The 57,016-nt window shown below is 69.9% G+C and carries 51 protein-coding genes and 1 riboswitch (1 of these 52 cut by a window edge); of the genes, 36 read left to right on the top strand and 15 right to left on the bottom strand.

Annotated features, from left to right (window positions below):
- A protein-coding gene (locus tag ACWFRJ_RS37920) for a DUF7455 domain-containing protein (RefSeq protein ID WP_160507629.1) crosses the window boundary here: on the bottom strand, window positions 1–88 show its 5' portion. Its footprint begins 140 nt before the window's first position; 88 of the gene's 228 nt are visible here — the first part of the coding sequence; its start codon is at window positions 86–88; its stop codon lies off the left edge, out of view.
- A 440-nt stretch (window positions 89–528) separates the two neighbouring features.
- Between ACWFRJ_RS37920 and ACWFRJ_RS37915 the strand changes: the two genes are divergently transcribed.
- The 6 genes from ACWFRJ_RS37915 (at window position 529) to ACWFRJ_RS37890 (ending at window position 7,439) form a co-directional block, all read left to right on the top strand.
- A complete protein-coding gene (locus ACWFRJ_RS37915) occupies window positions 529–2,652 on the top strand; it encodes a DNA gyrase/topoisomerase IV subunit B (protein ID WP_453541866.1) in 2,124 nt (707 codons plus the stop codon).
- 180 nt (window positions 2,653–2,832) lie between these two features.
- Window positions 2,833–3,345 carry a DUF1453 domain-containing protein gene (locus tag ACWFRJ_RS37910; RefSeq protein WP_453541863.1) on the top strand — a complete coding sequence of 171 codons (513 nt, stop codon included), beginning with the start codon at window positions 2,833–2,835 and terminating at the stop codon, window positions 3,343–3,345.
- Window positions 3,342–4,484, top strand: a complete 1,143-nt coding sequence (locus tag ACWFRJ_RS37905) for a sensor histidine kinase (protein WP_453541860.1) — start codon at window positions 3,342–3,344, stop codon at window positions 4,482–4,484. The genes ACWFRJ_RS37910 and ACWFRJ_RS37905 overlap by 4 nt, the downstream gene beginning before the upstream one ends.
- Window positions 4,481–5,173, top strand: coding sequence for a response regulator (locus tag ACWFRJ_RS37900; RefSeq protein WP_453541857.1), 693 nt, complete (start codon window positions 4,481–4,483; stop codon window positions 5,171–5,173). The genes ACWFRJ_RS37905 and ACWFRJ_RS37900 overlap by 4 nt, the downstream gene beginning before the upstream one ends.
- Window positions 5,174–5,298: 125 nt before the next feature.
- Entirely contained in the window at window positions 5,299–5,850 is a 552-nt protein-coding gene (locus ACWFRJ_RS37895; protein WP_453541853.1) for a DUF485 domain-containing protein, read from the top strand.
- Window positions 5,847–7,439, top strand: coding sequence for a solute symporter family protein (locus tag ACWFRJ_RS37890; RefSeq protein WP_453541850.1), 1,593 nt, complete (start codon window positions 5,847–5,849; stop codon window positions 7,437–7,439). Before ACWFRJ_RS37895 ends, ACWFRJ_RS37890 begins: the two co-directional genes overlap by 4 nt.
- Window positions 7,440–7,470: 31 nt before the next feature.
- Here ACWFRJ_RS37890 and ACWFRJ_RS37885 read toward each other — a convergent pair whose 3' ends face one another.
- Genes ACWFRJ_RS37885 through ACWFRJ_RS37870 form a run of 4 tightly spaced genes read right to left on the bottom strand, consistent with a single transcriptional unit; the run spans window position 7,471 to window position 12,117 of the window.
- Entirely contained in the window at window positions 7,471–8,151 is a 681-nt protein-coding gene (locus ACWFRJ_RS37885; RefSeq protein WP_453541847.1) for a response regulator, read from the bottom strand.
- On the bottom strand, window positions 8,148–9,788 hold the full coding sequence (locus ACWFRJ_RS37880; protein WP_453541844.1) for a sensor histidine kinase: 1,641 nt from the start codon (window positions 9,786–9,788) through the stop codon (window positions 8,148–8,150). Before ACWFRJ_RS37880 ends, ACWFRJ_RS37885 begins: the two co-directional genes overlap by 4 nt.
- A 28-nt stretch (window positions 9,789–9,816) precedes the next feature.
- The gene (locus ACWFRJ_RS37875; protein ID WP_453541841.1) at window positions 9,817–10,776 is read right to left on the bottom strand and encodes a sucrase ferredoxin; all 960 of its coding nucleotides are present in this window, start codon (window positions 10,774–10,776) and stop codon (window positions 9,817–9,819) included.
- A 36-nt stretch (window positions 10,777–10,812) separates the two neighbouring features.
- A complete protein-coding gene (locus ACWFRJ_RS37870) occupies window positions 10,813–12,117 on the bottom strand; it encodes a citrate synthase family protein (RefSeq protein WP_453541839.1) in 1,305 nt (434 codons plus the stop codon).
- A 109-nt stretch (window positions 12,118–12,226) separates the two neighbouring features.
- Here ACWFRJ_RS37870 and ACWFRJ_RS37865 point away from each other — a divergent pair, with 109 nt between their 5' ends.
- Window positions 12,227–13,423, top strand: coding sequence for a citrate synthase/methylcitrate synthase (locus ACWFRJ_RS37865; RefSeq protein WP_453541836.1), 1,197 nt, complete (start codon window positions 12,227–12,229; stop codon window positions 13,421–13,423).
- 70 nt (window positions 13,424–13,493) lie between these two features.
- Here the strand turns inward: ACWFRJ_RS37865 and ACWFRJ_RS37860 are convergent, their stop codons facing one another.
- Window positions 13,494–13,730 carry a hypothetical protein gene (locus ACWFRJ_RS37860; protein WP_453541833.1) on the bottom strand — a complete coding sequence of 79 codons (237 nt, stop codon included), beginning with the start codon at window positions 13,728–13,730 and terminating at the stop codon, window positions 13,494–13,496.
- Window positions 13,731–13,864: 134 nt separating this feature from the next.
- A complete protein-coding gene (locus tag ACWFRJ_RS37855) occupies window positions 13,865–14,389 on the bottom strand; it encodes a DUF6082 family protein (RefSeq protein ID WP_453541830.1) in 525 nt (174 codons plus the stop codon).
- A 350-nt stretch (window positions 14,390–14,739) separates the two neighbouring features.
- On the opposite strand from ACWFRJ_RS37855, the gene ACWFRJ_RS37850 reads away from it, so the two are divergent.
- Window positions 14,740–15,852 (top strand): CobW family GTP-binding protein, encoded by a 1,113-nt coding sequence (locus ACWFRJ_RS37850; RefSeq protein ID WP_453541827.1) that lies wholly within the window; start codon window positions 14,740–14,742, stop codon window positions 15,850–15,852.
- A 3-nt stretch (window positions 15,853–15,855) separates the two neighbouring features.
- Here ACWFRJ_RS37850 and ACWFRJ_RS37845 read toward each other — a convergent pair whose 3' ends face one another.
- Window positions 15,856–18,309, bottom strand: a complete 2,454-nt coding sequence (locus tag ACWFRJ_RS37845) for a DNA gyrase/topoisomerase IV subunit A (protein WP_453541824.1) — start codon at window positions 18,307–18,309, stop codon at window positions 15,856–15,858.
- Window positions 18,310–18,522: 213 nt separating this feature from the next.
- Between ACWFRJ_RS37845 and ACWFRJ_RS37840 the strand changes: the two genes are divergently transcribed.
- The 4 genes from ACWFRJ_RS37840 (at window position 18,523) to ACWFRJ_RS37825 (ending at window position 23,393) form a co-directional block, all read left to right on the top strand.
- Window positions 18,523–19,887 (top strand): M16 family metallopeptidase, encoded by a 1,365-nt coding sequence (locus ACWFRJ_RS37840; RefSeq protein ID WP_453541821.1) that lies wholly within the window; start codon window positions 18,523–18,525, stop codon window positions 19,885–19,887.
- Window positions 19,884–21,269, top strand: a complete 1,386-nt coding sequence (locus ACWFRJ_RS37835; RefSeq protein WP_453541818.1) for a M16 family metallopeptidase — start codon at window positions 19,884–19,886, stop codon at window positions 21,267–21,269. The genes ACWFRJ_RS37840 and ACWFRJ_RS37835 overlap by 4 nt, the downstream gene beginning before the upstream one ends.
- Window positions 21,270–21,467: 198 nt before the next feature.
- A riboswitch (cyclic di-AMP (ydaO/yuaA leader) is annotated at window positions 21,468–21,631 on the top strand.
- 12 nt (window positions 21,632–21,643) lie between these two features.
- The gene (locus ACWFRJ_RS37830) at window positions 21,644–22,447 is read left to right on the top strand and encodes a M23 family metallopeptidase (protein ID WP_453541816.1); all 804 of its coding nucleotides are present in this window, start codon (window positions 21,644–21,646) and stop codon (window positions 22,445–22,447) included.
- Window positions 22,448–22,688: 241 nt separating this feature from the next.
- Window positions 22,689–23,393, top strand: a complete 705-nt coding sequence (locus ACWFRJ_RS37825; RefSeq protein ID WP_453541813.1) for a GntR family transcriptional regulator — start codon at window positions 22,689–22,691, stop codon at window positions 23,391–23,393.
- 179 nt (window positions 23,394–23,572) lie between these two features.
- Here the strand turns inward: ACWFRJ_RS37825 and ACWFRJ_RS37820 are convergent, their stop codons facing one another.
- Window positions 23,573–23,854 (bottom strand): HPr family phosphocarrier protein, encoded by a 282-nt coding sequence (locus tag ACWFRJ_RS37820; protein ID WP_190085156.1) that lies wholly within the window; start codon window positions 23,852–23,854, stop codon window positions 23,573–23,575.
- Between the two features lie 211 nt (window positions 23,855–24,065).
- Here ACWFRJ_RS37820 and ACWFRJ_RS37815 point away from each other — a divergent pair, with 211 nt between their 5' ends.
- The 4 genes from ACWFRJ_RS37815 to ACWFRJ_RS37800 are packed head-to-tail and all read left to right on the top strand — an operon-like array spanning window position 24,066 to window position 29,493.
- A complete protein-coding gene (locus ACWFRJ_RS37815; RefSeq protein ID WP_453541810.1) occupies window positions 24,066–26,942 on the top strand; it encodes a bifunctional acetate--CoA ligase family protein/GNAT family N-acetyltransferase in 2,877 nt (958 codons plus the stop codon).
- Window positions 26,943–26,993: 51 nt separating this feature from the next.
- On the top strand, window positions 26,994–27,581 hold the full coding sequence (locus ACWFRJ_RS37810) for a DUF5998 family protein (protein ID WP_389912938.1): 588 nt from the start codon (window positions 26,994–26,996) through the stop codon (window positions 27,579–27,581).
- A complete protein-coding gene (locus tag ACWFRJ_RS37805; protein WP_453541807.1) occupies window positions 27,581–28,774 on the top strand; it encodes an alkaline phosphatase family protein in 1,194 nt (397 codons plus the stop codon). Before ACWFRJ_RS37810 ends, ACWFRJ_RS37805 begins: the two co-directional genes overlap by 1 nt.
- Before the next feature lie 59 nt (window positions 28,775–28,833).
- A complete protein-coding gene (locus ACWFRJ_RS37800; protein WP_453542096.1) occupies window positions 28,834–29,493 on the top strand; it encodes a thymidine kinase in 660 nt (219 codons plus the stop codon).
- Window positions 29,494–29,500: 7 nt separating this feature from the next.
- Here the strand turns inward: ACWFRJ_RS37800 and ACWFRJ_RS37795 are convergent, their stop codons facing one another.
- Window positions 29,501–30,325 carry a VOC family protein gene (locus tag ACWFRJ_RS37795; RefSeq protein WP_453541804.1) on the bottom strand — a complete coding sequence of 275 codons (825 nt, stop codon included), beginning with the start codon at window positions 30,323–30,325 and terminating at the stop codon, window positions 29,501–29,503.
- A 360-nt stretch (window positions 30,326–30,685) separates the two neighbouring features.
- Here ACWFRJ_RS37795 and ACWFRJ_RS37790 point away from each other — a divergent pair, with 360 nt between their 5' ends.
- Window positions 30,686–31,540, top strand: coding sequence for a sulfurtransferase (locus ACWFRJ_RS37790; RefSeq protein WP_453541801.1), 855 nt, complete (start codon window positions 30,686–30,688; stop codon window positions 31,538–31,540).
- An 81-nt stretch (window positions 31,541–31,621) separates the two neighbouring features.
- On the opposite strand, the gene sepH is transcribed toward ACWFRJ_RS37790, so the two are convergent.
- Window positions 31,622–32,719, bottom strand: a complete 1,098-nt coding sequence (sepH, locus tag ACWFRJ_RS37785) for a septation protein SepH (protein WP_453541798.1) — start codon at window positions 32,717–32,719, stop codon at window positions 31,622–31,624.
- A gap of 463 nt (window positions 32,720–33,182) precedes the next feature.
- Between sepH and ACWFRJ_RS37780 the strand changes: the two genes are divergently transcribed.
- The gene (locus ACWFRJ_RS37780; protein ID WP_453541795.1) at window positions 33,183–34,433 is read left to right on the top strand and encodes a hypothetical protein; all 1,251 of its coding nucleotides are present in this window, start codon (window positions 33,183–33,185) and stop codon (window positions 34,431–34,433) included.
- 32 nt (window positions 34,434–34,465) lie between these two features.
- Here ACWFRJ_RS37780 and ACWFRJ_RS37775 read toward each other — a convergent pair whose 3' ends face one another.
- Together ACWFRJ_RS37775 and ACWFRJ_RS37770 are read right to left on the bottom strand one after the other, a co-directional pair.
- The gene (locus tag ACWFRJ_RS37775; RefSeq protein WP_453541792.1) at window positions 34,466–35,797 is read right to left on the bottom strand and encodes a D-arabinono-1,4-lactone oxidase; all 1,332 of its coding nucleotides are present in this window, start codon (window positions 35,795–35,797) and stop codon (window positions 34,466–34,468) included.
- The gene (locus ACWFRJ_RS37770; protein WP_453541789.1) at window positions 35,745–36,995 is read right to left on the bottom strand and encodes an MFS transporter; all 1,251 of its coding nucleotides are present in this window, start codon (window positions 36,993–36,995) and stop codon (window positions 35,745–35,747) included. Before ACWFRJ_RS37770 ends, ACWFRJ_RS37775 begins: the two co-directional genes overlap by 53 nt.
- 144 nt (window positions 36,996–37,139) lie before the next feature.
- On the opposite strand from ACWFRJ_RS37770, the gene ACWFRJ_RS37765 reads away from it, so the two are divergent.
- Window positions 37,140–38,267, top strand: coding sequence for a ferrochelatase (locus ACWFRJ_RS37765; RefSeq protein WP_453541786.1), 1,128 nt, complete (start codon window positions 37,140–37,142; stop codon window positions 38,265–38,267).
- 46 nt (window positions 38,268–38,313) lie between these two features.
- A complete protein-coding gene (locus ACWFRJ_RS37760) occupies window positions 38,314–39,126 on the top strand; it encodes an inositol monophosphatase family protein (protein WP_453541783.1) in 813 nt (270 codons plus the stop codon).
- 88 nt (window positions 39,127–39,214) lie between these two features.
- Here ACWFRJ_RS37760 and ACWFRJ_RS37755 read toward each other — a convergent pair whose 3' ends face one another.
- The gene (locus tag ACWFRJ_RS37755) at window positions 39,215–39,388 is read right to left on the bottom strand and encodes a hypothetical protein (protein WP_167357823.1); all 174 of its coding nucleotides are present in this window, start codon (window positions 39,386–39,388) and stop codon (window positions 39,215–39,217) included.
- Window positions 39,389–39,710: 322 nt separating this feature from the next.
- Here ACWFRJ_RS37755 and ACWFRJ_RS37750 point away from each other — a divergent pair, with 322 nt between their 5' ends.
- The 4 genes from ACWFRJ_RS37750 (at window position 39,711) to ACWFRJ_RS37735 (ending at window position 43,247) form a co-directional block, all read left to right on the top strand.
- Entirely contained in the window at window positions 39,711–40,364 is a 654-nt protein-coding gene (locus ACWFRJ_RS37750) for a response regulator transcription factor (protein ID WP_135331070.1), read from the top strand.
- A gap of 6 nt (window positions 40,365–40,370) precedes the next feature.
- A complete protein-coding gene (locus tag ACWFRJ_RS37745) occupies window positions 40,371–41,615 on the top strand; it encodes a sensor histidine kinase (RefSeq protein ID WP_453541779.1) in 1,245 nt (414 codons plus the stop codon).
- Between the two features lie 392 nt (window positions 41,616–42,007).
- On the top strand, window positions 42,008–42,304 hold the full coding sequence (locus tag ACWFRJ_RS37740) for a DUF4193 domain-containing protein (protein ID WP_055563079.1): 297 nt from the start codon (window positions 42,008–42,010) through the stop codon (window positions 42,302–42,304).
- 13 nt (window positions 42,305–42,317) lie between these two features.
- Window positions 42,318–43,247: a hypothetical protein gene (locus ACWFRJ_RS37735; RefSeq protein WP_453541776.1), complete on the top strand. Its 930-nt coding sequence runs from the start codon at window positions 42,318–42,320 to the stop codon at window positions 43,245–43,247.
- Window positions 43,248–43,252: 5 nt separating this feature from the next.
- On the opposite strand, the gene ACWFRJ_RS37730 is transcribed toward ACWFRJ_RS37735, so the two are convergent.
- Window positions 43,253–43,699 (bottom strand): DUF3093 domain-containing protein, encoded by a 447-nt coding sequence (locus tag ACWFRJ_RS37730; protein WP_453541774.1) that lies wholly within the window; start codon window positions 43,697–43,699, stop codon window positions 43,253–43,255.
- 58 nt (window positions 43,700–43,757) lie between these two features.
- On the opposite strand from ACWFRJ_RS37730, the gene ACWFRJ_RS37725 reads away from it, so the two are divergent.
- The 12 genes from ACWFRJ_RS37725 (at window position 43,758) to ACWFRJ_RS37670 (ending at window position 56,890) form a co-directional block, all read left to right on the top strand.
- The gene (locus ACWFRJ_RS37725) at window positions 43,758–44,342 is read left to right on the top strand and encodes a PaaI family thioesterase (RefSeq protein WP_389917111.1); all 585 of its coding nucleotides are present in this window, start codon (window positions 43,758–43,760) and stop codon (window positions 44,340–44,342) included.
- The gene (gene dut / locus ACWFRJ_RS37720; RefSeq protein ID WP_453541770.1) at window positions 44,339–44,893 is read left to right on the top strand and encodes a dUTP diphosphatase; all 555 of its coding nucleotides are present in this window, start codon (window positions 44,339–44,341) and stop codon (window positions 44,891–44,893) included. Before ACWFRJ_RS37725 ends, dut begins: the two co-directional genes overlap by 4 nt.
- A 1-nt stretch (window position 44,894) precedes the next feature.
- Window positions 44,895–45,665, top strand: a complete 771-nt coding sequence (locus ACWFRJ_RS37715) for a DUF3710 domain-containing protein (RefSeq protein WP_453541767.1) — start codon at window positions 44,895–44,897, stop codon at window positions 45,663–45,665.
- A gap of 335 nt (window positions 45,666–46,000) precedes the next feature.
- Window positions 46,001–46,090, top strand: a complete 90-nt coding sequence (kdpF, locus tag ACWFRJ_RS37710; protein WP_033264828.1) for a K(+)-transporting ATPase subunit F — start codon at window positions 46,001–46,003, stop codon at window positions 46,088–46,090.
- A 7-nt stretch (window positions 46,091–46,097) separates the two neighbouring features.
- Entirely contained in the window at window positions 46,098–47,762 is a 1,665-nt protein-coding gene (gene kdpA, locus ACWFRJ_RS37705) for a potassium-transporting ATPase subunit KdpA (protein ID WP_453541764.1), read from the top strand.
- Complete coding sequence (gene kdpB / locus ACWFRJ_RS37700; RefSeq protein WP_453541762.1) at window positions 47,759–49,948, top strand: potassium-transporting ATPase subunit KdpB; 2,190 nt, start codon at window positions 47,759–47,761, stop codon at window positions 49,946–49,948. Before kdpA ends, kdpB begins: the two co-directional genes overlap by 4 nt.
- A 24-nt stretch (window positions 49,949–49,972) precedes the next feature.
- Window positions 49,973–50,644, top strand: coding sequence for a potassium-transporting ATPase subunit C (locus tag ACWFRJ_RS37695; protein ID WP_453541759.1), 672 nt, complete (start codon window positions 49,973–49,975; stop codon window positions 50,642–50,644).
- A gap of 228 nt (window positions 50,645–50,872) precedes the next feature.
- Window positions 50,873–52,102, top strand: a complete 1,230-nt coding sequence (locus ACWFRJ_RS37690) for an alginate lyase family protein (protein WP_453541756.1) — start codon at window positions 50,873–50,875, stop codon at window positions 52,100–52,102.
- A 176-nt stretch (window positions 52,103–52,278) separates the two neighbouring features.
- Window positions 52,279–54,825 carry an ATP-binding protein gene (locus tag ACWFRJ_RS37685; RefSeq protein ID WP_453541753.1) on the top strand — a complete coding sequence of 849 codons (2,547 nt, stop codon included), beginning with the start codon at window positions 52,279–52,281 and terminating at the stop codon, window positions 54,823–54,825.
- A 98-nt stretch (window positions 54,826–54,923) separates the two neighbouring features.
- A complete protein-coding gene (locus ACWFRJ_RS37680; RefSeq protein ID WP_389916982.1) occupies window positions 54,924–55,640 on the top strand; it encodes a response regulator in 717 nt (238 codons plus the stop codon).
- A gap of 89 nt (window positions 55,641–55,729) precedes the next feature.
- A complete protein-coding gene (locus ACWFRJ_RS37675; protein WP_249587256.1) occupies window positions 55,730–56,128 on the top strand; it encodes an OB-fold nucleic acid binding domain-containing protein in 399 nt (132 codons plus the stop codon).
- Between the two features lie 3 nt (window positions 56,129–56,131).
- Complete coding sequence (locus tag ACWFRJ_RS37670; RefSeq protein ID WP_453541749.1) at window positions 56,132–56,890, top strand: DUF3159 domain-containing protein; 759 nt, start codon at window positions 56,132–56,134, stop codon at window positions 56,888–56,890.
- Window positions 56,891–57,016 lie beyond the last annotated feature (126 nt).

Genomic DNA, 57,016 nt, shown 5'->3' with positions numbered 1-57,016 from the left:
GGACGACGCGCAGGTATGCCTGGGCGCCGCAGCGGTCGCAGCGATCAGCGGCCGTCAGGGGGCTCGCGGGGGTCAGAACAGTAGTCACGTCGCCTCTTCTCTAGCTCGACGAGCTGTCGTACCAGGGTCAACATCCAACCAGGCCGAAAACGTTCCCGCTCGTGGCTTTTCCTCGAAGTTTTTTCCGAGGCGGCTGTCTGATGCCGGTTGGCGGCGAATGTGCCGTATTACGTCTCTTACGTGTCGTACGGTTTCGCGCTGTCTGTCAGGTCGGTCGTCCGCCGGCTGGGTTGCCGGTTGTTCATGAGGACGTGCCCGGAGCCTAAATGGTTCATGCCTGGAAGGGAACGTGACGTGCGCTTCACTCCATCGAGGGATCGAACAAGCGTGCGGCACTGGACTAGTGTGAGTTGAGACGAGGGTGGCGTTACAACGGCTCTACCAGGCCTCGGTACCCTCTGAGCGGCAACCGAAGCCGGGGCCTTACCCCAAAGGCCCCCATTTGAAATTCAGCGAGGAGCGAACCGCGTGACCGCCGAGACGTCCGTGCCGTCCACAGCGTTGCTGACCGGAGCAGACCGGGACGGTTCCAACTACACCGCGCGGCACCTGCTCGTCCTGGAGGGGCTCGAGGCCGTTCGCAAGCGTCCGGGCATGTACATCGGGTCGACGGACAGCCGTGGCCTGCTGCACTGCCTCTGGGAGATCATCGACAACTCCGTCGATGAGGCCCTGGGCGGCTACTGCGACCACATCGAAGTCATCCTCCACGACGACGCCTCCGTAGAGGTCCGGGACAACGGCCGAGGCATCCCTGTGGATGTCGAGCCCAAGACCGGCCTCTCCGGAGTCGAGGTCGTCATGACGAAGCTCCATGCGGGCGGCAAGTTCGGCGGTGGCTCCTACGCCGCCTCCGGCGGCCTGCACGGCGTGGGTGCCTCCGTGGTGAACGCCCTGTCCGCGCGCCTCGACGTCGAGGTGGACCGCGCGGGGCACACCCACGCGATCAGCTTCCGTCGTGGTGTCCCCGGCGCCTTCGCCAAGTCGGGCCCCGATGCCGACTTCGACTCGTCGGCCACGCTGCGCAAGGCGAAGAAGATCCCCAAGAACCGCACCGGCACGCGCGTGCGCTACTGGGCCGACCGGCAGATCTTCCTGAAGGACGCCAAGCTCAACCTGGACACGCTGCACCAGCGCGCCCGGCAGACCGCCTTCCTGGTGCCGGGCCTGACCATCGTCGTACGCGACGAGTACGGCCTCGGCGACGGCGGAACCAAGGGCGAGGAGTCCTTCCGCTTCGACGGCGGCATCAGCGAGTTCTGTGAGTACCTCGCCCAGGACAAGGCCGTCTGCGACATCCTTCGCCTCACCGGGCAGGGCAGCTTCAAAGAGACCGTCCCGGTCCTCGACGATCACGGCCAGATGACCCCCACCGAGGTCACCCGTGAGCTCACCGTGGACGTCGCCATGCGCTGGGGCACCGGTTACGACACGACGCTGCGGTCCTTCGTCAACATCATCGCCACCCCCAAGGGCGGCACCCATGTGTCGGGCTTCGAGCGCTCCCTCACCAAGACGATGAACGAGGCGCTGCGCACCCAGAAGGTGCTGCGCGTCGCCGAGGACGACATCGCCAAGGACGACGCCCTGGAGGGGCTGACCGCGGTCGTCACGGTCCGTCTCGCCGAGCCGCAGTTCGAGGGCCAGACCAAGGAGGTGCTCGGCACCTCGGCGGCCAACCGCATCGTCGCCAACGTCATCGCCAAGGAGCTCAAGGCGTTCCTGACGTCCACCAAGCGCGACGCCAAGGCGCAGGCGCGCGCCGTGATGGAGAAGGCCGTCGCGGCGGCCCGCACGCGCATCGCGGCCCGTCAGCACAAGGACGCCCAGCGCCGCAAGACGGCCCTGGAGTCCTCCTCGCTGCCCGCGAAGCTCGCCGACTGCCGCAGTGACGACGTGGAGCGCAGCGAGCTCTTCATCGTCGAGGGCGACTCGGCGCTCGGCACCGCCAAGCTGGCGCGGAACTCCGAGTTCCAGGCACTCCTGCCGATCCGCGGCAAGATTCTCAACGTTCAGAAGGCGTCCGTGACGGACATGCTGAAGAACGCCGAGTGCGGCGCGATCATCCAGGTCATAGGGGCGGGGTCCGGCCGGACCTTCGACATCGACGCGGCGCGCTACGGGAAGATCATTCTCCTCGTCGACGCCGATGTCGACGGCGCCCACATTCGGATTCTGCTGCTCACCCTCTTCCAGCGCTACATGCGCCCGATGGTGGAGGCGGGCCGGGTCTTCGCGGCCGTGCCGCCGCTGCACCGCATCGAGCTGGTGCAGCCGAAGAAGGGCCAGGACAAGTACGTCTACACGTACTCGGACAACGAGCTGCGCGAGACGCTCCTCGAGTACCAGCGCAAGGGGATCCGCTTCAAGGACTCCATCCAGCGCTACAAGGGCCTCGGTGAGATGGACGCGGACCAGCTCGCGGAGACCACCATGGACCCCCGCTACCGCACGCTGCGGCGGGTCAACATCGGCGACCTGGACGCCGCCGAGCAGGTCTTCGATCTGCTGATGGGCAACGACGTGGCGCCCCGCAAGGAGTTCATCACGAGCTCGGCGGCGACGCTGGACCGCTCGCGCATCGACGCGTAACGCTCGCGCGAAACTGGTGCGTCCCGCTCGTGCGGAACGCACTCCACCCGTGGGTGGAGCCCCTGGCTCCACCCACGTTCCACCCCTGCTCCGATGTCCTGACCAGGTCTTTTCCGTAGCGTCGAAGGCGTCGATCCTCTTCGGATCGGCTCCGCACTCTCTCGCCCCACGGAGGCCGTCATGTCTGGGCTCGCCAATGTTCTGGTGGTCTGTGCCGTCGTCGCGTTGGTGATCGTGCGCCAGTTCAAGGCGCAGCAGATCACCGCGGACAGGCGCTGGTGGGTCATACCTGCCGTGCTGGTCTTCATGGCCGTGCGCAAGCCCGACGTGCTGGATCCCCATCACCACGCGCTGTCCGTCGCCCTGCTCGGCGCGGAGCTGTTGGTCGCGCTGGCCATGGGCTTCGGCTGGGCGCGGACCACGTATGTGTGGACGGCGCCGGACGGCGCCGTGTGGGGCAAGGGCACCAAGGCCACCGCCCTCGTCTGGGGGGTCGGGATCGGGCTGCGGCTCGGCCTGTTCGGTCTCGGCGCGTTGCTGGGGGTGCGGCAGGGCAGTGCCGCTCTGATGCTGGCCCTCGCGGCCACACTGCTTGTGCGCAGCGGCATGCTGGTGCAGCGGGCCGGCCTGTTCCGCCCGGCGTACGGTGTTGCGGACGCGGCATACGAGCCGATGCGGAAGGACCCCGTGTGATCTCGGACCGGTGGATGAGATGGCCCTCCCGGGAAGGTCTCACCCGGGGAGGGCAGAGCGTCGCCCGGCTGTGGTTCGTCAGAGTCCTGCGGGTGGCGATCGCCGGCGGTCTGCTGTGGAACGCGTTCCATCACGACAGGGGCTGGCGCCTGGTGGCCGGGGTCGGCCTGGTCGTGCTCTGCTGCGGGCTTGCCTGGGCGTTCTTCCGCACCTCCTTCGATCGTCGGTTGTGGCCCTCGGTCACTCTGCTGCTCCTGCTGATGGGGGCCGGGTATGCCGCGCAGGCGGGCGACTGGAGGGTGCTTGCGCTCGTCCTCTGGTGCAGTACGGGGGTCCTGGCCCTGGAGCGGCTGCCGCTTCTCGCGGCAGCGGGTTGTGCGCTTGTCGCGCTGGCCGGGTTCGCGGCGTACAACAACGACAACTGGCTCGTCACGAGCCTCATCGTCATCGGGCTCGCGCTGGCCGGGTACACCCTGCGGCTCGACGCCGACGCGCGGGGCAATGCCCAGCGACTGCTGGCCCAGGAGCGTGCCGCCCGCACGGCGGAGGCCGAGACGGCCGCGCTCGCCGAGCGGGCCCGCATCGCCCGGGAGATCCACGACGTGCTCGCGCACAGCCTCTCCGCGCAGATGGTCCACCTGGAGGCGGCGCGTCTGCTGATCGAGGGGGATGCGACACGCGATCAGATTCTCGATCGCGTGGTGGCGGCGCGGTCCATGGCCCGTGAAGGGCTCGCTGAGACCCGGCAGGCGCTCTCCGCGCTGCGCGGAGAGATGACGCCCGTCGAGGACTTCCTTCACGAACTGGTCGCCTCGGACAAGGCCTCGGTGTCCGTGACGGGGGCGCGGCGCGCTCTGCCCGCCGAGGCGTCACAGGCGGTGCGCCGCGTCGCCCAGGAAGCCCTGACGAACGTCCGCAAGCACGCGCCGGGCGCCACCGTGTTCGTGCGGCTGGCGTACGGGGAGGGTGAAGTGACCCTGGACGTGAAGGATTCGGGCGGGCCGCCGGGTGAGCTCGCCGCCTCCGGAGCCGGGTACGGTCTGCTCGGAATGCGGGAGCGAGCCGAGCTGCTGGGCGGGTCCCTGGCGGCCGGGCCTGGCGAGGAGGGCTTCATCGTGACGCTGAAGGTGCCCACATGACGACGGAGGGCGGCGCCAAGGCGCCGGCGCGGGTGATCGTGGTCGACGATCAGACCGTGGTGCGCGAGGGGATCGTGATGCTGCTGGGGCTGCTGCCCGGCATCGAGGTCGTCGGTTCCGGGGGAGACGGTGAGGAGGCCGTCCGGCTCGTCGCCGAACTCGCGCCGGACGTCGTCCTGATGGACCTGCGCATGCCCAGGGTCGACGGTGCGGAGGCCACCCGCCGTATCCGCGCCGAGTACCCGGGGACGCAGGTCGTCGTGCTGACCACCTTCGCCGACGACGACTCGCTCTTCCCGGCGCTGAGAGCAGGCGCGCGGGGTTATCTCACCAAGGACGCCGGTGGGGACGAGATCGTGCGGGCCGTCGAGGACGTGCTCTCGGGCAACGGGGGCCTCTCGCCGCAGATCCAACGGCGGTTGCTGGAACGGCTCTCGGAGTCCGAGCAGCCCGCGCCCGCGGTGGAGCCGCCCGACGGTCTCACCACGCGCGAGACCGAAGTGCTCATCCTGATCGCCGAGGGAATGACGAACCAGGAGATCGCCCGCGAGATGCATGTCTCCACCGCGACGGTGAAGACGCACATCAACAACCTCTTCGCCAAGACGGGACTCAAGGACCGTGCGCAGGCTGTTCGTTACGCCTACGGGCACGGTCTTGCCAAGCCGCCGAGCGCCAGGTCCACCTGAGTGCGGTCTTTGATGAGGTCCGTCACCTGATGGGGTGAAGTGAAGGGAGAGAAGAGTCAGGGATCTTCCCGTTCTGTCCATCCTTGGGCACGCGGCCGAACCAGGCTGCGGACAAGGAGAGTTCGGTGGAGAAGCACGACGGGCGCGATGCCGGGCAGGCGCGGACCGGTGATCCGAGGGATCCCTGGTACGACGCGCTTGCGTCAGGCTGGGGCGAGTTGGACGGCACGGGGGCTCCGGCGCCTGTGGCGCCGCCCCGATCCGCGCCGGAGCGGGGCGCGAGTGCGGCCGACATCTATCTGGAGGTCCAGCGCAGTGCTGCCTTCCAGGAAGTGCGCGGCCGGTATCGGCGGTTCGTCATCCCCGGTACGGCCGTCTTCTTCACCTGGTACGTCGCGTATGTCGTGACGGCGACGACGGCACCCGGGTTCATGGCGCGGCCCGTCACCGGATCCGTGAATGTCGCGATGCTCGCGGGCCTCGGGCAGTTCCTCACGACCTTCCTGCTGACCTGGGCGTATTCCCGGCATGCCCGGCTGAGGAGGGATCGCGCGGCGCTCGACCTGCGATGGTCCGTGTTCGAGCAGAAGCGGGAGCAGGACCAGAAGCGGGTCCATGCCCAGCGGGAACACGACCAGTTGAGCGAGCAGGAGTCGGACCGGGGGAGCGAGCGATGACCGGGGACCATCAGACGCTCGCGCTCCTGCTGTTCGGCGTGTTCGTGGCCGTGACGCTCGCCATCACGACGTGGGTGAGCCGCAACCGGCACGGCTCGGCGGAGGAGTTCTACGCGGGTGGGCGGCTCTTCTCGCCCATGGAGAACGGATTCGCCATCGCGGGCGACTACATGTCGGCCGCGTCCTTCCTCGGCATCTCCGGACTGATCGCCCTCTTCGGGTACGACGGGCTGCTCTACTCGGTGGGCTTTCTCGTCGCCTGGCTGGTCGTGCTGTTCCTGGTGGCCGAACTGGTGCGCAACTGCGGCCGGTTCACGCTCGCCGATGTCGTCGCCGCCCGGATGAGGGAGCGGCCCGTGCGTATCGCGGCGGGAACTTCCTCGGTGACCGTGTCCGTTCTCTACCTGGTGGCGCAGATGGTGGGGGCGGGCTCACTGGTCGCGCTGCTGCTCGGCGGGACGAGCGGGGCGGCGCAGGCCTGGACCGTGATCGGCGTCGGCGCGCTCATGGTCGTCTACGTGTCGTTGGGAGGGATGCGGGCCACCACCTGGATCCAGATCGTCAAGGCGGTCCTGCTGATGTGCGGCACGATCGCGCTGACCGTGCTCGTTCTTGTGCGTTTCCACGGGGACTTCGACCAGTTGCTGCGAACGGCGGCCGACCGCAGCGGACACGGCAGCAAGTTCCTCGCGCCCGGCTTGAAGTACGGCGGGGACTGGACCTCGCGCCTGGACTTCATCAGCCTCGGGCTCGCGCTCGTCCTCGGCACGGCGGGTCTCCCGCACATCCTCTCCCGCTTCTACACGGTGCCGACCGCGCGCGCCGCCCGTCGCTCCGTCGTCTGGTCCATCGGTCTCATCGGCAGCTTCTACCTGATGACGATCGTGCTTGGCTTCGGCGCCGCCGCGATCGTGGGTCCCGGTGCCGTAAGGGGATCGAACGCCGCGGGGAACACGGCGGTTCCGCTCCTCGCGCTCGATCTCGGGGGCGGCGCGAACTCCACAGGCGGAACGGTTCTGTTCGCGATCGTCGCCGCGATCGCCTTCGCCACGATCCTCGCCGTGGTCGCCGGGATCACGCTCGCCTCATCGGCGTCCGTGGCCCACGATCTGTACGCGTCCCTGCGGCGCAAGAATGCGAAGCCGCGCAGTGAGGTGGCGGTGGCGCGCCTCGCCGCGGCCGGGATCGGCGTGGTCGCGATCGGCCTGGGGCTGCTCGCCCGAGATCTCAACGTGGCGTTCCTGGTCGGCCTCGCTTTCGCGGTCGCCGCGTCCGCGAATCTGCCCGTGCTGCTCTATTCGCTGTTCTGGCGGAACTTCACCACACGGGGAGCGGTCTGGTCGGTCTACGGGGGCCTGGTGCCCTCCCTGGCGCTAGTCGTGCTGTCACCCGTGGTCTCCGGAGGGCCGGGCTCCCTCTTTCCGGGGGTGGACTTCCAGTACTTCCCGCTGGAGAACCCGGGGCTGGTCTCCATCCCCCTTGGCTTCCTCGCAGGATGGCTGGGCACCGTCACCTCGCGGGAGCCGGCGGACGAGGCCAAGCACGCGGAGACCGAGGTGCGGTCGCTCACCGGGGCGGGGGCGGTGTGACCGCCCTCCACAGCCACAGCCACAGCCACGGCTACGAAGCGCTGGGCGCCCACTCGTAGCGGTGTTCCGGGCGGCCCGTGTCGCCGTACTTGAGGCTGAGCCTGACCCGGCCCGAGCGCTCCAGGAGCTTCAGATAACGCTGGGCCGTCTGGCGGCTCAGCCGGGTGCGGTCCGCCAACTCCTGGGCGGACAGCGGCCCCTCGGCCCCCATCAAGGCCCTGCGGACCAGCTCGGCCGTGGTGGGGGAGTGCCCTTTGGGCAGTTCCGGCGCCGGAGTCGCCGAGAGGGCGCCGAAGATCCGGTCGACCTCGGCCTGCTCGGCCTCGCCCCCGCCGTCCAGGGTGCGGCGCAAGGTCGCGTACGCGTCGAGCTTGGCCCGGAGTCCCGCGTAGGAGAACGGCTTGACCAGGTACTGCAGGGCGCCGTGCCGCATCGCGGCCTGGACGGTGGCGACATCGCGCGCGGCGGTCACCATGATCACGTCGGTCTGATGGCCGCGCTCACGCAACGTACGGACCACCGCGAGACCCGTCTCGTCCGGCAGATAGTGGTCGAGGAGTACCAGATCGACGGGGAGCTCCTCGACGAGCCGCAGCGCCTCGGCGGCGTTGTGCGCCTTCCCGGCCACCCGGAAGCCGGGGACCTTGGCCACGTAGGCGGCGTTGACGTCCGCGACCCTGACGTCGTCGTCCACGACGAGCACCTCGATCATCGTGTCTCCTCCGTGGGGGCAAGGTCGGACTGTGCGAGCGCTTCGGGCAGTACGACGGTGAATGCGGCGCCCCCGTCGGACGAGGCACCGGCCCGCGCGCTGCCGCCCTGCCGCTCGGCGAGCCTGCGGACCAGGGCGAGCCCGATGCCGCGCTTGCCGTGCGCCGGGGGCTCCTTGGTGGACCAGCCCTCCGTGAAGATCGTCTCGCGTTGCTCGGACGGTACTCCAGGGCCCGTGTCGCGCACCTGTAGAACGACGGCGCGTCCCTCGGTGCGCACATCGACCTCCACGCGCGCGTGGAGGGTGCCCGCCGCAGCGTCGAGCGCGTTGTCGACGAGGTTGCCGACGATGGTGACCAGGCCGCCCGGGTCGATCAGACGGTCGGGCAGTGCGGTGTCGCGCGGGACGGCGAGGACGACGCCCCGCTCTGCGGCGACCGTGGCCTTGCCCACCAGGAGTGCCGCGAGCAGTGGATCGCCGATCTTCTCCGTGATCTGCTCGGCCGTCACCCGGTGCGCGCCCGCCACCTCGCCGACGAACTCCGCGGCCTCCTCGTACATCTCAAGCTCCAGGAGGCCGAGCAGCGTGTGCATGCGGTTGGCGTGTTCGTGGTCCTGGGCGCGCAGTGCGTCGATGAGGCCGCGGGTGGAGTCCAGCTCGCGGCCGAGCTGCTCCAGTTCGGTGCGATCGCGCAGGGTGGCGACGGCGCCTCCGTCGTCCGTGGGCATGCGGTTGGCGACCAGGACACGCTGGCCGCGGACGGTCAGGAGGTCGGTGCCCGTGACCCGTCCGGCGAGCACGTCGGTCGTACGGCCCGGGCCGAGCGCGGTGTCGAGCGGCTGCCCGATGGCTTCCGCTCCGAGGCCGAGGAGGCGCTGGGCCTCGTCGTTGAGGAGGCGGATCCGGCCGGCGCGGTCGAGTGCGACGACGCCCTCACGGATGCTGTGCAGCATGGCCTCGCGTTCCGCGAGGAGTGCCGAGATATCGGAGAAGGCCAGGTCACGCGTCTGTCGCTGCACCCTGCGTGAGATCAGATAGGCGGCGAGGGCGCCGACGGCGAGAGCCCCGCCCGCGTACGCGAAGAGGCCGGGGATCGCGTGGATGAGGCGGGCGCGGACGCTGTCGTACTCGATGCCTACGGAGACGGCGCCCACGATGTCCCCGTCGATGTCCCGCAGCGGCACCTTGCCGCGCGCCGAGCGGCCCAGGGTGCCGTCGTCGATCTCCATGACCTCGTCCCCGGCGAGCGCGTCGCTGGGGTCTGTCGAGACGACCTGTCCGATCTGGTCGTGGTCGGTGTGGGACCAGCGAACGCCGTCCTTGTTCATGATCACGACGTACTCGGCGCCGCTGGCGCGCCGGATCCGTTCCGCTTCCGTCTGCACGGGCCCGTCGACCGTCGGCTTCGAGGAGCGCAGGTCATCGGCGATCTTCGGCTGAGCGGCCGTGGTCTGCGCGATGGCGAGCGCGCGGCGCATCGCCTGGTCGTCCAGCTGATCGCTGAGCGGCGCGAGAAAGAGCCCCGTGGCGAGCACGGCGACCCCGGCGGCGATCGCCAGCTGCATCAGCAGCACCTGCGAGAAGACGCGCCGCGGCAGGCCGAGGCGGAGTCGTCGGGCAGGAGAGGTGGGGCTCATGTGTACGAACGGTACGGCGACCTGAGCGCTACTCCGAAGTCACTGTGGCGGGAATCTCCTGTACAGAGCCGTACGCGACCTGCCGCACGGCCACGACATCCATGCGCGCCGGGGCCGCCAGCGCCGCCCCGCAGCTCTCAGGGCGTGGCGGCAGCGAGGTCCCCTGGGCGACCGTCACGCGCCATCGCCGTCCGTCGGTGTGGGCCACCGTCACGTCCCAGCGTGGGGCCGTGCCATCCGTGTGGACGACGCTCAGGGCCCCCGCGGCGCTCTCGCCCGTCCCGGTGCGCACCGCGAGCTCGGCGGCCTGTCCGGGGCGCTCCCAGGCGGAGCTGCCCCGGCAGCCTTCGGTGACGACGTGGCCCGTGCGTACCCCTTCGAGGATCTCCTTGACGGCGGCCTGTCCGGTCCTGCCGTACGCGTAGCCGTACGGCAGGACCAGCAAGGTGGGGGAGAAGCGGTGACCACCCAGATGAGTGACTTCCCAGGCGCCTTCTTCACCGGACGCGCTGAGCTCGGCGGCAAGTGGCCTGCCGAGAAGGGCGCAGCAGCGGTCACGCTTACCGTTCGTGCAGACAAGGGCGAGCGGGGCGCCCGTGTGCGGGGTGCCGAAGCCGCCGTGGTCGCCCGAGCCGAGGGCCGTGAAGTCGAGGTCGAGCAACTCCTGCGGCCTGTCCGTGACATGGCCTCGCAGCCAGGTGTTGCCGGGCATGGTGTGGGCCGCGTACACCCGGCGGAGCGCCGGGGCGTGGCGGTCCGCGTGGCGGTCCGCGTGGCGTCCGGGGCGGCGGATGAGCGCGACGCGTACGCCGGTTCCCTCGGCGGCGGCCTCGAGGGCGCCGCCGATCTCCGGATCGAGATGGCTCGCGGTGAGCGCTTTGGCGCCCCACGGGCCCGGCTGTTCAAGCAGCAGCCAGGTCCTGGCGGTGGCCGCGGTCCCCGCGAGAGGCTCGTCCAGATCCCGCGAAGCGGTGGCGCACTTACTCACAGAGGGGAGCCTAACCCGCGCCGGGTCTGTGGCGGTTCATCCGCCGTCGGGTACGGGCATCGGCTGGGGCGGGCGCGGCCCGATGTACTGCCCGCTGGGGCGCATGCGCAGCGGGCGTTCCTCGTACTCCTCCAGGGCATGGGCGATCCAGCCCGCCGTGCGCGCCACGGCGAAGATCGTCTCGCCTGCCTCGGCGGGCATCCCGGACGAGGCGGTCAGGACGGCAAGGGCCAGGTCGACATTGGCGTGCAGGTCGGTGTGGCGGGCCGTAGTGGCCACCACGTCGCGGGCCGCCGCCAGGGCGGGGCCCGCCTTGGGGATGACCTCCAGGAGAGCGAACAGGGCCTCCGCGCGCGGGTCTTCGCCGGGGTAGAGCCGGTGACCGAGGCCCGGGACGCGGCGGCCCGCGCGGAGTTCGTCGGCCACTACGGGGGCCGCGCTGCCCCGATCCAGGACGTCCAGGAGCATGCGGTGCGCGAGGCCGCTCGCCGCGCCGTGCAGGGGGCCCTCCAGGACGCCGAGGCCGGCGGACACCGCCGCGTACGGGTGGGCGCGGGCGGACGCGGCGACGCGGACGGCGAGCGTGGACGCGGCGAGGTCGTGGTCGATGAGGAGGGCGAGCGCGGTGTCCAGGGCGTGCAGCGAGGCGTCGTCCGGCTGTCGGCCGCTCAACCGGGGCCAGAGCTGGTGAGCCAGGGGGCCCTCGTCCCGGTGGGTGCGGCTGACGGGTGGCAGCGCGGTGACGAGGGTGGGGATGAGGGTGCGGGCGGTGCCGATGACGGCTTCTTCGGAGAGGTCGAAGCGGAGGGGGTCCGCCGCCGCGGCCGAGATGGCGGCCACGCGCAGGTGGTCGGTCGGGCCGCTGTGCTCGGGCAGCGCGTCGATGGCGCGGCGTGCGGCGCCGACGCTCTCCGCGGGGGCGGTGAAGCGGATTCCGGGGCGCATGACGCCGGTCCACAGCCACTCGGCGACCTCTTCGTAGGAGTGCGCCAGGGCCAGGTCCAGCGCGTCGACGCCGCGGTAGTAGTAGCGGTCCTTGTCGATGAGCGTGATGCGGGTGCGGACGGAGAGTTCGCCGCTCACGGAGGTGGCAGCCGGCTCCCGGCGGTTCTTGCGGGCGAGCGACTCGACCTCCTTGGCGTCGAAGGTGCTGCCCCGTGCGCCGGGGCCGCGGCGGCTGCTGAGCTGGCCGCGGCTCACATAGGCGTACACGGTCTCGGGCTTCACGCCGAGCAGTTCGGCGGCTTCCCGGGTGCTCAGGCGGCGGCCCTCGCGGGTGGCTGCCGACGTGGCGTGGCCCGACGCCTCGCTGTCCGTGCGGGTCACTTCTTGCTCCGTCATGGGCGACACCGTATCCACATTATGTTGGCATTGATTCAATCAATATTGACAGAAATTAAGTCAAGCATGGACAGTCAAATCAAGTCCAGGGAGGAAGTCGAGGAAGAACATGCCGATCAATGGCTCCACCACCACCCCCACCGCCCCCGTGGAGGTTCCCCGCGGGCTCGCGGGCGTCGTCGTGACCGAGACCCGGCTCGGCGACGTCAGGGGGTACGAGGGCTTCTACCACTACCGCCAGTACTCGGCCGTCGAGCTCGCGCAGACCCGCGGCTTCGAGGACGTCTGGCACCTGATGTTCCACGGTGCGCTGCCGGACGCCGAGCAGCGGACCGCCTTCGCCGCGCGGACCGCGAACCTGCGCCGACTGCCTGACGAGGTGCGCGCCGCGCTGCCCGCCATAGCCCGCGCCAGCGCCCTGTCCGGGCCGCTCTCCGGGCTGCGCACGGCCCTGTCGCTCTTCGGTGCCGCGAAGGGCTTCCGCCCGGTGTACGACATCGACGAGGACCGGCGCCGCGACGACGCCCTCGCCGCGTCGGCCGTGGTGCCCACGCTGCTCACGGCCCTGTACCGGCTCGGCCAGGGACTCGACCCCGTCGAACCGCGCGACGACCTGTCGTACGCGGCCAACTACCTCTACATGCTGACGGGTTCGGAGCCGGACCCCGATCGGGCGCGGGCGATCGAGCAGTACTTGATCTCGACCATTGATCACGGGTTCAACGCGTCAACGTTCACGGCCCGGGTGATCACCTCGACCGGCGCGGATGTCGCGGCCTGTCTGGTGGGTGCCGTGGGTGCGCTGTCGGGCCCGTTGCACGGCGGGGCGCCCAGTCGTGCGCTCGACACGCTCGATGCGATCGGCACGCCCGATCGCATCGACGGCTGGATCCGCGAGCGTGTCCTCGCGGGGGACCGCATCATGGGCTTCGGTCACCCCGTCTACCGCACGGAGGATCCGCGTTCGCGGATGCTTCGTGGCATCGCGCAGCAATTCGGCGGCCGGATGGTGGAGTTCGCGGTCGAGGTCGAGCGCCAGGTCGAGGCGATCCTCGCCGAACTGAAGCCGGGGCGTGAGCTGCACACGAACGTGGAGTTCTACGCGGGCGTCGTCATGGAGCTCTGCGGCCTGCCGCGTGAGATGTTCACGCCTACGTTCGCGGCGGCGCGGGTTGTGGGCTGGGGCGCGAACATCCTGGAGCAGGCGGAGGACTCGAAGATCATTCGGCCTGCGGCGCGGTATGTGGGTGAGCGCGCGCCACAAGCGGTGCCGACGGCCCTCTGGGCGGAGGCGGTCCGCAACTAGACGCGGGTGACAGGCAGAACGGGCTCGGCTGCTGGAGCGGCCGAGCCCGTTGTGCGTACGCCGACTGACGTCAGGCGTCCGGGATGTCGGCCTTGGCGCGGACCAGCGTCTCGCGGCTCACGATCACGATGCGTTCGTAGTCCGCCCGCGAGGCGTCGGACGGAAGTTCCTTTTCGAGCGCCGCTGTTGCTTCTGTCCCGATGACAGCGAAGTTTCCGTCGCTGAGTTCGAATACATCGGGGCACGACTGTCCTGAGGCGCTTCCCCGCTGCTGGGGCGAGACTCCGATGCGACGCACGATCTTCAACGGTTATCCAGTCTGGGAGCGTTTGGGGGAGCCGCGTCCGGGGTAGAACGCGCGCGCCCACATTAGAGACTGGCGATGCCTTAGACAAGCCGGGGCAACTCGGCATGCGACGTCATCGAAGGGTTCAACCAGGCTTATTCGTACGGAGGTTCACCGACGACCCACCATTCGTCGGTGTCCGCCTCCTCGAGATCCTGGATGAGCTTGTCGACCATTCGGCCCAGGCGGGCCTCGTCCGAAGCGTCAAGGAGACTGGCCCGGTGCGGTCCGGTGGCCTTCCAGTAGCTGCGGAAGATCGGGTTCTGGCAGATCAGGCGCAGATGCCCGTGCGCCTCTTCCCAGCTGAAGTTGCCGACGCGCCAGAACATCAGTGCGTTGGTGTATACCGCGTTCGCGAACAGGTACTGCCGCAGGGTCCGGGCGTCGAGAGGCATGTCGAAGGTGTCCAGGACAGCCGCCAGGTCGGGGTCGTCCATCGCCTTGCTGAGCATGTCGAACTGCAGTCGCTGCTGGGTGATCAGGTTGGCGTTGCGCTGGTGCTCGGACTGTTCCGCGCACGTGAGTCGCAGCCGCAGCGCCCCGTGCTTGCGTTGCTGAGCGGTCAGGGCCGTCAGAGCCCCGACGGCGAATGCAAGGCCCGCGGTAGCAGCGGACCCCAACCCCCGTGTCCCAAACTTCTGTGTGACCATGTCAACCCCCGAATCGGCGACCGTCCGCCGGTCGTCGGATGCGGGTCGACAGGGTGAGGACCGGCGAGCGATGGGCGGCGCGCTTGCCGCTTCCCAGGATGCCGAGCGGCTCTGATCGGCAGGGAGGCGGAGAGGAGGCGCACGGAAGGCAGCAGTGGTCGCATGTCCCGACGCCGTGCCCGATGTGTGCCCCGCCTGCGCCGCTAACAATCGTTCACTTCGCGGCCCCTCTACGCGCTCGTATGCTGGGGCGGCAGTCGTTCGTCGTACGCGAGCCGGGCATGCGCCGGTGCGCGCGTCAGTGTGAAAGGGGTCGCACGTTGACTCAGCCGGGTGCTCGGACAAGTGCTCAGCCAGGTGCTCAAGCGGGTGCGGGGCAGATCCCCGTCGTCGTCCTCACCGGCTTCCTGGGCTCCGGCAAGACGACGCTGCTCAATCATCTGCTCCACCGCAGCGGTGGCAGCCGGATCGGTGCGATCGTCAATGACTTCGGGTCCATCGAGATCGATGCCATGGCTGTCGCCGGGCAGCTCGGTGACTCCACCGTCTCGCTCGGCAACGGCTGCCTGTGCTGCGCCGTCGACGCGAGTGAGCTCGACGAGTATCTGGAGCGGCTCGCCCGGCCCTCCGCCCGGATCGACGTCATCGTCATCGAGGCCAGCGGACTCGCCGAGCCGCAGGAACTCGTGCGCATGGTGCTCGCCAGCGAGAATCCGCACATCGTGTACGGAGGGCTCGTCGAGGTCGTCGACGCCGCCGAGTTCGACTCCACCCGGCAGCGGCATCCCGAGGTCGACCGGCATCTGGGGATCGCCGATCTTGTCGTCGTCAACAAGGTCGACCGCGTCCCCGAGGCGGAACGTGAGCGGATCCTCGGCGTCGTCCGGGGCTTCACCGATCGCGCGGCCGTGGTTGCGGCCTCGTACGGACGTATCGACGTGGAACTGCTCCTCGACCGGAAGCCGGTGGGGGAGCGGATCGGGCAGCTGTCCTTCGACGACCTGCATCACCCCGGGCGGGACGGGCACCCCGTGCAGGACGGGGACGGGCACCACGACCATCTGCACTCCGCCTACGAAAGCCTCGCCTTCTCCTGCGAAGTGCCCATGAGCCCGCGCCCGTTCATGACCCTCCTCGACAGTCGGCCCGAAGGGCTCTACCGCATCAAGGGGTATGTCGACTTCGGCGCCGCCGATCCGCGCAACAAGTACGCCGTGCACGCCGTGGGCCGGTTTCTGCGCTTCTACCCCGAGCCGTGGGCGCCGGGCGAGACTCGTCTGACCCAGCTCGTCCTCATCGGGGCGCGCATCGACGTACCCGCTCTGGAGAAGGAGCTCGACGCCTGTCGTGCGTACGCCCCGCACGCTGACGCCGATGAGCACAGCATGTGGGGCGTACTGCGGTACGTACAGGAACCCGAACCGGTGGAGTAGGCGCTACGCCGGACCTGCCACCGCCGCCACCGGCTTCGCCAAGGAGACCCCCGAGCCGTCGCGGCGCGGGTCGATCTCCGGCAGCTCGGCCGGCAGGCCGGTGCGCTGGGCCGCGAGCGGCGGCGTCGGGCCCGCCCACGCGAAGCTCAGACAGTCCTCGCCCTTCAGGAAGCGCTGGACGCGCACGCCACCCGTGGCCCGGCCCTTGCGGGGGTACTGGTCGAACGGCGTCACCTTGGCCGTCGTCTGCACCGAGTCGTCGAGCGTGCCGCGCGAGCCCGCCACCGTGAAGACCACGGCGTCCACGGCCGGGTCCACCGCCACGAAGGAGATGACCTTGACGCCGTCCGCGAGCTTGATGCCCGTCATGCCGCCCGCGGCACGGCCCTGCGGACGCACCTGCGCGGCTTGGTACCGCAGGAGCTGGGCGTCGTCCGTGATGAAGACGAGGTCCTCCTCGCCCGTGCGCAGCTCGGCCGCGCCGACGATCCGGTCACCGTCCTTGAGGGTGATGACCTCCAGCTCCTCCTTGTGGGAGGGATAGTCCGGGACCACGCGCTTGACCACGCCCTGTTCGGTGCCGAGGGCGAGGCCCGGTGAGGACTCGTCCAGGGTCATCAGGCAGATCAGGCTCTCGTCCCCCTCCAGGGAGAGCAGCTCCGAAACCGGCGCGCCTCCGGAGAGGTTGGGTGCCGCGTGCGTCTCCGGGAGCTGCGGGAGGTCGACCACGGAGAGGCGGAGCAGCCGTCCCCCGGACGTCACCGCGCCCACCTCGCCCCGCGCGGTCGCGGGGACGGCAGAGACGATCACGTCGTGCTTGACGCGCTTGGTGTCGCTGTCGGCGAACGGCTCGCCGTTGGCCGTACGGGCGAGGAGGCCGGTCGAGGAGAGGAGCACGCGGCACGGGTCGTCCGCCACCTGCAACGAGACCGTGGGCGCCGGGGTACTCGCCGACTCCAGGAGGACCGTGCGCCGGTCCGTGCCGAACTTCTTGGACACGGCGGCCAGTTCGGCGGAGACCAGCTTGCGCAGCTCCGCGTCCGACTCCAGGATCCGGGTCAGCTCGTCGATCTCGGCCTTGAGCTTGTCGCGCTCGGACTCCAGCTCGATGCGGTCGAACTTCGTCAGGCGGCGCAGCGGCGTGTCCAGGATGTACTGCGTCTGGATCTCGCTCAGCGAGAAGCGCTCCATCAGGCGCTCCTTGGCCTGTGCGGAGTTGTCGCTTGAGCGGATGAGGCGGATGACCTCGTCGATGTCCAGAAGGGCGACAAGGAGCCCCTCGACCAGGTGCAGCCGCGCCTGCTTCTTGCTGCGGCGGAACTCGCTGCGGCGGCGCACGACGGTGAAGCGGTGGTCGAGATAGACCTCGAGGAGTTCCTTGAGGCCGAGGGTGAGGGGCTGGCCGTCCACCAGGGCCACGTTGTTGATGCCGAAGGACTCCTCCATCGGCGTCAGTTTGTAGAGCTGCTCCAGGACGGCCTCGGGGACGAAGCCGTTCTTGATCTCGATGACCAGCCGCAGGCCGTGCGAGCGGTCCGTGAGGTCCTTGACGTCGGCGATGCCCTGGAGCTTCTTCGAGCCGACCAGGTCCTTGATCTTCGAGATGACCTTCTCGGGGCCTACGGAGAAGGGCAGTTCGGTCACGACCAGGCCCTTGCGGCGGGCCGTCACGTTCTCTACGGCCACCGTCGCGCGGATCTTGAAGGTGCCGCGCCCGGATTCGTACGCGTCCCTGACCCCGGACAGGCCGACGATGCGGCCGCCCGTGGGCAGGTCCGGGCCCGGCACGAAACGCATCAGCGTCTCCAGGTCGGCCCCGGGGTGCTTGATCAGGTGGCGGGCGGCGGCGATGACCTCGCCGAGGTTGTGCGGCGGCATGTTCGTCGCCATGCCGACGGCGATGCCCGACGATCCGTTGACCAGAAGGTTCGGATAGGCCGCCGGAAGGGTGACCGGCTCCTGCTCCTGGCCGTCGTAGTTCGACTCGAAATCGACTGTGTTCTCTTCGATCGACTCCGTCATCAAGGACGTCGCGTCGGCCATCTTGCACTCGGTGTACCGCATGGCGGCCGGCGGGTCGTCGTTGCCGAGCGAGCCGAAGTTGCCGTGCCCGTCCACCAGGGGCAGGCGCATGGAGAAGGGCTGGGCCATGCGCACCAGGGCGTCGTAGATCGACGCGTCGCCGTGCGGGTGCAACTTACCCATGACCTCGCCGACGACGCGGGCGCACTTCACATAGCCGCGGTCGGGGCGCAGGCCCATCTCGTTCATTTGGTACACGATCCTGCGGTGCACCGGCTTCATGCCGTCGCGGGCGTCCGGCAGGGCGCGCGAGTAGATGACCGAATACGCGTACTCGAGGAAGGATCCCTGCATCTCGTCGACGACGTCGATGTCGAGGATCTTCTCCTCGAACGACTCGTCGGGCTGCGGGGTCTTCGTGCTGCGGCGGGCCATCGCTGCTGCGGCTCCTTCACGGTGTCTGCCAGGGCATCAACGGGATCTGACGCCGACCATTGTGCTCTGTCCCACTGACAACGCCGACCACGACCCGGACTTCGACGGCGACTACGCCGAGCGCGGAGCGGGAACTTCACCGGTTGTCAGCACGCTTGCATACAGTGGCACGACTGGCAGAATTTCCAGCTTTTCGCGATCGAAGGGACGTACATGCCCATGGGTCACACGGCCACAGCCGAGGCCGGCTCCGGCGGCCTGACAGCGACCGAGCACCGGCTGGCCAACGGCCTGCGCGTGGTGCTCTCCGAGGACCACCTGACCCCGGTCGCCGCGGTCTGCCTCTGGTACGACGTCGGCTCGCGCCACGAGGTCAAGGGGCGTACGGGCCTCGCTCACCTCTTCGAGCACCTGATGTTCCAGGGCTCGAAGCAGGTGCACGGCAACGGCCACTTCGAGCTGGTGCAGGGTGCGGGCGGGTCGCTCAACGGCACCACGAGCTTCGAGCGCACCAACTATTTCGAGACCATGCCCACACACCAGCTGGAGCTGGCCCTGTGGCTGGAAGCCGACCGGATGGGCTCGCTGCTCTCCGCGCTCGACGACGAATCCATGGAGAACCAGCGGGACGTCGTCAAGAACGAGCGCCGCCAGCGCTACGACAACGTTCCCTACGGCACGGCGTTCGAGAAGCTGACCGCCCTCTCGTACCCCGAGGGCCACCCCTACCACCACACCCCGATCGGCTCCATGGCCGACCTGGACGCGGCGACGCTGGAGGACGCGCGGAACTTCTTCCGTACGTACTACGCGCCCAACAACGCCGTCCTGTCGGTCGTCGGCGACATCGACCCGGAGCAGACCCTCGCCTGGGTCGAGCAGTACTTCGGGTCCATCCCCTCGAACGACGCCAAGCAGCCGCCGCGCGACGGCTCGCTGCCCGACACGATCGGCAAGGAGCTGCGCGAGGTCGTCGAGGAAGAGGTGCCGGCCCGCGCCCTGATGGCCGCCTACCGCCTCCCGGAGGACGGCACGCGCGCGTGCGACGCGGCCGACCTGGCGCTCACGGTCCTGGGCAGCGGCGAGTCGTCGCGGCTCTACAACCGCCTCGTGCGCCGCGACCGCACCGCGGTGGCGGCCGGGTTCGGTCTGCTGCGCCTCGCCGGAGCGCCCTCGCTCGGCTGGCTCGACGTGAAGACGTCCGGCGACGTCGAGGTCCCCGTCATCGAGGCCGCCGTCGACGAGGAGCTCGCCCGCTTCGCGGAAGAGGGCCCCACCGACGAGGAGATGGAGCGCGCCCAGGCACAGCTGGAGCGCGAGTGGCTCGACCGGCTCTCCACGGTGTCGGGACGCGCGGACGAACTGTGCCGGTACGCCGTCCTGTTCGGCGACCCGCAGCTCGCCCTGACCGCCGTCGGGCGCGTCCTGGACGTCACCGCCGATGAGGTCAAGGCGGCCGCGGCGGCCCGCCTGCGCCCCGACAACCGCGCGGTGCTCGTGTACGAGCCCGTAGAGGGCACAGCGGCCCCTGAGGGCGCCGAAGCCACCGACGAGGACGAAGAGGAGGCGGCGAAGTGACCGAGGCCGCGACGATGCAGTTCCACCCCCAGCCCCAGGCGGGCACCGCACGGCCGTGGGCCTTCCCCGCGCCCGAGCGCGCCACCCTGGACAACGGCCTCACCGTGCTGCGCTGCCACCGCCCCGGCCAGCAGGTCGTCGCCGTGGAGATCCACCTGGAGGCGCCGCTCGACGCCGAGCCCGCGGGCCTCGACGGAGTCGCCACGATCATGGCGAGGGCCTTCAACGAAGGCACCGACAAGCACTCTGCCGAGGACTTCGCCGCGGAACTCGACCGCTGTGGCGCCTCCATGGACGCGCACGCCGACCACCCCGGCGTCCGCGTCTCCCTCGAAGTCCCGGTCTCCCGCCTCCCGAAGGCGCTCGGCCTGCTCTCCGACGCCCTGCGCGCCCCCGCCTTCGCGGACAGCGAGATCGAACGCCTCGTACGCAACCGCCTGGACGAGATCCCGCACGAGGCCGCCAACCCGGGCCGCCGCGCCGCCAAGGAGCTCTCGCGGCAGCTGTTCCCGGCGACGTCGCGCATGTCGCGCCCCCGCCAGGGCACCGAGGAGACGGTCACCGCCATCGACTCGGCGGCGGTGCGCGCTTTCTACGAGAAGCACGTGCGTCCCGCCACGGCCACCGCGGTCGTCGTGGGCGACCTGACCGGCGTCGACCTTGACGCCGTCCTCGCCGACACCATCGGCGCCTGGACGGGTGGCACGGCCCAGCCGCGCCCGGTGCCCCCGGTGACCGCCGACGACACCGGGCGTGTCGTCATCGTGGACCGCCCCGGCGCCGTCCAGACGCAGCTGCTCATCGGCCGCGTAGGGCCGGACCGGCACGACCGCGTCTGGCCCGCGCAGGTGCTCGGTACGTACTGCCTCGGCGGCACCCTCACCTCGCGCCTGGACCGCGTCCTGCGCGAGGAGAAGGGATACACCTACGGCGTACGGTCGTTCGCCCAGGTCCTGCGTTCCGCCCCGGACGGCACGGGTGCCGCGATGCTGGCAATCAGCGGCTCGGTGGACACCGAGTCCACGGGACCGGCGCTCGAGGACCTGTGGAAGGTGCTGCGCACCCTCGCCGCCGACGGTCTGACGGACGCCGAGCGCGATGTCGCCGTGCAGAACCTGGTGGGCGTCGCCCCGCTCAAGTACGAGATGGCCGCGTCCGTCGCCGCCACCCTCGCCGATCAGGTCGAGCAGCACCTTCCGGACGACTTCCAGGCGCAGTTGTACCGCCAGTTGGCCGCGACCGGCACCGTGGAGGCCACCGCTGCCGTGGTGAGCGCCTTCCCCCAGGACCGCCTGGTGACGGTGCTCGTCGGTGACGCCGCGCAGATCGAGGAGCCCGTCAGGGCGCTCGGCATCGGTGAAGTGAGTGTGGTCACGGGCTGAGTGACAGTCAGGACATATGGGGACCCCGGTGGCTGGAATTTGCCACCGGGGTCCCCATATGTCCGAATTAGTATGGAGGTTACGTGTCTGCCCTGTGGCGTGCGCTACAAAAGCTCTGATCTGTTTGTCGTTCGAAAGGCGCCCCGCTTAGCGTTCGGTCCGGCTGTTCGTCATGCAGTACGCCGCAGCCGCGGCACCGGACAGTCATCGCCGAGTCCCCGTACGGCGCGAGCCAGGGGAGCCGGGGACCCACATGTCCCCTTGGGGTGAATCGGGAACCTTGCCGTGAGGCGAGGGACTCGTAGGAGACCTTCCTGCTCCGAACCCGTCAGCTAACCCGGTAGGCGAGAAGGAAGGAAAGGATCAGCCGCTTCATGGCGTTCACCCGTGCCACCGGGAAGCACCGTCGCCCGAGCCGCCTCACGCGTACGACCGCGAACGTGGCGGGCGTCGCCGCCCTCACCACCACCGGTGTCATTGGAGGCCTGGCCGCTCCGGCCCTCGCCGCCGACGACGCCGCGGCTCTCGAGCACACCGGCCTCACCCAGGCGATCTCCGTCGGCGACTCGCTCGCCGCCGGCATCGACGCGCAGGCCGCTGCCCAGCAGCAGGCCGCCGACGACGCGGCAGCGGCCAAGAAGGCCGAAGAAGCCGCAAAGAAGAAGGCCGAGGAGGCCAAGCGCAAGGCCGAGGCCGAGGCGAAGGCCAAGGCCAAGAAGGAGCGCGAGGCCAAGGAGCGTGCCGCTCGCGAGGCCGAGCGCAAGCGCCTCAACAGCTACGTCTCCCCGATCACCGGCTCGTACGTCTCCACGGGCTACCAGACCGGCGGCGGCATGTGGTCCTCCGGCAGCCACACCGGCATCGACTTCCACGCCGCGTCAGGCACCTCGGTCCACGCCGTCGGCTCCGGCACCGTCGTCGAGGCCGGCTGGGGCGGTGCCTACGGCAACAACGTGGTCATCAAGATGAACGACGGCACGTACACCCAGTACGGCCACATGTCGTCCCTCGGCGTCACCGTCGGCCAGGCCGTCACCCCGGGCCAGCAGATCGGCCTCTCGGGCTCCACCGGCAACTCCAGCGGCCCGCACCTCCACTTCGAGGCCCGCACCGGCGAGGACTACGGCACGGACATCGACCCGATCGCGTACCTCCGCGCGCACGACGTCGGCGTCTGATCCGGCGAAAGCTGCTCCACCGAAAGCTGATCCGCCGAAAGCCCCGGCTCGTCGAGAGCCGGGGCTTTCGCCGTACCCGCCGTACCTGTACCCGCCGTACCTGTACCCGCGCCGATCGCCTTTGGCCAAAATATATCCATGGATTTCGGCCTGCCATCGGAAATTCAGCCGCTCTGCAATAGGGTCACTGAAAAGGCGTCGATCGACCGCGTTTCGCGGGGATTAAGGCGGAGGTCAGGTCATGCGCATTCCCGCGCACTCGGTATGCACGGCCATCCGGGACGACATCGTCTCCGGTGTCTACGAACGGGGTGGCCGGCTCACCGAGGAACTGCTCGCGCGCCGCTACGGAGTCTCCCGCGTCCCCGTGCGCGAGGCCCTGCGCACCCTGGAGGCCGAGGGTTTCGTCGTCACGCGCAGGCACGCGGGCGCGTGCGTCGCGGAGCCCACCGAGCAGGAGGCGGCCGACCTCCTGGAGATACGCATGCTCCTGGAGCCGCTCGGTGCGGCCCGCGCCGCTCAGCGCCGCACGGAGGCGCACCTGAAGGTCCTGCGCGGCCTCGTCAGGCTCGGCCAGGAGCGTTCGAGGGGCGGTCAGAGCGATGATCTGCGCTCACTGGGCGGCTGGTTCCACGAGACGCTCGCCCAGTCGTCCGGCAGCCAGGGCCTCACGGCGCTGCTCACCCAGCTCCGGCACAAGATCGCCTGGATGTACGTCGTCGAGACCTCGGCCGCTCCCGCGGAGTCCTGGGCGGAGCACGCCGCGATCGTCGACGCGGTCGCACGCGGGGACGCGGAACGGGCCAGGTCGCTCGCCGCGGCCCACGCGGAACGGGCGACGGCCGCCCACCGGCTGCGCTTTCCCCCGAAAGGTCATCGGGTCGCGGGACGTGATCGTGTGAGGGATTCGCAACATGCCGTAAACACGGTGGGTCTCCGTCATTAACAGAGGCGCCGTATACAAAGAAGTGCTATTCGACAGAGGGGGGCGCGGGATTATTTCGGCTGCCCGAATGCAGGATGTTCAGGGAATGTGGCTCTGATATTCGTTAGTGGGAAACAGAAGCGCCGAAGGGCCCGCCCCTATTTCGGGCGGGCCCTTCGGCGTATGAGTACCAGTCTCTACTAGACGGTCTCGGGGAGCTCCTCGAGACCGTCCGCGACCAGCTTCGCCAGACGGTCGAGAGCGGCGTCCGCGCCCTCGGCGTCGGAAGCGAGCACGATCTCCTCGCCGCCCTGCGCGCCCAGACCGAGCACCGCGAGCATGGAGGCGGCGTTCACGGGGTTGCCGTCAGCCTTGGCGATCGTCACGGGGACGCCGGCGGCGGTTGCCGCGCGGACGAAGATGGAGGCGGGTCGGGCGTGAAGGCCCTCGGCCCAGCCGACGTTGACGCGGCGCTCAGCCATGTGTTGCTGCCCTTCCAGGTGTCTCACACTTGTCTAGACCAGTGTCTCATGCGATCACGCGTGCTCCGCCGGCCGTCCGTCCGTACGGCGTGGACCGACGGCCCCTGCCCCGTCGACCGTACGTCCTCGTGCCACGGGCCCACGTCCCGCCCTTCGACGACTCCTAGCCTGCCCCGGCCGAGGCGCCCCCGCGACCCGTACCCTGGGCCCCATGCAGACCCCGTCGGACCGGCAGGCATATCCCTCCCACTGGGAAGCCGATGTCGTCCTGCGTGACGGAGGCACCGCCCGGATCAGGCCCATCACGGCCGAGGACGCGGATCGCCTGGTCAGTTTCTACGAGCAGGTCTCGGACGAGTCGAAGTACTACCGCTTCTTCGCCCCCTACCCGCGCCTGTCCGCCAAGGACGTCCACCGCTTCACCCATCACGATCAGGTGGACCGCGTGGGTCTGGCGGCCACCGTGGGCGGCGAGTTCATCGCCACCGTGCGCTTCGACCGCATCGACTCCCGCGGCATGTCCGCGAGCGCGCCCGCCGACGAGGCCGAGGTCGCCTTCCTCGTGCAGGACGCCCACCAGGGCAGGGGAGTCGCCTCCACCCTCCTCGAACACATCGCGGCCGTCGCCAGGGAACGCGGCATCCGCCGCTTCGCCGCCGAGGTGCTTCCCGCCAACACCAAGATGATCAAGGTGTTCACTGACGCGGGCTACCAGCAGAAACGCAGCTTCGAGGACGGCGTCGTACGACTCGAATTCGATCTGGAGCCGACCGACCGCTCGCTCGCCGTGCAGCGCGCCCGTGAGCAGCGCGCCGAGGCGCGGTCGGTGCAGCGGCTGCTCACGCCGGCGTCGGTCGCCGTGATCGGCGTCGGGCGTACGCCGGGCGGCGTGGGGCGCAGCGTCCTTCGCAATCTGCGCGAGGCGGGCTTCACGGGGCGCCTGTACGCGGTGAACAGCGCGTTCGGGGAGGGCGATGAGGGGGGCGAGGTCGACGGGGTGCCCGCCTACCGCTCCGTGCGGGACATCGACGAGCCCGTCGAGCTCGCCGTCGTCACGGTGCCCGCCGAGCGGGTGCCGCAGGCCGTCGCCGAGTGCGGTGAGCGCGGGGTGCTCGGCCTTGTCGTGATCTCCGCCGGGTACGCGGAGAGCGGTCCCGAGGGGCGTGAGCGGCAGCGCGAACTGGTGCGTCAGGCCCGGTCGTACGGCACGCGCATCCTCGGCCCGAACGCCTTCGGGGTCATCAATACGTCGCCCGACGTACGGCTCAACGCCTCGCTCGCCCCGCATCCGCCCGAGCGCGGCAGGATCGGCCTCTTCACCCAGTCCGGTGCGATCGGCATCGCGCTCCTTTCGGGCCTGCACCGGCGCGGCGCGGGCCTGTCGACCTTCGTGAGCGCGGGCAACCGCGCGGACGTGTCCGGCAACGACGTGCTCCAGTACTGGTACGAGGACCCCGACACCGATGTCGCCCTGATGTACCTCGAATCCATCGGCAACCCGCGGAAGTTCACCCGGCTCGCCCGGCGGGCGGCGACGGCGAAGCCGCTGGTGGTGGTGCAGGGGGCGCGGCACAGCGGGATCGCGCCCACGGGGCACGCCGTGCAGGCCACGCGGCTTCCGCATGCCACGGTGTCGGCGCTGCTGCGCCAGGCGGGGGTCATCCGGGTCGACACCGTCACCGCGATGGTGGATGCGGGGTTGCTGCTCGCCGGTCAGCCGCTGCCGGGCGGGCCTCGGGTCGCCATCCTCGGGAACTCCGAGTCGCTCGGGCTTCTTACGTACGACGCGTGTGTTGCCGATGGGCTTCGGCCGCTGGCTCCGCGGGATCTGACCACGGGGGCTACCCCGGACGACTTCCGGGGCGCGCTCGCCGAGGCTCTGTCGGACGACGCCTGTGACTCCGTGATCGTCACCGCCATCCCCTGGGTGGGGGAGGACGGGGCCACGGCGTCCCCCGAAGGGGAGGAGTTGGCTGCTGCGCTGCGGGCCGCTGCTGCGGGGTGCCCTGCGAAGCCCGTCGCTGTGGTCCACGTAGAACTTGGCGGGCTCGCCGAGGCGCTGGCCGCCGCTACCCGTACTCGGCCTGACGCCCCTGTTCCCGCACCCGGCGCAGGGGGCAGTGCCCACCCTTCCCCAAGCTCTCGGCTGCGCTCGAGCAGGGGAGACCCCACTCGCCCTGCGGAAGGCCTGCCCACAGCAACGGCCACAGACCCCGCGCACCGCATCCCCGCCTACCCCGCCGCCGAGCGCGCCGTCCGGGCCCTTGCTGAAGCCGTCAAGTACTCCCAGTGGCGGCGGGATGCCAAGGAGCCCGGGAAGGTTCATGAGTACGAGGACATCGACGAGAGCGGCGTCGCCCAGCGGATCGATGAGCTTCTTGTGGAGCAGGGGGACACCCGTGGCGCCACCCTCGCCGAGGGGGACGCCCGCGAGTTGCTCGGGCGGTACGGCATCGACGTACGAGAGGCCCTGCCCGCGCCCGACCCGGACGCGGCCGTGGCGGCCGCCCGTGCGCTCGGCTACCCCGTGGCCCTCAAGACCACGGCCCCGCACCTGCGCCACCGCGCCGACCTCGGCGGTGTGCGGCTGGATCTGGCGGACGAGGAGCAACTGCGCCGCGCCTACACCGAACTGACCGACGCCTTCGGCAAGCCCGTCGAGCTGCGCCTGGTCGTGCAGCCGATGGCGCCCCGCGGTGTCGACACCGTCGTCCGCGCGGTCATCGACCCGGCGGCCGGAGCGGTGCTCTCGTTCGGGCTCGCGGGTGCCCCGTCCGAGCTGCTCGGCGACACCGGGCACCGGCTGATCCCGGTCACCGAGCGCGACGCGGGTTCCCTGGTCAGGTCCATCCGGACCGCTCCGCTCCTCTTCGGCTGGCGCGGCTCGGCGCCCGTGGACACCCCGGCTCTCGAAGAGCTGCTCCAGCGGGTCTCACGCCTCGTGGACGATCACCCCGAGGTGGTCGCCGTGTCCCTGGAACCCGTGGTCGTCGCCCAGCGCGGCCTCTCCGTGCTCGGCGCCTCCGTGCGGCTCGCGCCCCCTCCGGCCCGCAGCGACCTCGGCCCACGGGTCCTGCCCGGGTACTGAGGCGGCCGGTGGGGAACCGTGGGCCCTCCACCGGGTCGTAGGATGGACGGCATGGCAAAGACCGGTACGACGACCCAGGGGCTGCGCGCGGCGATCGAGCGCAGCGGCTACTACCCGGCCCTCGTGGCCGAGGCGGTGGAGGCCGCGATCGGCGGCGATCCCATCGGGTCGTACCTGGTCCACCAGGAGACCACGTTCGACGCGAACGAAGTGCGCAGGCACGTGACGGTCCTCGTCCTGACCGGCACCCGCTTCATCGTCAGCCACACGGACGAGCAGGCGGCGGACAGCACATCGCCGACGCCGTACGCGACGACCTCCACGGAGTCCGTGAAGATCGGCCGGATCTCCTCGGTCGTCGTCAGCCGCGTCGTCGCCAACCCCGAGAAGTACGTCCCCGGCTCGCTGCCCCGCGAGGTCGTCCTGACCATCGGCTGGGGCGCCGTGTCGCGCATCGACCTGGAGCCCGCCGCCTGCGGCGACCCCAACTGCGAGGCGGACCACGGCTACACCGGCAGCTCCACCGCCGACGACCTCAGCCTCCGTGTCAGCGAGGCGGGCGACGGCCCGGACGCCGTGCGCCAGACCCTGGCGTTCGCGCAGGCGCTTTCCGAGGCGACCGCGGAGACCGCCCGCTGATGTCCCTGCCCGCCTGGGACGACGTAGAGCCGCTCTCCCTCGACTCCGCACCCCTGCCCGAGTACGGCGCGGGCTCGCTCGCCGACCTGCTGCCCACACTCGTCTCCCACCAGGGCGTCGAGGGCTTCACGCCCGTCATCCCGGAGCTCGCGCCCGCCGACCGGAACTGCGTCTTCCTGATCGACGGTCTCGGCTGGGAGCAACTGCGGGCCCACCCCGACGAGGCGCCCTTCCTGACCTCGCTCATCGGTTCGTCGCGCGGCGGTACGGGGCGGCCGATCACCGCCGGTTTCCCCGCCACCACGGCGACCTCGCTCGCCTCGGTCGGCACGGGCCTGCCGCCCGCGTCGCACGGCCTGCCCGGCTACACGGTCCGCAACCCCGCCACCGGCGAGCTGATGAACCAGCTCCGCTGGAACCCGTGGACGGACCCGCGCAAGTGGCAGCCGTACCCCACCGTCTTCCAGCAGGCCCATGCCGCGGGCGTGCACACCGCCCAGGTGTCGTCCCCGACGTTCCAGAACACCCCGCTCACCAAGATCGCCCTGAGCGGCGGCACCTTCCGCGGCAAGCTCTCCGGCGAGGACCGCATGGACCTCGCGGCCGAGCAACTCGGCGCGGGTGACCGGTCGTTGGTCTATACGTACTACGCGGAGGTCGACGGCAAGGGGCATCGCTTCGGCGTGGACTCCGACGCCTGGCGCGGCCAGCTCATGTACGTCGACCGCCTGGTCCAGCGTCTCGCCGAGCAACTCCCGCCGCGCAGCGCCCTGTACGTCACCGCCGACCACGGCATGCTCGACATCCCCTTCGACGAGCAGTCCCGTATCGACTTCGACGAGGACTGGGAGCTGAGCGCGGGCGTCGCCCTCCTCGGCGGCGAGGGCCGTGCGCGCCATGTGTACGCGGTGCCGGGCGCCGAGAACGACGTCCTGACCGTCTGGCGCGAGGTGCTCGGCGAGCAGTTCTGGGTGGCGAGCCGGGACGAGGCCATCGCCGCGGGCTGGTTCGGGCCGTCAGGAGCCGTCGACGAGCGGGTGTACGAGCGCATCGGCGATGTCGTCGCGGCCGCCCACGACGACGTGGCGATCATCGCAAGCCGGAAGGAACCGAAGGAGTCGGCCCTGGTCGGCATGCACGGCTCCATGACCCCCGTCGAGCAGCTCGTGCCGCTCGTCGAAGTACGCCCCTGACCAGACTCCCGGTGCACACTTTCCCCTCGTACGTACGCCTCGAAAGGCCGCAACTCCCCATGCCCGAGCTGGTGTTCTTCTCCGGAACGATGGACTGCGGAAAGAGCACCCTGGCTCTGCAGATCGAGCACAACCGCTCGGCCCGCGGCCTGAAGGGGATGATCTTCACCCGTGACGACCGCGCGGGCGAGGGCAAGCTCTCCTCGCGGCTCGGCCTCGTCACGGACGCGATCGAGGCCGCGGACGACTTCGACTTCTACGCCCATCTCGTCGACCACCTCTCGCGAGGCGGCCGCGCGGACTATGTGATCGCGGACGAGGCGCAGTTCCTCGACCCGGGACAGATCGACCAACTGGCCCGCGTCGTCGACGACCTGGGGCTCGACGTCTTCGCCTTCGGCATCACCACGGACTTCCGCTCCAAGCTCTTCCCCGGCTCGCAGCGCCTGGTCGAACTCGCCGACCGCGTCGAGGTGTTGCAGGTCGAGGCCCTGTGCTGGTGCGGCGCCCGCGCCACCCACAACGCCCGCACGATAGGCGGCGAGATGGTCGTCGAAGGCGCCCAGGTCGTCATCGGCGACGTCAACCACGCGGCGGACGAGGTGGGTTACGAGGTGCTGTGCCGCCGTCACCACCAGCGCCGGATGACGTCGGCGACTTCGCGCGCGGGCGCCCTGTCGCCCGACGTGCTGCCGGTCGACGCGCCCACCCGCCTCTGAGTCGGCGTCAGCCCTCCGACCGTACGAGCGCGAAGACCGCGCCCTCCGGGTCGGCGACCGTGGCCACCCGCCCATGGGCGGCCGCCCGAGCGGGCTCGATGACGTGCCCGCCGAGTTCGGTGACCCGCTTCACCGAGGCGTCCACGTCGGCGACTTCGAAGTACGTCATCCAGTGCGGACCCCGGTCCCGCGGCAGGTCCTGGCCCACGCCGCGCACCGCGGCCACCGGCCGGCCGTCGACGTGGAACGTCACGTAGTCGGACTTGGAATCGGAATCGGAATCGGACGGGACGACCGCCTCTTCGGTGTACCCGAAGACCGCTTCGTAGAACTTGACGACGTCCGCCGTCTCCGTCGTCACCAGTTCGTTCCAGGCGGGCGCTCCGGCCTGCCCGACCAGCTCGCCGCCCAGGTGCTCCGCCGCCTGCCAGATCCCGAACACCGCGCCCGAGGGGTCCACCGCGATGGCGAGGCGCCCGGCCTCACCCGCGTCCAGCGGGCCGACGCCGATCGTGCCGCAGCAGTGCCGCACGGCATCGGCGGTCGCGTTCACGTCCTCCGACGCCAGGTACGGCGTCCAGGCGATCGGCAGATGGTGGTCGGGAGGCAGCTGGCCGATCCCGGCGACCTCGTGACCGTCGAGCAGCGCCCGCACGTAGGGCCCGAGCTGCTCCGGGCCGGGCCGGAACTCCCAGCCGAACAAAGCCCCGTAGAACTCCTGGGTCGTGGCCAGGCCATGCGCCATCAGGCTCACCCAGGTGGGTGTGCCGGGCGCGCGGCCGACGGCCTCCGAGCCGTCACGCCGGCCCGTCGACCCCCGTACCTCCGTCATCATCACTCTCTCCTCGGCCCGTCATGGTGGCCGCTCGGCTCCGCTTTCGAACGCGCGTACCCATGTAGCGCGTTTGCCCGCCCGTGCAGATGCTTGCACCACCTGAGGCACCGCGCGCCCTGGCCGCGCCGCGTTGCCCGGCTCCGCTCAGAGGATGCCCGGTTTGCCGTTTCTCATCCGTTAACGCGCGATTGCCCAGTGGTGTCGTCAAGAAGTACGTGCTGTCGTTCAAGAAGTAAGTGGTGCCATCTACAAGTACACGGCGTGCCCGGCCGTGTACGCAATGGGTTCGGCGGTCTCCGGCGGAGCAGGCTAGCCGGACCTGGCCGAAGCGGCCACCTCGTACGCAAGGATGGGCCCATGAATGCCATCATCTCCGCATCCGAACTCGCGAGCGACTTGGCGGGCGAGAACCCGCCGGTACTCCTGGACATCCGCTGGCAGCTGAGCGTCGCGAAGGCGGCGGGCGCCCCCGCCTTCGACGGGCGGGCCGAGTACGAGAAGGGGCACATCCCGGGCGCCGTCTTCGTCGACCTGGACGCCGATCTCGCGGGCGAGGCGGGCTCGGCCGGGCGGCATCCCCTGCCGGATGTGGATCGCTTCGGAGCGGTGATGCGGGCGGCCGGGGTCTTCGCGGACCGGGACGTGGTCGTGTACGACGGCGGGCAGGGCTGGGCCGCCGCACGCGCCTGGTGGCTGCTGCGCTGGACGGGGCATCCCTCGGTGCGTGTGCTCGACGGCGGGCTCGCGGCGTGGAGCGGTCCGCTGGAGGCGGGGGACGAGCGCCCGGAGGCCGAGGGTTCGTTCGTCCCCGGGACGAACACCAAGGACCTCCTCGACGCGGACGCCGCGGCGGCCCTTGCCCGCTCCGGCCTGCTCCTGGACGCCCGCGCGGCCGAGCGCTACCGCGGTGACGTCGAGCCGATCGACCGCGTCGGCGGCCACATCCCGGGTGCGGTCTCCGCGCCGACCACGGAGAACGTCACGGCGGACGGCACCTTCCGGCCGGCCGCCGAGCTCGCGGACCGCTTCAACTCCCTGGGCGCGTCCGACACGTCCGAGGTCGGCGTCTACTGCGGCTCCGGTGTGTCCGGGGCTCATGAGGTGCTCGCGCTCGCGGTGGCGGGGATCCCGGCGTCGCTGTACGTCGGCTCGTGGTCCCAGTGGTCGTCGGACGAGTCGCGTCCGGTGGCCAAGGGCCCGGACCCGCAGTAGCGGCAGCGGCGGCACATACGTCGTCGGGCCCCGCATCTGAACGGCGCGGGGCCCGACAACGTATGAACGTATGACTGAGTGCTACTCCTGCTTCTTGCGGCGCGTGCCGAAGACGATCTCGTCCCAGCTGGGCACCGCCGCGCGCCGCCCGGGCCGGACGCCGTCGGCCTCCGCCTGGCGGTCGGTGGTGCCGACGAGGCGGTCCCGGTGGCTGGCCACCGAGCGCGGCATCAGGACGTCCGCGTACGCGGAACCCGCTCCGGCCGACGCGGCGGGCGGCTCCTCGGCCTCGGGGTCCTGCTCGGCCTCTTCGGCGGGCGGGAGATCCGTGGGCGGGAGCGCCGGGCGCTCCGGCACGATCATGTCGCCGCGGAAGCTCGGCACCGCCTCGAGGAGGCTGGTGAGCGAGTCACGCTCCGCCTCGGAGACGGACGCGGTCGCGCCGGTGGCCACGCCTTCCTCCCCGGGCTCCGGAGGCTGCGGCGCGCTCGGGCGCTCCAACTGCCGGTCCAGGGCGCGGTCGAGCGGCCGGTCGAGCGAGGCCCTGTCCCGGGGCAGCCGGGCGATGCGCGGCACGAACGGGAAGCTCGGCTCGGGCGCGGCGATGTCGTCCGTCTCGCCGATCAGCGAGCGCGCCTCGTCGTCCATGGCCTGCACGAGCCGCCGCGGCGGGTCGTACGTCCAGCTCGCGGCGTGCGGTTCGGTCGCGACGCGGTAGACGAGCAGGACCTCCCAGGTGCCGTCGTCGCGGCGCCAGGAGTCCCACTGAATGGATTCCTTGTCGGCGCCGCGCAGGAGCAGCCGCTCCGACACGGCCTCGCCGAGCTGGGGTCCGGTGTTCTCGCCGGGACGGCGCACGGGGGTCTTCCGGGCCCGCTCGGCCATGAAGGCGCGCTCGGCGAGCACGGGTCCTTCGAAGCGGCGGACGCGATCGACGGGGATTCCGGCGAGCGAGGCGACTTCCTCCGCGCTCGCACCGGCACGTATCCGGGCCTGGATGTCGCGGGGGCGGAGGTGGCTCTCCACCTCGATCTCGATCTGGCCGAGGCGCGGACGGTCGCCGCGCACGGCGGCGCGCAGCCGCTCGTCGATCGGAAGTGTGTACTCCGTGCTGTCCGCAGCTTTGAGCACCAGCCGTGTGCCGTCGTTGCTGACGGCCACGACACGCAGTTCGGGCATGGGGACCTCCCGGGTGGTGCCTGCCGACGTCACGTGCGTCGCTGCTTCCGCTAGTCGAGTGTGGCCTGCCCGGGTGCAGCCTGCCACAACCTTGCCGAGTTGCCCGGCGTGTCGGGCATGGGCCCTAGGTCGCCGTTATGGCACGGTTACCTCTTCGCAACTCTCAGTGACCAACTTGGTCACCCTGTGCAGCGAGCCCCCTCCCGGCAGGTCCTGGAAGGCCCCGGGCACCCAGGTGGGAGACCGGACCCAGGGCTCGCAACAGTACTCCATTCGGGCCACGCGGGTGGTGCGCCGCGCCGCCGAACTTCTCGCGGGGGGCGGGAGTTGACGCACCTGGATACCCGGGCAGGGTGGTGCATGAGTGGCGCACTTCACGGAATCTCCAGAAACGGAACTAACCACTTCACCCATACGTCCCTTTCTCGTGTAGTCAGTCGAGAAAGGCAGGTAAGGGTCGGAGATGCGTGAAAAGCCGGATTCCGGCGAGGAATCCAAGGGCCAGTCCGAGGACCAGTCCAAGGGCCAGGAGGGGTCGACGGAGAAGCGGCGCCTCGATCTGAGTCTGCCGCAGGTGGCGGGGAGCGCCGTGGCCGCCGTCGTGGGTGCGAAGCTCGCCGCCAGCTTCGGCGTCTACGGCACGATCCTCGGCGCCGGCCTGGTGAGTGTGGTCGCGACCTGTGGTGGCACGATCTTCCAGCACTTCTTCCGGCGCACGGGCGAGCAGATACGTGACGTCGCGGTGCAGGCCAAGCCGCGGGTGCAGCAGGTACCGCTGACCGATGGCTCGGGTGAGCCGGTGGCCGAGACGTTCAGAGCCGAGGCGTACACGGGAGCTGCGCAGGCGTACACGGGAGCCACGGCGCATGCCGGGGCGGGGCCCGTGACGACGACCTGGGGGAGAGCGGTCGACGCCGACGCGGCCTCCATACCGCCGCCCGTCCCGGGCGATCTGGACCGTACGACCGTGGTGCCCGTCGTCGGAGACGGCGACCGTACGAGTGTGCTGCCCGAGGCCGGTGACGCCGACCGCACCACGGTGCTGCGAGTGGCCGACGCCGATGCCGACAAGACCCAGCTGCTCGGAGCAGTCGACGCCACGCAGTTGGTGCCCCGCGACGACGAGACGCGCGTCCTGCGGCAGACGGCTCCCGCCGCGCCGGTCGAGCCGCCGCTCCCCTCGGAGGAGTTCACCGACGGCACCACGCACCGCACGCAGATCCGCAGCTGGAAGCGGCCGTTGATCGCGGCCGCAGTCGTCTTCGGTGTGTCCATGGCCGGGATCACGACGTACGAGATCGTCTCCGGAGAGGACTTCAGCGGGGGCCACGGCACCACGATCGGCAACGGCTTCTCGGGCAGGAACGGCTCGTCCGGCGACCGGCCCACGCCCTCGACGGAACCCTCCGGGCAGCCGTCCGACGGCTCGTCGACGGGTACGGACGACGGGTCGCGGCAGGACGGCGACGCCTCGCAGGAGCCGAACGGGACGAACTCGCAGTCCTCGGACACCGGGAACGACTCGGGCTCCGATTCCGGTTCGAAGGACGACCCTGACAAGGGTTCGGACTCCGGCGACGGCTCCAAGACGGACCCGACGCCCACTCCCACTCCCACCCCGACTCCCACTCCGACCCCGACGCCGTCGAACGGCGCCGGAAGCGGAAGCGGAAGCGGGGACGACGCGCAGCGCGACGCGACCCCCAACCCGTAGGCGGTCGCTCAGTCGCTCAGTCGCTCAGTCGCTCAGTCGCCCAGGACGCGGCGCAAGTAGTCGTTGCCGAACAGGCGGTCCGGGTCCAGGCGGTCGCGCAGGGCCGTGAACTCGGCGAAGCGCGGATAGGCCTGCGAGAAGTAACCGGCGTCGCGGGTGTGGATCTTGCCCCAGTGAGGTCGGCCCTCGTGCGCGGTGAAGATCCGCTCGGCGGCGGTGAAGTACGCCTGGTAGGGCGTGCCCCGGTACATGTGGACGGCGATGTACGCGCTCTCCCGGCCCGATGCAGTGGAGAGCGTGATGTCGTCCGCGGGGGCCGTGCGGACCTCTACGGGGAAGCTGATCCGCAGATTCGAGCGCTCCACCATGGTCTTCAGCTCGCGCAGCGTCTCGACGAGGGCCGCCCGCGGAACGGCGTATTCCATTTCCATGAAGCGCACGCGGCGCGGACTTGTGAAGACTTTGTAGGGGATGTCCGTGTAGGTGCGGGCCGAGAGCGCCTTGCTGGAGATCTTGGCGATGCCCGGGACGGTCGCGGGGACGGCCCGGCCAATCGAGTTGACCACCTGGAAGAGGCCGTTGGAGAGGATCTCGTCCTCCACGAAGGCGCTGACCCTGCCGGGCGGAGCCGCGGGGCCCGCGCTGCGGTTGTTGCGCTTGGTGTTGCAGTTGCCGGTGTGCGGGAACCAGTAGAACTCGAAGTGCTCGTTCTCGGCGTGCAGCGCGTCGAACTCACCGGTGACCTTGTCGAAGGTCATCGGTTCCTCACGGGCGGTGAGGAAGAAGACGGGCTCCACGGCGAAGGTGATCGCACTGATCACGCCGAGCGCTCCGATGCCGAGCCTGGCCGCCGCGAAGACCTCAGGATTCTCCTTCTCGGAGCAGGTGAGGACCGTGCCGTCCGCGGTGACGAGCTCAAGTGCCGTGATCTGCGCGGAGATCGACGCCGAGTCGCGGCCCGTGCCGTGCGTCCCGGTGCTGATCGCGCCGGAGACCGTCTGCTCCATGATGTCGCCCATGTTCGTGAGCGACAGGCCCTCGCGGGCCAGCGCCGCGTTCAGGCGCTTGAGCGGAGTGCCCGCTTCCACGGTGACGGTGCCGGCCTCGCGGTCGATCCTGCGGATGCCGGTGAGGAGTTCGGGGCGTATCAGGAGGCCGTCGGTGGCCGCGGTCGCCGTGAAGGAGTGTCCCGTGCCGACCGGCTTCACCCTGAGGCCGTCGTCCTTGGCCTGGCGCAGCGCGGCACTGAGCTCGTCGACCGAAGCGGGGGTGACCTCCCTGGCCGGACGTGCGGTGACGTTGCCCGCCCAGTTACGCCACGCTGCTCTGTTCTTCGCGCTGCCCGTGCCCGTTGCCGTGCTCATGGGTCCCTCCCCGTTGCGAAACCGGCTTCTTCAGTCGGCGATACCCAAGGAATCCGACCGTCACCGCGACGGCCCCGGCCACTCCGGGTACCGCGTACCCGGCGTCCGAACCGGCCGCGTCGACGACCAGGCCGGCCGCGGAGGAGCCGAGCGCGACGCCGACCGCGAGTCCGGTGCTCACCCAGGTCATGCCCTCGGTCAGCTTCGTACGGGGTACGTGCAGTTCGACGAGGGCCATCGTCGTGATCATGGTCGGCGCTATGGAGAGGCCCGCGATGAACAACGCCACGGCCAGCAACGGAAGATTCCCGACCAGTTGAAGCGGGATCATACTCACGGCCATCGCACAGACACCCAGCAGCCACCTCGGTGCGGGAGCACCCGTGAAGCGCATGAGCCCGAAGGCCGCTCCGGCCACGCAGGAGCCGAGCGCGTACACCGCGAGCACCAGGCTCGCCGCCGCCTTGTGCCCCTGGTCCTCGGCGTACGCGACGGTCACCACGTCGATGGACCCGAAGATGGCTCCCGTCGCCGCGAAGGTCGCGACCAGGACCCGGAGCCCTCCGGAGCGCAACGCCGAGCCCTTGGTGTGGTGTTCACGCCCGTGCGGCACCGGCTCGGTGGCCCGCTGGGACGTCAGCCAGAAGACGCCCGCCGCGAGGAAGACCCCGGCCATGAGCGGCCCGGCCTCGGGGAACCACGCGGTGGAGAGACCGATCGAGAGGATCGGCCCGAAGATGAAGCAGATCTCGTCCACCACGGACTCGAAGGAGTACGCGGTGTGCAGCTGCGGAGTGCCCCGGTAGAGGACGGCCCAGCGCGCCCTGATCATCGATCCCACGCTCGGCACGCAGCCGACGAGCGCGGCGAAGGCGAACAGCGTCCAGTCGGGTAGTTCGTACTTCGCGCAGAGCAGGAGCCCGGTGACCGCGGCAAGGGAGGCCAGGGTCGCGGGCCGAAGCACCCGGCGCTGGCCGTACCGGTCGACCAGACGCGAGATCTGCGGGCCGATCGCGGCGGCGGAGAGCGCGACGGTCGCGGAGAGCGCGCCCGCGAGGCCGTACCTCCCCGTGAGCTGGGACACCATGGTCACGATGCCGATGCCCATCATCGACAGCGGCATCCGTCCGAGGAGGCCCGCCGTCGAGAACCCTTTGGTGCCGGGGGCGGCGAAGATGGCGCGGTAGGGGCTTGGCACGTGGGACTCCGCTGAGGGGCCGGGGCGGCTCCGCGAGGAGGGGCTCCCGTAAGGCGTGAAGATGGTCCATACAGCTTACGGCTGCGACACGGCCGGACGCACCGTGTTTTCCGGCTGTCAGTGGCGGGTGGCAGGATCGGATGTATGTCCGATGCGCTTGATGCCTCTCCCTATGACGCCCTGCTGCTGCTCTCGTTCGGCGGCCCAGAAGGCCCAGACGATGTCGTCCCGTTCCTGGAGAACGTGACGCGGGGACGCGGCATCCCCAAGGAGCGGCTCAAGGAGGTCGGGCAGCACTACTTCCTGTTCGGCGGGATCAGCCCGATCAACGACCAGAACCGCGCCCTTCTCGACGCCCTGCGCAAGGACTTCGCGGAGCACGGCCTCGACCTGCCCGTCTACTGGGGCAACCGCAACTGGGCGCCCTATCTGACCGACACCCTGCGCGAGCTCGTCCAGGACGGTCACCGGCGTGTGCTCGTCCTCGCGACCAGCGCGTACGCCTCGTACTCGGGCTGTCGCCAGTACCGGGAGAACCTGGCGGAGTCCCTCGCCGTGCTCGCGTCGGAGGGACTCGACGTGCCGCGCGTCGACAAGCTGCGGCACTACTTCAACCACCCCGGTTTCGTCCGCCCCATGATCGACGGGGTCCTGAAGTCCCTGGCCGACCTCCCCGGTGACGTCCGGGAAGGGGCGCACCTCGCCTTCACGACGCACTCCATCCCGACCGCGGCCGCCGACACCTCGGGGCGCGTCGAGGACCACGGGGACGGCGGCGCGTACGTGGCGGAGCACCTGGACGTGGCCCGGCTCATCGCGGACGCGGTGCGCGAGGAGACCGGCGTCGAGCACCCCTGGCAGCTCGTCTACCAGTCGCGCAGCGGCGCCCCGAGCACCCCGTGGCTCGAGCCTGACATCTGCGACCACCTGGAGGAGCGGCACGAGGCGGGTGCGCCCGCGGTGGTGATGGTCCCGATCGGCTTCGTCTCGGACCACATGGAGGTTCTCTACGACCTCGACACCGAGGCCGAGGCGAAGGCCGCGGAGCTCGGCCTCCCGGTCCGCCGCTCGGCCACGGTGGGCGCCGACCCGCGGTTCGCCGCCGCGGTGCGGGACCTGGTCCTCGAGCGGGCCGTCACGGAGAACGGGCGCGACGTCGCGCCCTGTGCCCTGGGCGCGCTCGGCGCGAGCCACGACCTGTGCCCAGTGGGCTGCTGCCCGTCGCGCGTCACGAAGCCCGCGGCGGCGGGCGCCGACAGTCCGTACGCGTAACTCACACCCTTCGTAGGGCCTCGTAGGCACAAGGAGCACCAGCACCGTGACCGACCCCGCAGACCAGCAGCTGAAGGCCGAACTCCTCGGCGTCGCCCTGGAGGCCGCGCACCGCGCCGGAGCCTTCCTGCGCGACGGGCGTCCGGACGACCTGGGCGTGGCCGCCACCAAGACCAGCGCGGTCGACGTCGTCACCGAGATGGACATCGCGTCCGAGAAGCTGATCACCGACTTCTTCGCCGAGCGCAGGCCGGACGACGGCGTGCTCGGCGAGGAGGGCGCGAGCTCCGAGGGCAGCAGCGGCGTCCAGTGGGTGATCGACCCGATCGACGGCACCGTCAACTACCTCTACGGGCGCCCCGATTGGTCCGTGTCCATCGCGGCCCGCAAGGACGGCGAGACACTCGTCGGCGTGGTGCACGCCCCGATGCGCGGCGAGACCTACCGCGCGGTCCTCGGAGGGGGCGCGTTCGTCAACGACGAGCCCGCGCACACCCGCCCCGCGCCCCCGTTCGAACGGGCCCTCGTCGGCACCGGATTCGGGTACGTGGCCGAACGCCGCGTCCGTCAGGCCGACGTGGCCCGGCAGCTGATCCCGCTGGTCCGGGACATCCGCCGCGGCGGCTCTGCGGCGATCGACCTGTGCGACGTCGCGCTCGGCCGTCTGGACGCGTACTACGAGCGCGGCCTCAACCCCTGGGACTTCGCGGCGGGCGACCTCGTCGCGCGGGAGGCGGGCGCGCTGACCGGCGGACGCCCCGGGCAGCCCCTTTCCGGCGAGCTGACCGTCGCGGCACCTCCCGGCCTCTTCGAGGACCTGCAGGGCCGTCTGGAGGAGCTCGGCGCCTGGCACGACTGACCGCCGTACTCACCCGAACGCAGCCCGAACACGGAAGGGCCCCGGCATCTCGTCCACGGATGCCGGGGCCCTTCTGCTCACGAACGGATCAGGCGTGCAGCGCGCCGACCTCCACCCCGTGCTCGGCGGCCAGCCGGTGGAGATCTTCGAGCTCGGCCTGCTCGACCTCGGCAAGGAAGTCGTCGCCCGTCTCACGGGCCTTCGTGAGGTCGGACTCCGTGGCTTTTATGCGCTGCAGCAGTCCTGCGGTGAAAGCGTCCATGGTTGCGCCCCCTCGGCTGGGTCGTGGGTCGATGGCACGGGGGTGTGCCCTCAAGCAAGGAAGGGGCGATCACGTCTTCGCCGCCCGCCCTGGAGTAAGCGGGTTGTGGCGCGCCACATACAAAGCGTGATCGCGGGGTGTGAGGTCGTCTTCCCCGGGCTCTCTTCCACGGAAACCTCAACCGTCGGAGGAAATCCCGCATTCCCCGTCCGGGGCACCGCCTTACAGCCGGTTTATGACCGAAAGGGGCAGGATGGAGGCCACAGCCCAGCAACAGACCTGCACAGACCTGCCCCCAGGGGCACAGAGGAAGGACAGCGCCGTGCGCGTACTCGTCGTCGAGGACGAGCAGCTGCTCGCCGATGCGGTGGCCACCGGACTACGCCGGGAGGCCATGGCCGTCGACGTCGTGTACGACGGAGCGGCCGCTCTGGAACGTATCGGCGTGAACGACTACGACGTGGTGGTGCTCGACCGGGACCTCCCGCTCGTGCACGGCGACGACGTCTGCCGCAAGATCGTCGAGCTCGGCATGCCGACCCGCGTCCTGATGCTCACCGCGTCGGGCGACGTCAGCGACCGCGTCGAGGGCCTGGAGATCGGCGCCGACGACTATCTCCCCAAGCCCTTCGCGTTCAGCGAGCTCACGGCACGCGTGCGTGCCCTCGGGCGGCGTACGAGCGTGCCGCTGCCCCCCGTCCTGGAGCGCGCCGGGATCAAGCTCGACCCGAACCGCCGCGAGATCTTCCGCGACGGCAAGGAGATCCAGCTCGCCCCCAAGGAGTTCGCCGTCCTCGAAGTGCTGCTGCGCAGCGAGGGTGCCGTCGTCTCCGCGGAGCAGCTCCTGGAGAAGGCCTGGGACGAGAACACCGATCCGTTCACGAACGTGGTCCGGGTGACCGTCATGACCTTGCGGAGGAAACTCGGCGAGCCCGCCGTCATCGTGACGGTGCCCGGCTCCGGCTACCGGATCTGATCCCCGGTGGCCGCGACTCCGGCGCCACCGGCTGCGCCCCCGAAACCCACCTGGGACCCCAGGAAGACCGAACCGCCCTTCCCGTGGCTGCGCCCCACGATCCGCATACGCCTGACTCTGCTCTACGGCGGCATGTTCCTGATCGCGGGCATCCTGCTGCTCTCGATCATCTATCTGCTCGCCGCGCAGGCCCTGAACGTGGGCAGCGACCTGCCGTTCACCATCGAGGGCGGCTCAAGGGTCAGCAGCGACACGTGTCACAACCTCCCGACGGGCACCCAGGTCCCCGCCAACGAGGTCAACGCCGCCCTGAACGAGTGCGTCAACAAGGTGCGCCAGAACGCCCTGGACAACCTTCTGAGCCGCTCGCTGCTCGCCCTGCTCGGCCTCGCGGTGATCGCCTTCGCCTTCGGTTACGCGATGGCGGGCCGCGTCCTCTCGCCGCTCGGCCGCATCACGCGCACCGCGCGCAGGGTGGCCGGCACCGACCTGTCACGGCGCATCGAACTGGACGGGCCCGACGACGAGTTGAAGGAGCTCTCGGACACCTTCGACGAGATGCTCGACCGTCTGGAGCGGGCCTTCACCGCCCAGCAGCGGTTCGTCGGGAACGCCTCGCACGAACTGCGCACACCGCTCGCGATCAACCGCACCCTGCTCGAGGTGACGCTCTCCGATCCGGGGGCGCCCCCCGAGCTCCATCAGCTCGGCAAGACGCTCCTGGCCACCAACGAGCGCAGTGAGCAGCTCGTGGAGGGCCTGCTGCTGCTCGCCCGCAGCGACAACCAGATCGTGGAGCGCAAACCGGTCGACCTCGCCGAGGTCGCCGAGCGCGCCGTCGACCAGGTGCTGTCCGAGGCCGACGCGAAGGGCGTGGAGATCCGTGGGAACCGGGCCCCGGCCGTCGTCCAGGGCAACGGCGTCCTCATGGAGCGGATCGCCCTGAACCTCGTCCAGAACGCCGTCAGGTACAACGTGCCGGACGACGGGTGGGTCGAGGTCACCACGGAGGCCCAGCACGGCCAGGCGGTCCTCGTGGTGACCAACACGGGCCCCGTGGTGCCCGCGTACGAGATCGACAATCTCTTCGAGCCGTTCCGGCGGCTGCGGACCGAGCGCACGGGCAGCGACAAGGGCGTCGGACTCGGCCTGTCGATCGCCCGGTCGGTGGCGCGGGCCCACGGGGGCCGTATCATCGCGGAGCCGCGCGAGGGGGGAGGGCTCGTGATGCGAGTCACCCTTCCTCTCTGAGATGCTGCCGCGGACTCGCTCCGTGTTCGCTTTGCGCGGAATTTTCGGGACCTGATCCCGGGGATTCCATGTGCGATCGATCACAGGATCGATTTTTCGGCCATCTACTCTCCGTGATCGTGAAAGTCGTCGGAAAGCCGGGAAAATCCGGGTTTTCAGGGGTCTTGATCACGGGAAGTACACGGGGTGGCGCCTGTGAAGTGCGACATCGGGACCGTGTACGGTCCCGATCGCCATCCAAACCGATCACCTCTGCAGAGGTGCGGTTGGGTGTCGATTGAGTAACAGACCTTGATGTGAGGCAAAATCTCCGCCTCAGGTCGGGCACAAGTCCGGCCTCTCACGCGTTACGTGCGCTGAGACACCGCAGACACCCAGAGGGGGAGAGCGACATGGCAACGGACTACGACACCCCACGTAAGACCGACGATGACGTCAACGAGGACAGCATCGAGGAACTCAAGGCGCGGCGGAACGACAAGTCGACCTCGGCCGTAGACGTCGACGAGTTCGAGGCCGCAGAAGGCCTCGAGCTGCCCGGCGCGGACCTTTCGAACGAGGAGCTCGCCGTTCGGGTGCTCCCGAAGCAGCAGGACGAGTTCACCTGCATGAGCTGCTTCCTGGTGCACCACCGCAGCCAGCTGGCCAAGGAGAAGAACGGCCAGCCGATCTGCCGCGACTGCGACTAGGGCAGGGTCGGCCGTGACAGGCTCGACCCCGCCAAGGAAGCGCCGCTTCCGCAAGCGTGGAGCGGACCAAGAAAGCGTCGCGCCCGACGGCGTACGTGACGACGAGCGGGGCTCTTCCCCCACAGGAACAGCCTCGCTCGGACCGGCGAACGCCTTGGAGGTGGCAGACGACGGGACGGCGGCCGACAAGGCGTCCAGGACCCCTGGGTCCAAGGGCCGCGTTGCCGCCGTCACGGACGGAGTCATGGCGGGCGTGCGCGCGAGCGGACGCGGCGCCAAAGCCGGCATCGGCTATCTCGCCGACCGGATCATCGAGAGTGCCCCGCGGGTCCCGATCCGCGACCTGGACACCCTCCGCAAACAGTTCCCGGGCCTCGACGCCGAGCAGCTCGCGGACAAAATCATCTCCGGCGCCGCCAACGGGACCTCGACGGTCGGTGCCGGAATCGGCGTGGCCGTGATGATGCCCGTGCCGCCCGCGATGCCCGCGGAGCTGGCCGCCGAGATCACCGGCGTCGCGGCCATCGAGCTGAAGATGATCGCCGAACTCCACGAGGTCTACGGCCGGCGCCCGCCGGGCAACCTCAAGGAGCGCAGCACCGCCTACCTCACCGCGTGGACCGAGGAGCGCGGCATCGACGTGGTGAAACCCGCGTCGATCAACGCGGCCCTCGGCGGCCAGATGAAGCGCGAGCTGCGCCAGCAGATCATGAAGCGCATGGTGCGGAACCTCCCGAACCTGATGCCCTTCATGGTCGGCGCCGCAGTCGGGGCGGTGATGAACCGCCGGGACACCAAGAAGCTCGCTGAGCGGGTCCGTGCGGACCTGCGGAGGTCGCAGGTGCCCTGGGGCGCCCTGCTCGAGCTGCCGCCCCTTGAGCAGCCCGTGAAGCCTCTTGACCCCCTGCGCCGCGACGCCCCGCCCGAGGAGCTGGGCGCCTGACGTGCCTAGGAAGCCCGTACGGCGGTGAGCGCCGCCGCGAGCGCCTCGGGGTGCCGCGTCGACACGTACACGTACGGGGTCGGGTCCTGCGGGTCCGTGATCTCGACCCGGAGCGCCGTGGGGATGTAGGCGCGCAGCAGCATGAAGGCGCGCGGGTCGGCCTTCGGGCCGCGCCAGGCGCGCGCCTCTTCCGCGTCGAGCACCGTGGCCTCGCCCAGGGCGGAGACCGGGATCTTCGCGTCTCCCACGACGAGCGAGTCCGCCACCACGCGGATCCGGGGGGAGCCGTACGAACTGGTGACGACCGCGGCGACCGCCGTCCCGGCGACCAGGCCGCCGAGCAGCGGCAAGGTGCCGAAGGGGAGCATGATCAGGGCCATCGCGACGCCGACCAGGAGCGAGACGAGCCACCAGGAACGGGGCGCCGTCAGGCGTTCTTCGTAAGGCTGCATGAAGGCAAGCTTGGCACGATGAGCTCCGTTGCCGGACGCGCGGGTAAGGTCTGCGCCTGTGAGTGGTACTTCAGCAGCTCTGACGCCCCCGGCCGACGCCATAGCGCCCGTCCGCCACCCCGACGCGCCCGCCCCCGGCGAGCTCATCGGAGCCCATTACGAGCACTGCTTCGGCTGCGGCGAAGGGCAGGCCCACGGGCTGCACCTCGCGACCCGGGCCGGTGAAGGTGTGGGCGTCACCGCCGAGTTCACCGTCCGTGAGGCCCACCAGGGCGCTCCGGGCCTCGCCCACGGCGGGGTGCTCGCCACGGCGCTCGACGAGACGCTCGGCTCGCTGAACTGGCTGCTGCGGGTGATCGCCGTGACCGGTCGGCTCGAGACCGACTTCGCGCGGCCCGTGCCCCTTGGCACCGTGCTCTTCCTGGACGCCGAGGTGACCGCCGTCTCCGGGCGCAAGATCTACTCCCGGGCCACCGGGCGGATCGGCGGCCCCGACGGGCCCGTCGCCGTCCGTGCCGAGGCCCTCTTCATCGAGGTCAAGGTCGACCACTTCATCGAGAACGGGCGCCCGGAGGAGATCCGGGCCGCGATGGACGACCCCGACCAGAACCGCCGCGCACGTGCCTTCGAGGTGAACCCGTGACCCGCGTGACCCCCGTGGCCGCAGTACCCCGTCCGGAGCTCGACGTGCAGATCCGCCGCGTCGACCCCGAGGTACCGCTGCCGTCGTACGCGCAGCCGGGCGACGCCGGAGCGGACCTGCGGACCACCGAAGCGTGCGAACTCGCCCCGGGTGAGCGGGTTGTCCTGCCCACCGGGGTGTCTATCGCACTGCCGGAGGGGTACGCGGCCTTCGTGCACCCGCGTTCCGGTCTCGCCGCCCGCTGCGGTGTCGCCCTGGTGAATGCCCCAGGGACGGTGGATGCCGGGTACCGTGGGGAGATCAAGGTGATCGTGGTGAATCTCGACCCGCGCGAGAGCGTGCGGTTCGAGCGCTTCGACCGGATTGCCCAACTGGTCGTCCAGCAGGTCGAGAAGGTGCGCTTCCGCGAGGTGGCGGAGCTTCCCGACTCGGCGCGGGCCGAGGGGGGCTTCGGGTCCACCGGTGGCCATGCCGCCGTGGGCGTCGGCTCGGGTCAAAAAACGGGTGGGAATCGATACGCATCGGTCGTATCTGACCGGGAAGGACAGTGACGTGTTCGGACGTCGCAAGAAGGACAGTGCCGCCGAGGACGCGGCGGGCGAGGCCGAGCAGGTCGTCGAGGCCCCTGACAGTGCCGACAGTGATGGCACGGCGGCGCCGTCGCGCGTGAGGCTCGAACCCGAGCCGCGCCCCGACGGCCCCTGGGACGCCTCGGAGGTCCGGGAGCCCGGCGAGGGCCGGGTGGACCTCGGTGGCCTCTTCGTACCGGGTGTCGAGGGCATGGAGCTGCGGGTGGAGGTCGCGGGTGACGCGATCGTCGCGGCGACCGTCGTGCTCCAGGACAGCGCCATTCAGCTCCAGGGCTTCGCCGCTCCCAAGAAGCAGGGCATCTGGGGCGAGGTCCGCGAGGAGATCGCCTCGGGCATCACTCAGCAGGGCGGTGTCATCGACGAGGTCGAGGGCCCCCTCGGCTGGGAGCTGCGCGCGCAGGTTCCGGTGCAGCTGCCGGACGGCACGGGCGGGGTGCAGGTCGTGCGCTTCATCGGTGTCGACGGCCCGCGGTGGTTCCTGCGCGGGGTCATCTCCGGCCAGGGCGCGGTGCAGCCGCAGGCCGCGGGACTCCTCGAACAGATCTTCAGGGACACCGTCATCGTGCGCGGCGACGGCCCGATGGCGCCCCGCGACCCGATCGTCCTGAAGCTGCCGGACGACGCCCAGATGGTCGCCGAGGGTGCCGTCCAGCAGGAGCAGCAGGAGGGCTCGCGCTTCTCGGGCGGCATGGGCCAGCTCCAGCGGGGTCCTGAGATCACCGAGGTGCGCTAGGCGCTCCCAGAGACGTGCCCAGGCACCCCCGGGTGACCTGACCACGAGTTGCAGGCCGATGGGCCGTACTCCCTTATGGGAGTGCGGCCCATCGGCGTTTTTGCAGGTGAGAGGGCTGATCGCGCCGGAAGACGTAAGAGAGTCGTCAATGGAGTGCCGACCGACGTATGGGAGCCGTCAACGGCGGTCGAATTCAGCCACGGAAGGGGTTTGCTCAAGACGTCAGATCACTCGCATCTCATCTAGGAGCACACGATGGCCGATGTGGCCTTCGTCGTCACCACGATCGCGGTTTTCGCGCTGGTGGCGTTCATCGCCAAGGGGGTGGCGAAGCTGTGACTGCCGAGAACATCGTCGGTCTCGTGGTGGCCGTCGCCCTGCTGGGCTATCTCGTCCTCGCTCTCGTGTTCCCGGAGAGGTTCTGAGTACGAAATGAGTCCTGTTCTTGCTGGTGCGCTCCAGTTCCTTGCGCTGATGGTGGCGCTGGCCCTGGCATACCGTCCGCTGGGCGACTACATGGCCAAGGTCTACTCCTCCGAGAAGCATCTGCGGGTGGAGAAGTGGATCTACAAGGGCATCGGCGCCAACCCGAACGCCGAGATGCGCTGGCCCGCCTATCTGCGCGGAGTGCTCGCCTTCTCCGCCGTGAGCGTGCTGTTCCTGTATCTGCTGCAGCGGCTCCAGGGTTCGCTGCCCGGGTCGCTCGGCTTCAAGTCGATCGATCCGGACCAGGCCTTCAACACCGCCGCGTCCTTCGTGGCGAACACCAACTGGCAGTCGTACTACGGCGAGCAGGCCATGGGCCACGTCGTGCAGACCGGCGGCCTCGCGGTGCAGAACTTCGTCTCCGCGGCCGTCGGCATCGCCGTCGCGGTGGCCCTGGTACGGGGCTTCGCCCGCTCCCGCACGGGTGAGCTGGGGAACTTCTGGTCGGATCTGGTGCGCGGCACGGTCCGCATCCTGATCCCGATCTCGGTGCTCGGCGCGATCGTCCTGGTCGCCTGTGGCGCGATCCAGAACTTCTCCGGCATCCACGGGGTCGGCCAGTTCATGGGCGGCAGCCAGGAGTGGAACGGCGGGGCGGTGGCCTCGCAGGAGGTCATCAAGGAGCTGGGCACCAACGGAGGCGGCTACTTCAACGCCAACTCCGCCCATCCCTTCGAGAATCCGAACGGTTTCTCCAACCTGTTCGAGGTCTTCCTCATCCTGGTGATTCCGTTCGCGATCACGCGGACCTTCGGGCGGATGGTCGGTTCCCTCAAGCAGGGGTACGCGATCCTCGCCACGATGGTCACCATCTGGGTCGGTTTCACCGCGCTGATGATGTGGACGGAGTTCCACCACGGGGCTCCCGCCTTCGACATCGCGGGCGGGGCGATGGAGGGCAAGGAGACGCGGTTCGGGATCGGCGGCTCGGCGATCTTCTCGGTCGCCACGACGCTGACCTCGACGGGCGCGGTCAACTCCTTCCACTCCTCCAACACCGGCTTCGGCGGCGGAATCAACCTCCTCGGCATGCAGTTGGGGGAGATCGCGCCCGGTGGTACGGGGTCGGGTCTCTACGGCATGTTGATCATGGCGATCATCGCGGTGTTCATCGCGGGCCTGATGGTGGGGCGTACGCCGGAGTACCTGGGCAAGAAGATCGGCACCCGCGAGATCAAACTGGCGGCCTGCTACATCCTGATCACCCCGGCCCTGGTGCTCGGCTTCACGGCGGTGTCGATGGCGCTGCCCACGCCGAAGGACTCGATGCTCAACACGGGGGCGCACGGATTCTCCGAGATCCTCTACGCCTACACGTCGGGCGCCAACAACAACGGTTCGGCGTTCGCGGGTCTGAGCGCGGACACGGACTGGTTCAACACCACGATCGGTCTCGCGATGCTGCTCGGCCGGTTCCTGCCGATGGTGTTCGTCCTGGCCCTCGCGGGTTCGCTCGCGGAGCAGAAGCCGATCCCGGCGACGGCGGGCACGCTGCGCACCGAGAAGCCGCTGTTCACCGGCCTGCTGGTCGGCACCATCATGATCATCACCGGTCTGACCTACTTCCCCGCGCTCGCCCTCGGGCCGCTGGCTGAGGGGCTCGCGTCATGACCACCGACATAAAGAAGCCAGAGGAGCCCGGCTCCATGTCCACCGCTACTCCCAGCCGTGCGCCGCACCAGGACGTGCCCGGCGGGCACAAGGATCCCAAGGACGCCACGGACGCCGGCCGGGTCGGCGGGGGTCTGTTCGACCCCAAGCAGCTCCTGAAGTCCTTCCCGGACGCCGTGAAGAAGCTCGATCCGCGGGTGATGGTCAAGTCTCCCGTCATGTTCGTGGTGCTCGTCGGCTCGGTGATCACCACCGTCCTCGCGGTCAAGGACCCGGGGGACTGGTTCGGCTGGGCGATCACGGTCTGGCTCTGGCTGACCACGATCTTCGCCAACCTGGCGGAGGCGGTGGCCGAGGGCCGCGGCAAGGCGCAGGCGGACACCCTGCGCAAGGCCAAGACCGACACGGTCGCGCGCCGCCTGCGCGGCACGGCAGAGGAGCAGGTGCCCGGCACCGAGCTGCGCATCGGAGACCTGGTCGTCTGCGAGGCGGGCGATGTGATCCCCGGCGACGGTGACGTCGTCGAGGGTGTCGCGAGCGTCGACGAGTCGGCGATCACCGGTGAATCGGCCCCGGTCATCCGGGAGTCGGGCGGCGACAGGTCCGCCGTCACCGGCGGCACGAAGGTCCTCTCCGACCGCATCGTCATCAAGATCACGACGAAGCCGGGCGAGACGTTCATCGACCGCATGATCAACCTGGTCGAGGGCGCGGCCCGGCAGAAGACGCCCAACGAGATCGCGCTGAACATCCTCCTCGCGTCCCTCACCATCGTCTTCCTGCTCGCGGTCGTCACGCTCCAGCCGTTCGCCGTGTACGCCGGTGCCGAGCAGTCCATGATCGTGCTTGCCGCGCTCCTGGTGTGCCTGATCCCGACGACCATCGGGGCGCTGCTCTCCGCGATCGGCATCGCGGGCATGGACCGCCTCGTGCAACGGAATGTCCTTGCCATGTCAGGGCGGGCGGTCGAGGCCGCAGGTGACGTCTCGACGCTGCTGCTCGACAAGACGGGCACGATCACGCTCGGCAACCGGCAGGCCGCCGAGTTCGTGCCGGTGCGCGGGACGACCGAGGCCGAGCTCGCGGACGCAGCCCAGCTCTCGTCGCTGGCCGACGAGACGCCGGAGGGCCGCTCCATCGTCGTACTGGCGAAGGAGAAGTACGGGCTTCGCGAGCGTCACCAGGGCGAGTTGGAGGGGGCCGAGTGGGTCGCCTTCACGGCGCAGACGCGGATGTCGGGCGTCGACCTGGTCCAGGACGGGCAGGACGGGCAGGACGGGCAGGACGGGTCCGGGCGCAAGGTGCGCAAGGGCGCGAGCGGTTCGGTCGTCGCCTGGGTCATCGAGAACGGCGGTGTCGTCTCCGATGACGCCCAGGGCCTGACCGACGCCATCTCGCAGGCCGGTGGTACACCGCTCCTTGTCGCGGCCAAGGACGACAAGGGGGCGCGTGTCCTTGGAGTCATCCACCTGAAGGACGTCGTCAAGGAGGGCATGCGGGAGCGGTTCGACGAGCTGCGCCGCATGGGCATCAAGACCGTCATGATCACCGGCGACAACCCGCTGACCGCCAAGGCGATCGCGGACGAGGCGGGCGTGGACGACTTCCTCGCCGAGGCCACGCCCGAGGACAAGATGGCGCTGATCAAGCGGGAGCAGGCCGGTGGCAAGCTCGTCGCGATGACCGGCGACGGCACGAACGACGCGCCCGCCCTCGCCCAGGCGGACGTGGGCGTGGCCATGAACACCGGGACCTCGGCCGCCAAGGAGGCCGGGAACATGGTGGACCTGGACTCCAACCCCACCAAGCTCATCGAGATCGTCGAGATCGGCAAGCAACTCCTGATCACCCGGGGTGCGTTGACGACCTTCTCGATCGCCAACGACGTCGCGAAGTACTTCGCGATCATCCCCGCCATGTTCGCGGTGGTCTATCCGGGCCTCGACAAGCTCAACATCATGGACCTGTCGTCTCCGGAGTCGGCGATCCTGTCGGCCGTCATCTTCAACGCGCTGATCATCATCGCCCTGGTGCCGCTGGCCCTGAAGGGCGTGCGGTACCGGCCGATGAGCGCGGACAGGATGCTGCGGCGCAACCTCGGTGTCTACGGGCTCGGCGGTCTCATCGCCCCGTTCATCGGCATCAAGATCATCGACCTGATCATCTCCCTCATCCCCGGGCTGTAATTTCCTGAAAGCGTGCTGATCCTCATGAACAACTCCGTTGGAAGCACGGCGCGGTTGCTGGGGGCCGGGCTGCGCGCCTTGCTCGTCCTCACCGTCATCTGCGGTGTCATCTATCCGCTGGCCGTCACCGGGATCGCCCAGGCCCTGTTCAACAACAAGGCCAACGGCTCCGAGGTCAAGTCCGAGGGCAAGGTCGTCGGCTCCGAGCTCATCGGGCAGACGTACAACCTTCCGCTGAAGAAGGGCCAGGAGACGGCCGCGCCCGACCTGAAGTGGTTCCAGTCGCGGCCGTCCAACGGCCTGGGCGAGAACAGCGTCAACACGCAGTACAAGCTGATCCTGTCGGGCGCGACGAACCTCGCGGGTGACAACAAGGACCTGATCGCGAGCGTCAAGGCTGCCAAGGCCGCCGTGGTCAAGGACAACTCCACGGCCGGCTTCAAGGTCAAGCCCTCGGACGTGCCGGCCGAGGCCGTCACCTCGTCGGGATCGGGTCTCGACCCCGACATCTCCCCGCAGTACGCGGAGCTGCAGGCCCACCGCGTGGCCGAGAAGAACGGCCTCGACGTGAACAAGGTCGAGAAGCTGGTGGACGGGCACACCGACGGGCGGACCCTCGGGTTCGTGGGCGAGCCCCGCGTCAACGTCCTCCAGCTCAACATCGCGCTGAAGGAGCTCGTCGCCGACAAGGGCTGACGCTGCCCCCCATTCCCTCGCGGTCCTTCGTAGCCCCTGGTGGTCCCTTGTGGCCCGCCGTGCCCCGGTCCTGCCGATCGGAGCACGGCGGGCCACAAGCACGTGCGCCTGTACAGGACTTCTTACTTCACGTCTTGACGGAAGCCTGGTCCGTACCTACTGTCTCGGCCCAACACGCGTGTTCAGAAAGGTACATGGAGTTCACATACGAGAATGGATGGCCCTCGCATGGCTGACACCCCCACACCGCCCGTGCGTCACCGCCGCAGACCCCGCACCACACTCATCGCGACCCTCGCCACCACGGTGACCGCACTGGTCGCCGCCCTCCTCGCCTGGCCCGGCGCCGAGCGCGCCGAAGCGGCGCCCAGCACCTTCGCCCACCCCGGAGTCGCCGTTTCCCGCGGCCAGCTGGACTTCACCAGGGAGAAGGTCAACGCCGGAGCCCAGCCCTGGAAGGGCGCCTACGACCAGATGATGGGGAGCAAGTACGCCTCCCTGTCGCGCACGCCCAAGCCCCGCGCGGTCGTCGAATGCGGCTCCTACTCGGACCCCAACTACGGCTGCACCGACGAGCGCGAGGACGCGACAGCCGCGTACACCACGGCGCTCGCCTGGTACATCACCCGTGACGAGCGCTACGCCAAGAAGTCCATCGAGCTGATGGACGCCTGGTCCGCGACCATCAAGGACCACACCAACAGCAACGCCCCGCTGCAGACCGGCTGGGCGGGCTCGTCCTGGCCCAGGGCCGCCGAGATCATCAAGCACACGTACACCGGCAGCTGGGGCAACTCGGGCCGCTTCGCGACGATGCTGCGCACCGTCTACCTGCCCGAGATCATCAACGGCTCCAACTCCAACGGCAACTGGGAGCTCTCGATGATGGAGGCCGCCATCGGCATCTCCGTCTTCATCGAGGACAAGGGGTCCTACGACAAGGCGATGGCGAAGTTCCGTACACGCACCGCCGCGTACGTCTATCTCGCGTCCGACGGCGACCTGCCCAAGACCGTGCCGAGCCAGAACCTGGACACCCGCGCGAAGATCGTCAAGTACTGGCAGGGCCAGGGCGCCTTCACCACCGGGCTCACCCAGGAGACGTGCCGCGACTTCACCCACACCGGATACGGGCTCTCCGCGATCTCCCACGTCGCCGAGACCAGCCGCATCCAGGGCGATGACCTCTACAAGACGGACGTCGGCGAGCGGCTGCGCCAGGGCCTGGGCTTCCAGGCCAAGTACGAGCTGGGTGAGGCGCCGCCGAGTTCGCTCTGCGGCGGCTCGGTCCACCGGGGCCTCGGGCCCGTCACCGAGGTCGGCTACAACGCCCTCCACAACCGCCTCGGCCACGCCATGAGCAACACCCAGAAGCTCACCGAGCAGAACCGTCCGGCGGGCTCCAACAATCTCTTCGTCGCCTGGGAGACCCTGACCCACGCGGACAACCCGAGCTGATCAGCGAGCCTGTCGGGCCGGGCGTGCGGTGTGACCCCACCGCACGCCCGGCCCGACCTGGCACATCAGGGTTGCGTCAAAGAGAGCCCCCGGTCGCACCTTCGTCCGTTTCGCGGGAATTGTTAGCCGTAAGGTCGACGCTGCGTACAGAGCGGATTCGGGAAGACAATGGGGCCATGGCACGCGGCAAGCTTCGGATATACCTCGGTTCGGCACCGGGCGTCGGCAAGACGTACGCGATGCTGTCCGAGGCCCACCGCCGCATCGAGCGCGGCACTGACTGCGTCGTGGCCTTCGTGGAGCACCACGACAGGCCCCGCACCGAAGTGATGCTGCACGGCCTGGAGCAGGTGTCCCGCAAGGAGCTCGACTACCGCGGCACCCTGTTCACCGAAATGGACGTGGACGCGGTCCTGGAGCGGGCGCCCGCCGTCGCCCTGGTGGACGAACTGGCCCACACCAATGTCCCCGGGTCCCGCAACGCCAAGCGCTGGCAGGACGTCGAAGAGCTGCTCGCCGCGGGCATGGACGTCGTATCGACCGTGAACATCCAGCACCTGGAGTCGCTCGGTGACGTCGTCGAGTCGATCACCGGCGTACGCCAGCGCGAGACCGTGCCGGACGAGGTGGTGCGGCGCGCGGACCAGATAGAGCTGGTCGACATGTCGCCACAGGCACTGCGCCGCCGCATGGCCCACGGCAACATCTACAAGCCCGACCGGGTCGACGCGGCCCTGTCCAACTACTTCCGGCCCGGCAACCTCACCGCCCTGCGCGAGCTCGCGCTGCTCTGGGTCGCCGACCGGGTCGACGAATACCTCCAGCAGTACCGCGGCGAGCACGACATCCGTTCCACCTGGCAGGCCCGCGAGCGCATCGCCGTCGGCCTCACCGGCGGCCCCGAGGGCCGCACCCTGATCCGCAGGGCGTCGCGGATGGCCGCCAAGGGCTCAGGCAGCGAGATCCTCGCCGTCTACATCGCCCGCAGCGACGGCCTGACCGCGGCATCGCCCAAGGAGCTCGCGGTTCAGCGCACCCTCGTGGAGGACCTGGGCGGCACCTTCCACCACGTCATCGGCGACGACATACCCGCCGCGCTGCTCGACTTCGCCCGCGGCGTCAACGCCACCCAGATCGTCCTCGGCTCCTCGCGCCGCAAGACCTGGCAGTACATCTTCGGACCCGGCGTCGGCGCGACGGTCGCCCGCGAATCGGGCCCCGATCTGGACGTCCACATCGTCACGCACGACGAGGTCGCCAAGGGCCGCGGCCTGCCCGTGGCACGCGGGGCACGGCTCGGGCGCTCCCGGTCCATCTGGGGCTGGCTGGTGGGCGTGGGCGGCCCCGCGCTCCTGACGCTGCTCCTGACCCACGTCGACGCGAACCTCGGCCTCGCCAACGACATGCTGCTCTTCCTGACCCTCACGGTCGCCGCCGCGCTGCTCGGCGGCCTCCTTCCGGCCCTGGCGTCGGCGGCCTTCGGCTCGCTGCTCCTGAACTACTACTTCACGCCGCCGCAGCATCTGTGGACGATCTCCGACTCCAAGAACATCGTCGCGATCGTCGTCTTCGTGGGCGTCGCGATCTCCGTCGCCTCCGTCGTGGACCTCGCCGCACGCCGCACCCACCAGGCCGCCCGGCTGCGCGCGGAGTCGGAGATACTCTCCTTCCTCGCCGGCAGCGTGCTGCGCGGAGAGACCAGCCTGGACGCCCTGCTCGAACGTGTGCGCGAGACCTTCAGCATGGACTCCGTGGCACTCCTGGAGCGCGAGAGCGACGTCGCCCCCTGGACCTGCGCGGGCCGGGTCGGCGAGGGCCGCACGATCGAGCGCCCCGAGGACGCGGACGTGGACATGCCGGTCGGTGACCACATGGCGCTCGCCCTGTCGGGACGGGTGCTGCCCGCAGAGGACCGCAGGGTGCTCGCCGCGTTCGCCGCGCAGGCCGTCGTCGTCCTCGACCGCAGGCGCCTCCAGGACGAGGCGCAGCAGGCCCGCACCCTGGCCGAGGGCAACCGCATACGCACCGCGCTGCTCGCCGCCGTCAGCCATGACCTGCGTACGCCCCTCGCGGGCATCAAGGCCGCCGTCTCCTCCCTGCGCTCCGACGACGTGGCCTGGTCCGAGGAGGACCAGGCCGAGCTCCTCGAAGGCATCGAGGACGGCGCCGACCGCCTCGACCACCTGGTCGGCAACCTCCTTGACATGTCCCGCCTGCAGACCGGCACCGTCACCCCGCTGATCCGCGAGATCGACCTCGACGAGGTCGTCCCGATGGCGCTCGGCGGCGTACCCGACGGCAGCGCGGACCTCGACATCCCCGAGACGCTGCCCATGGTCACCGTCGACAAGGGGCTCCTGGAGCGCGCGGTGGCCAACATCGTCGAGAACGCCGTCAAGTACAGCCCCGACGCCGAACCGGTCCTGGTCTCCGCGAGCACGCTCGGCGACCGCGTCGAGCTGCGTGTGGTGGACCGCGGCCCCGGCGTCCCGGATGCCGCCAAGGACCGCATCTTCGAGCCGTTTCAGCGCTACGGTGACGCTCCGCGCGGCGCGGGCGTGGGCCTGGGCCTCGCGGTCGCACGCGGCTTCGTGGAGTCCATGGGCGGCACGCTCGAGGCGGAGGACACCCCGGGCGGCGGGCTCACCATGGTCCTCACCCTGCGGGCGGCGGCGGGCGGACCGCCGGTCCTGCCGGATCTCTCCGCCCAGGCCACCTCATGACCGCCACCGCCGACAAGACGGCTCCCACCGACAAGACGGCTCCCACAGACAAGACGGCCCCCGCCGACAAGACCCACAGGCCCGAAAGGCAGACGCGCATGCCGCACTCTCCCGGGGGAGACCCCAGGACCCCCACGAGGGTGCTCGTGGTCGACGACGAGCCACAGATCGTCCGCGCCCTCGTGATCAACCTGAAGGCGCGCAAGTACGACGTGGACGCGGCCCCGGACGGAGCCACCGCGCTGCAGCTCGCCGCCGCGCGCCACCCCGACGTGATCGTCCTCGACCTGGGCCTGCCCGACATGGACGGGGTCGACGTCATCAGGGGCCTGCGCGGCTGGACGCGCGTGCCGATCCTGGTGCTCTCCGCGCGGCACAGCTCGGACGAGAAGGTCGAGGCGCTCGACGCGGGCGCCGACGACTACGTCACCAAGCCGTTCGGCATGGACGAGCTCCTGGCCCGCCTTCGCGCCTCCATCCGCAGGGCCGAGCCGGCGGGAGCGGGCGAGGACGACGTGATGGTGGACACCAAGGACTTCACGGTCGACCTGGCGGCCAAGAAGGTCAACCGCGGCGGGCGCGACGTACGCCTGACGCCCACCGAATGGCATCTGCTCGAAGTCCTCGTGCGCAACACCGGGCGCCTGGTCAGCCAGAAGCAGCTGCTCCAGGAGGTCTGGGGCCCTTCGTACGGTACGGAGACGAATTACCTGCGCGTCTACATGGCGCAGCTGCGGCGCAAGCTGGAGACGGACCCCGCGCACCCGCGGCACTTCATCACCGAGCCGGGAATGGGTTACAGGTTCGAACGATGAGTCAAGGGTCGGGGCCGGACTGAGCGGGCATAGGCACAGGTGAGCGCACCCGTTGCGGCGCTGTCGGTGACCCCCGGTACGCTTCGTGTATGAGTGCTGTTCCAGGTTCCGAGAAGCCGGCAGGCCGTTTCCGGCGCATGCTCGACCGGCTGTCGTCCTCCCAGGAGGACCTGGAGTCGGAGGAGCTGCGCGAGGACGCCGAAACGGCGGGGTGCACCCGTATCGGAGACTGCCACGACCGCCAGATAGTCACGGTTACTGGTACCTTGCGCACGGTCACCCTGCGACCACGTGCCGGCGTCCCCGCCCTCGAGGCGGAGCTGTTCGACGGCTCAGCGGCACTGGACGTGGTGTGGCTCGGCAGGCGCTCCATCGTGGGGATAGAACCGGGGCGCAGGCTGATCGCGTCCGGCCGGGTCTCGATGAGCCGGGGCCGCCGGGTGCTCTTCAACCCGAAGTACGAACTCAGACCCCTCGGACGGGAGTAGCCGGTGACGTCCCTCGACAAGCCGACGGAGACGGACCACGAAGCCACGGACCGCGGAACCACGGACCAGGAAGCTGATTCCAGGGCCGTGACCGAGGCCGCGCTCTTCGAGGCGTTCGGCGGCGTGCGGGGCATGGTGGAGACGGTCGTCCCCGGCCTCCTCTTCGTGACCATCTTCACGATCAACAAGGACCTGCACATGTCGGCCATCGCGGCCCTCGCGGTGTCCCTGGTGCTCGTGGTGGTCCGCCTTGTCATGAAGGGCACCGTCAAGCACGCCTTCAGCGGCGTCTTCGGTGTCGCCTTCGGTGTGGTCTTCGCGATGATGACCGGCAACGCCAAGGACTTCTATCTGCCGGGCATGCTCTACACCCTCGGCCTCGCCCTCGCCTACATCATCACGGCCCTCGCGGGTGTCCCGCTGATCGGCCTGATCCTGGGCCCGGTCTTCAAGGAGAACCTCTCCTGGCGGACCCGCAACCCCGGCCGCAAGAAGGCGTACACGAAGGCGAGTTGGGCCTGGGGCCTGATCCTGCTCGCCAAGTGCGCGATCCTCTTCCCGCTCTACTGGTGGGGTGACACGACCCAGTTCGGCTGGGTCCTGATCGCCCTGAAGATCCCGCCGTTCCTGCTCGCCGTCTGGCTGACCTGGGTCTTCCTCGCGAAGGCGCCCGCGCCGATCGACGTCTTCGCGGAGATGGAGGCGGAGGAGAACGCCGAGAAGGAGCGCAAGGCCGCGGGCCAGCACCGCAAAGAGGCCTGACCGCAAAGGCACTTGCCTGTACGTGGAGGGGGGGGGGCCGGGAACGAACCGGGGGCCCCCGCACCTCAGCAGGTACTGAAAACTAAAAAGAGCACGAGCGACACGCGTGTAAGGGTTGAGGGGGAA

This window comes from Streptomyces sp. NPDC055239, from assembly GCF_053606205.1.
Note: the sequence above shows the minus strand (reverse complement) of the source record. Positions and strands in the feature narration are given on the sequence as shown.

Excerpts from the sequence above, each read along its gene's own strand:
- ACWFRJ_RS37865 (WP_453541836.1), top strand. The coding sequence starts at position 12,227 with ATGCCGATCAATGGCTCCACCACCACCCCCACCGCCCCCGTGGAGGTT.
- ACWFRJ_RS37740 (WP_055563079.1), top strand. The coding sequence starts at position 42,008 with ATGGCAACGGACTACGACACCCCACGTAAGACCGACGATGACGTCAAC.
- ACWFRJ_RS37890 (WP_453541850.1), top strand. The coding sequence starts at position 5,847 with ATGACCGGGGACCATCAGACGCTCGCGCTCCTGCTGTTCGGCGTGTTC.
- ACWFRJ_RS37820 (WP_190085156.1), bottom strand. The coding sequence starts at position 23,854 with ATGGCTGAGCGCCGCGTCAACGTCGGCTGGGCCGAGGGCCTTCACGCC.
- ACWFRJ_RS37775 (WP_453541792.1), bottom strand. The coding sequence starts at position 35,797 with ATGAGCACGGCAACGGGCACGGGCAGCGCGAAGAACAGAGCAGCGTGG.
- ACWFRJ_RS37790 (WP_453541801.1), top strand. The coding sequence starts at position 30,686 with ATGAATGCCATCATCTCCGCATCCGAACTCGCGAGCGACTTGGCGGGC.
- ACWFRJ_RS37845 (WP_453541824.1), bottom strand. The coding sequence starts at position 18,309 with ATGGCCCGCCGCAGCACGAAGACCCCGCAGCCCGACGAGTCGTTCGAG.
- ACWFRJ_RS37825 (WP_453541813.1), top strand. The coding sequence starts at position 22,689 with ATGCGCATTCCCGCGCACTCGGTATGCACGGCCATCCGGGACGACATC.
- ACWFRJ_RS37900 (WP_453541857.1), top strand. The coding sequence starts at position 4,481 with ATGACGACGGAGGGCGGCGCCAAGGCGCCGGCGCGGGTGATCGTGGTC.
- ACWFRJ_RS37810 (WP_389912938.1), top strand. The coding sequence starts at position 26,994 with ATGGCAAAGACCGGTACGACGACCCAGGGGCTGCGCGCGGCGATCGAG.
- ACWFRJ_RS37755 (WP_167357823.1), bottom strand. The coding sequence starts at position 39,388 with ATGGACGCTTTCACCGCAGGACTGCTGCAGCGCATAAAAGCCACGGAG.
- ACWFRJ_RS37885 (WP_453541847.1), bottom strand. The coding sequence starts at position 8,151 with ATGATCGAGGTGCTCGTCGTGGACGACGACGTCAGGGTCGCGGACGTC.
- ACWFRJ_RS37690 (WP_453541756.1), top strand. The coding sequence starts at position 50,873 with ATGGCTGACACCCCCACACCGCCCGTGCGTCACCGCCGCAGACCCCGC.
- ACWFRJ_RS37680 (WP_389916982.1), top strand. The coding sequence starts at position 54,924 with ATGCCGCACTCTCCCGGGGGAGACCCCAGGACCCCCACGAGGGTGCTC.
- ACWFRJ_RS37780 (WP_453541795.1), top strand. The coding sequence starts at position 33,183 with ATGCGTGAAAAGCCGGATTCCGGCGAGGAATCCAAGGGCCAGTCCGAG.
- ACWFRJ_RS37830 (WP_453541816.1), top strand. The coding sequence starts at position 21,644 with ATGGCGTTCACCCGTGCCACCGGGAAGCACCGTCGCCCGAGCCGCCTC.
- ACWFRJ_RS37730 (WP_453541774.1), bottom strand. The coding sequence starts at position 43,699 with ATGCAGCCTTACGAAGAACGCCTGACGGCGCCCCGTTCCTGGTGGCTC.
- kdpB (WP_453541762.1), top strand. The coding sequence starts at position 47,759 with ATGACCACCGACATAAAGAAGCCAGAGGAGCCCGGCTCCATGTCCACC.
- ACWFRJ_RS37675 (WP_249587256.1), top strand. The coding sequence starts at position 55,730 with ATGAGTGCTGTTCCAGGTTCCGAGAAGCCGGCAGGCCGTTTCCGGCGC.
- ACWFRJ_RS37840 (WP_453541821.1), top strand. The coding sequence starts at position 18,523 with ATGCCCATGGGTCACACGGCCACAGCCGAGGCCGGCTCCGGCGGCCTG.
- ACWFRJ_RS37880 (WP_453541844.1), bottom strand. The coding sequence starts at position 9,788 with ATGAGCCCCACCTCTCCTGCCCGACGACTCCGCCTCGGCCTGCCGCGG.
- ACWFRJ_RS37695 (WP_453541759.1), top strand. The coding sequence starts at position 49,973 with ATGAACAACTCCGTTGGAAGCACGGCGCGGTTGCTGGGGGCCGGGCTG.
- ACWFRJ_RS37805 (WP_453541807.1), top strand. The coding sequence starts at position 27,581 with ATGTCCCTGCCCGCCTGGGACGACGTAGAGCCGCTCTCCCTCGACTCC.
- kdpA (WP_453541764.1), top strand. The coding sequence starts at position 46,098 with ATGAGTCCTGTTCTTGCTGGTGCGCTCCAGTTCCTTGCGCTGATGGTG.
- ACWFRJ_RS37765 (WP_453541786.1), top strand. The coding sequence starts at position 37,140 with ATGTCCGATGCGCTTGATGCCTCTCCCTATGACGCCCTGCTGCTGCTC.
- ACWFRJ_RS37795 (WP_453541804.1), bottom strand. The coding sequence starts at position 30,325 with ATGACGGAGGTACGGGGGTCGACGGGCCGGCGTGACGGCTCGGAGGCC.
- ACWFRJ_RS37800 (WP_453542096.1), top strand. The coding sequence starts at position 28,834 with ATGCCCGAGCTGGTGTTCTTCTCCGGAACGATGGACTGCGGAAAGAGC.
- sepH (WP_453541798.1), bottom strand. The coding sequence starts at position 32,719 with ATGCCCGAACTGCGTGTCGTGGCCGTCAGCAACGACGGCACACGGCTG.
- ACWFRJ_RS37870 (WP_453541839.1), bottom strand. The coding sequence starts at position 12,117 with ATGACGGAGCAAGAAGTGACCCGCACGGACAGCGAGGCGTCGGGCCAC.
- ACWFRJ_RS37910 (WP_453541863.1), top strand. The coding sequence starts at position 2,833 with ATGTCTGGGCTCGCCAATGTTCTGGTGGTCTGTGCCGTCGTCGCGTTG.
- ACWFRJ_RS37685 (WP_453541753.1), top strand. The coding sequence starts at position 52,279 with ATGGCACGCGGCAAGCTTCGGATATACCTCGGTTCGGCACCGGGCGTC.
- ACWFRJ_RS37815 (WP_453541810.1), top strand. The coding sequence starts at position 24,066 with ATGCAGACCCCGTCGGACCGGCAGGCATATCCCTCCCACTGGGAAGCC.